Genomic DNA, 56,444 nt, shown 5'->3' with positions numbered 1-56,444 from the left:
CCACGTTGTTCTTGTCGAAGCCGGGCTCGTCGCCGCGCTTGCCGTTCTTGTCCACGGTCAGGTGGGCGATGACCTTCTCGTAGCTGCCTCCGTCCTCAGGGTTCCAGGTGAGGTCCTTCATCTGGTCCTCCGGGATGCCGGCGCTGCTGAGCATCGCCTTGTTGTAGAACAGGCCGATGGTGTCCCAGTCCTTGGGCAGTCCGTAGCGCTTGCCGTCCTGGCCCACCCACAGGTCCGCGAGGCCCTCGTTGTAGGCGGAGAGATCGATGTTGTCCTTTTCGACGGCCTCGTCGATGGCCAGGAGCTGCTTGTTTTCGGCCAGTTCGCCGTAGCGTCCCAGGTGGTTGGTGAAGACGTCCGGTGCGGTGCCGCCAACAAAACCATTGGTGAGGGTGCTCCAGTAGTCGTCCCAGCCGCGCTGGGTGATCTTGACCGTGATGTCCGGGTTGGCTGCCTGGAAGTCGTCAGCGCACTGCTGGTAGGCGGGCAGCTGGTTGGCGTCCCACAGCCAGTAGCTGATCTCGCCGGTGGCGCTTTCTTCGGAGGAGGAGGAGGATCCGCTGCAGGCAGAGAGCGAGAGTGCCATAGCTGCGGCGACGGCAACGGCGCCGAGGGATTTCTTCATGGTTCTACTTTCCGTTCGGGGTGGAGTTCGCTGGGATGCGATGGGTGGGGTGTGCTTATTTGATGCCGGAGAAGCCAATGGAGTTGACGATCTTCTTGCCGAAGGCGGCGAAGAGGATCAGCACCGGGAGGGCCGAAATGAGGGTTGCGGCCATCAGCCCGGACCAGTCCGGTGCCCCCTGCGGGGACTGGGACTTGAAGACGCCGAGGCCCACCTGCAGGACGCGGACATCGTCTTGCGACGCCACCAGCAGGGGCCAGAAGTACTCGTTCCACTGGCCGATGAAGGTGAGGAGCGCCAGCGTGGCGATGGGGGCTGCGGCGTTGGGGAGCACGATCTGGAAGAAGATCCTCAGGTGCTTGGCGCCGTCGAGCATGGCCGCCTCCTCCACTTCGCGGGACATGTTCAGGAAGAACTGCCGGAGGAAGAAGATGGCGAAGGGGGTCATGAACACGTACGGCAGGACCAGGCCGAGCATGGTGTTGAGCAGGTCCAGGTTCTTGATGAGCAGGAAGTTCGGCAGGGCGGTGAAGATCGGCGGGACCAGCATGGTGCCGAGGAACAGGCTGAAGACGGCGTTGCGGCCCTTCCAGCGCAGCCGGGAGAACGCGTAGGCGGCCATGGCGCTGAAAAAGACGGCGCCGGCGGTGGTGATCGAGGAGAAGATGATCGAGTTGCGCAGGTAGAGCCAGAAGTCGATGGCGGCACCGGATCCGCCTTCGGCGACGGCCTCCGCCGGGGACTGCAGCCCGAAGACCCGTTTGAAGGCGCCCAGGGTGAATTCCGCCGGCAGCAGGCTGGTGGCATTCGAGGCCAGCGCGTTGTTGGTGGACAGTGCCGTGCGCAGGACCCACAGGAAGGGAAGGACGGAGACTGCGATGGCCAGGATGAGGAGTGCCCAGGCGCCGGCGCGACGGGCGTTGAAAGGACGACGGCGGCGGGTTGCGGCCGGCAGCGGTGCGCGGCTTGCGGTGGTGCTCATGCGGAACTCCTTAGTCCAGGTCCGACTCGTTGCCCTTGAGGAACTTCATCTGGATGAAGGCCACCAGGGCGAGGATGAGGAAGAGAATGACGGCGATGGCGGATCCGTAGCCGAAGTCCGACTCGGTGAAGGCCCGCTGGTAGATGTAGTACTGGATGACGCGGGTGGCGTTGACCGGGCCGCCCGCAGTGGTCACGGCCACGGTGTCGAAGACCTGGAACGAGCCGATGACGGTCACCACGAGGACCAGGACAAGGACCGGACGCAGCAGGGGAATGGTGATTGTCCGGAAGGTCTGGAATGCTGACGCGCCGTCCAGTTTGGCCACTTCGTAGACGTGGCTGGGGATGGCCTGGAGTCCGGCGAAGATCAGCAGGGCCGTGTAGCCCATGTGGCGCCAGGTGTTGATCAGCGCCTGGGTGGGAATGGCCCACGCCTCGCTGCCGAAGAAGGCGACGCGGGGCAGCCCGCTCCATTCGATGAACTGGTTCACCACGCCGATCTGGTAGTCCAGCATCCAGAACCACAGCAGTGCGGCGATGACGTTGGACATCAGGTACGGCAGGAGCAGGGTGCCCCGGATGATGGTGGACTTAGCCACGTTGTGCATCAGGAGGGCAAGGCCAAGGGCCAGGGCTGTCTGGAGGAGGATGTTGAGGAACACGTACTGCCCGGTGACGGCCAGCGAGTTCCAGAACAGCGGGTCCGCGGCGATGGCCACGTAGTTGTCCATGCCGACCCATTCCGGGTCGCCGAGGATGTTGTATTCGGTGAAGCTGAGGTAGATGCCCCGGACGGTGGGCAGGACGTAGAAAACAACGAATCCGATCATCGCCGGTGCGATGAACAGCAGGGCGATCTTGAGGTCCCCGAGGCGGCGGTGGCTTCCCTGCGGCTTCGGGGAGGCCGAAGCCGCAGAGGCGGACCTGGAGTGTTTGGCAAGGGTGGTCATCTTCGACCCTTTCCTGACTGTGATGGAGGTAACAACTGCGATGTAATCTACACGAGTAGATTTAGAAGGGCAAGAGGTTACATTCATCCCGTAATCCGGACGGTTTATCCAATCGCTGGCCTGTTGACTCGAGTAGATACGGGTGGAACACTGGAGTTCCTGGAGGACAGCGCTTGCCCGGCGACCCCCAACCAGCCCCCCCACGGAAGGCAAACAATGACGTTTTCACTCGGCGTAGTAGGAGCAGGCCAGTTCGGCAGCCAGTTCGCCCACCTGTTCAATCTCCACCCCGGCGTCAGCGCTGTGTATGTGGCCGACGAGCTTCCGGAACGGGCGGCAGAGGCCGTGGCCCGGTACGGCCTGGCGGGCGTGAAGGACAGCTTCGACGCGCTCCTGGCCTCCGACGTGGACGCCGTGGCCATCTTCACGCAGCGCTGGACGCATGGTCCCCTGGTGGAGCAGGCCCTGCGTGCCGGCAAGCACGTCTACTCGGCCGTCCCCATGGCGGTCTCGGAAGAAGAGATCGCAGCAATCATCCAGGCCGTCCGTGATACCGGACTGGTGTACATGATGGGTGAGACCAGCTACTACAACCCGGCCACGGTTTATGCCCGCAAGCAGCTCGCTGACGGGAAGTTCGGCCGCATCTTCTACGCCGAAGGCGACTACGTCCATGACATGGACCTGGGCTTCTACGAGGCCTACCAGTACAGCGGAGGGGAGCGGTGGAAGGAAACCGCCAGCTACCCGCCCATGCTGTACCCCACCCATGCCGTGGGCGGTGTGCTGGGTGCCGTCCCCGCCCATGCTGTGAGCGTCAGCTGCGTGGGCGTCAGGGATGACCGCAACGACGGCGTCTTTGACAAGGATGTCAGCATGTTCGGGAACGACTTCTCCAACGCCACCGCCCTCTTCGAGCTGAACGACGGCGGCGTGATGCGCACCAACGAGATGCGCCGGGTGGGCTACCCTTCACATATCCGCGAGTCCAGGTTCCGGTTCTTCGGAACGGAGGCCAGCTTTGAACAGCTCGCCAAGGTGTCTGTCTGGCAGGACAAGCAGAACGTCCACGACGTCTCCGAGCAGATGGAAACCCGGCCCAGCATCCCCCTCGACGACCCGTCCCTTGCGAACGTTGCGCCAGAGCTGAGGGACGCCTTTGTCTCCGGCCTGGCTCCGGTCCATGATCCCGGGAGGCTGCCGGAGGAGTTCCTGGGCGCGCCCAACGGGCACGAAGGCAGCCATCATTTCCTGGTGGACGACTTCGTGACGGCGGTCAACAACGGCACCCTGCCTCCGGTGAACGCCTGGCTTGCTGCCCGCTTTACGCTCCCGGGAATCGTGGCACACCAGTCGGCCCTGCAAAACGGGGAGCGGCTTCCCATCCGTGACTTTGGCGATGCACCGGGTACCGGTACATAACATGGACAGCATGACTACTCCGGCAGTGCAGGCTTCGCGGGGCCCGGTGACGCGCAAGGACGTGGCGAGATACGCCGGCGTCAGCACCGCCGTCGTCAGTTACGTTGTCAACGGCGGGCCCAAGAAGGTGGCGCCCGCCACCGAAGCCAAGGTGCAGGATGCCATCCGCGTCCTGGGCTACCGCCCCAATGCTGCGGCGCGGGCACTCAAGCTGGGCTCCAGCGAGACGCTGGGGCTCGTGGTCCCGGATATCTCCAACCCGTTCTTCGCCCTGTTCTCCCACGCCGTTGAGGATGCCGCCGCCGCCCTGGGATACGCGCTGGTGCTGGGCAACTCTGACGGAAACCTTGCCAAGGAACGGCGCAACATCCGCAACCTCGCCGCCAGGCAGGTGGATGGCGTGCTCCTGGCCAGTGTCCTTTTCGAACCCGACCTGGAAGTCCTGGAAACGGCTGAGATCCCCTCGGTCCTGCTCAACCAGGAACGGGACGCCCCCGGTTTCAACAGCATCGGCGTGGACCTCGCGGCCGGAGCCCGGATCGCCGTGGAACACCTGATCGGGCACGGCCACACCAACATCGGCCTCGCCATGGGCACCAACGTCTCCGGCGCCACTGACGGCCGTGAAGTCGGCTGGCGGGAGGCCCTGCAGGAGGCAGGCCTGCCCGAGGGGCCGATCGTGTACAGCGCCTTCACCCGTCCCGGCGGCTACACCGCCGGGCAGCGCCTCCTGGCGTCCGTCAACCGGCCCACGGCCATCTTTGCCACCTCGGACATGCAGGCCATCGGGCTGCTCCGCGCGGTCCATGAAGCCGGGCTGTCCGTCCCCGGCCAGATGGCCGTGGCGTCCTTTGACGGTTCTGCCGAGTCTGAATACTCCTGGCCTCCGCTGACCACGGTGGAGCAGCCCGTGGCCGCGATGGCGGAGGCAGCGGTGGCCGCACTGGTGGGGGCCAGCCGCGGCGAGAAGCCCCGGCACCGGATCTTCCCCACCACCCTGCACGTCCGACAGTCCTGCGGCTGCCCCTAGGAGGGGCTCCTACACGGCCGCGAGCCGCAGCCTGCCCACCTGTTCCTGGAGGACGCGCTGCGCTTCGGCCCCCAGCCCGGAATCGCTGATGACCTCGTCCACCTCGTCCAGCGACGCAATGGAACTGATGCCCAGCAGCCCCCACTTCGTATGGTCGGCGAGGACCACAGTCTTGCGCGCCGCGGCCACAAAGGCCCGGTCCGTTTCCGCTTCGAGCAGGTTGGGAGTGGTGAAGCCGGCGTCGGCATCCATCCCGTGGACGCCCAGGAACAGCATGTCCAGGTGCAGCTGCTTCAGGGCTCCGGTGGCGATGGGGCCCACCAGGGCGTCAGAGGGCGTGCGCTCGCCGCCAATGAGGATCACCGTGGAGGCGTACCGGGCAGAACCGGCCGACGCCGCGTGGTGGAACAGGTCTGCGATGCGGACCGAGTTGGTGACCACCGTGATCTGCGGGCCGTTCACCAGCTCCTTGCCCAGCGCCCAGGTGGTGGTTCCGGCGCTGAGACCCACGGCCATGCCCTCCTGCACCAGCGAGGCCGCCTCCACCGCGATGGCGCGTTTCTCCGCCGTCAGCTGCGTCGACTTGAGGTCGAATCCGGGCTCATGGGTGCTCGTGTCGCCAGGGATTTTCGCGCCGCCGTGGATGCGCTCCAGGCGGCCGCCCTCCTCCAGCACCTCGATGTCACGGCGGACCGTCATCAGGGACACACCCAGCTGCTGGGCCAGGTCGGACACCCGGACAACCCGCTCCCGCTGGAGAGCGTCCAAAATGGCCTGGTGGCGGGCGACGGCGAGCATCAGGGCGATCCTTCAGGGCAGGGGGCGGGTCTGCTCCCAGCATACGACGACGGCGGCGCCCGGCTGTGAGCCAGGCGCCGCCGTCGTAAAGTCCCCTTCCGCCTTATTTCCGGAGGGACGCTGCGATCTGCTGCATGATGGTCGGGTCCGAGAGGGTGGTGGCGTCTCCCGGGTCCCGGCCTTCCGCGACGTCCTTGAGCAGGCGCCGCATGATCTTCCCGGAGCGGGTCTTAGGCAGTTCCGGGACCACCAGGATGGCCTTCGGCTTGGCAATGGGCCCGATCTCCTTGCCCACGTGGTTCCGGAGTTCCTGGACGATGGCGTCCCCGGAATCCACGGCGTCCCCGCGGAGGATGACGAACGCGACGACGGCCTGGCCGGTGGTCTCGTCAGCTGCACCCACGACGGCGGCCTCGGCCACGGCGGGGTGGGACACCAGCGCCGACTCGATTTCGGTGGTGGAGAGCCGGTGCCCGGAGACGTTCATGACGTCATCCACCCGGCCCAGGAGCCAGATGTCCCCGTCCTCGTCCTTCTTGGCGCCGTCCCCGGCGAAATACATGGTCTCGAACCGGGACCAGTAGGTGTCCTTAAAGCGTTCGGGATCGCCCCAGATGCCGCGGAGCATGGCCGGCCATGGCTCCCGGATCACCAGGAAGCCGCCGTGGCCGTTGGGCACGGATTCGCCCATTTCGTCCACCACGTCCACCGCAATGCCGGGCAGCGGGACCTGGGCGGAGCCGGGCTTGGTGGCGGTAACCCCGGGGAGCGGGGCGATCATCTGGGCGCCGGTCTCGGTCTGCCACCAGGTGTCCACGATGGGGGTCTTGTCCCCGCCGATGACCTTCCGGTACCACATCCAGGCCTCTGGGTTGATGGATTCGCCCACCGAGCCAAGGACCCGGAGGGAGGACAGATCGTACTTGTCCGGGATCTCCCTGCCCCACTTCATGAACGTCCGGATCGCGGTGGGGGCGGTGTAGAGGATGGAAACCTTGTACTTCTCGATGATCTCCCACCAGCGGCCCTGGTGCGGGGAGTCCGGGGTGCCCTCGTACATCACCTGGGTGGCGCCGTTGATGAGCGGCGCGTAGGCGACGTAGGAATGGCCGGTGACCCAGCCGACGTCGGCCGTGCACCAGTACACGTCCGTTTCCGGATGCAGGTCGAACACCGCCCTGTGCGTGTAGGCGGTCTGGGTGAGGTACCCGCCGGTGGTGTGCAGGATGCCCTTGGGCTTTCCGGTGGTGCCGGAGGTGTAGAGGATGAACAGCGGGTGCTCGGAATCGTGGCCCACGGCGGTGTGCTCGGTGGATGCCTGCCCGACGGTGTCGTCCCACCAGTGGTCCCGGCCCTCGTGCCAGTCAACGTGCTGGCCGTTGCGCTTAACCACCACGACGTTCTGGACTGTGTGGCCGCTGCCGTCGCCCACGTGGGAGAGTGCGTCGTCCACGGCGGTTTTCAGGGCGCTGGGCTTGCCGCGGCGGTAGGTGCCGTCGGCGGTGACTACGAGCTTGGCCTCGGCGTCATCGATCCTGGACCGCAGGGCTTCGGCGGAGAACCCGCCGAACACCACGGAGTGCACCGCACCGATCCGGGCGCAGGCCAGCAGGGTGATGACGGCCTCGGGGATCATCGGCAGGTAGACGGCCACCCGGTCACCCTTGGCCACGCCGAGGGACTCGAAAGCGTTCGCGGCCTTCTTCACTTCCTCGGTGAGCTGGGCATAGGTGTAGGTGCGGGTGTCCCCGGGCTCGCCCTCGAAGTGGATGGCCACCCGGTCGCCGAGGCCATTCTCCACGTGACGGTCCAACGCGTTGTACGCGGCGTTGACCTCTCCGCCGACGAACCATTTGGCAAAGGGAGGGTTGGACCAGTCAAGCGCCTGGTCAAAGTCCTTGTTCCAGGTCAGCAGCTCACGCGCCTTCTTCGCCCAGAACGCGGGACGGTCTGCATTGGCGTCCTCATACTCCGCGGCGGTGACGACAGCGTCAGCAGCGAACTCGGGGGAGGGCGCAAACCTGCGGGTCTCATGAAGCAGGTTTTCAAAGGCATCGCCCTGCCCGGCTCCCTGGGCTGACCCCGGCTGCCCTGTGCTTGCGGAAGCGTCTACGACGGCGCTTGTAGTGTCCTGGGACATGTGAACCTCATCATTCATCGATCTTTGCTGGGCGGGATGTCCGCCGCCGGCCGGGCTCCGCCGCCTGCACGACGTCGGGCACCGGCTGGTCACGGACATTCCGCAAAGAGCTGTTCCGGAATCAAGACTAATGCTTTGGCTGGCGGCGATGTGTGCGGTGTCACACCGCAGCCCGTGAACGGCATTTATTAAGCGGTGAATGGTTTTCCGGGGCAGCTTCCCGCCACCCCCGCGGTGCGTGGTCAGCTAGTGATCGGCCTGGCCCTTGACTAGGCTGGGATGGAATTGTGACTTCACTGCGGACCGTTCTGGCCAGGCACCACAAGGGCCTGGCCACGAAGGAACCGCCGTCAAGACGGCACGATGTCGGGACCACACAGGTCCCGGTGCCGCCACGCTAAGGAGAGCAGAATGAACCAGCAAAGCTTCGGCCAGAAGACCGGCCCCGAGACGGCAGGGTCCGGCCACGGTGCCGGAACCGCTGAAGGGCCAGGCTCCCAGGCCGCCGCGGGCAAGGCCCCCGCCGCAGGTAAGGCCTCCAACGAGGCAGTGCTGGGTCCTTTCACCATCCGGGACATGACTGTCTTCGGCGGCACGCTGATCCTTTTTGTCGCCTCCCTGCTGCCGATCTTCGGCGCCCGGTACAACCTGTGGAACCTCAACAACCTGTTCTTCCTGGGGCTGGGCATCGTCCTGCCCCTGATCGTCAGCGCGCTCTTTGCGGCCCGCAGGCTGTCCCCGGCCACGAAGATCCGGATCGGCTCCCTGTCCATCGACCAGTTCGCCTCAGTGGTTGCGTCCTTTGCCGTGGCCTTCTTCTTTGTCTCCGTGGCCGGCGCCTACGTACCCAGCCTCCTGGTGGGCCTGATCGGCTCCCTGGTCCTCTTCGCGGCAACAGTGCTGGGCCGTTTCCTGCCGTATCTCTCCAGTGACTTCCAGGACCGGGCCGAAGTGCCCGCCCACGTGGTGGCCCGTGAGGCCGCTGTTCCCACCCGGAAACCCCGCGCCCCCAAGAAGCCGAAGGAAGAAGCCGCCCCGGGGTCGAAAGACTCCAGGCCCGGCTCGAAGATCCTTTCCGGCGGGGGGCTGTTTGGCGGCGCAGGCGCAGGATCCTCGGCGGTGAAGCCCGGATCAGCTGAACAGCCGGCACCAGCGGGGCACCAGGGCCCGGCGGCGCAGCAGGCGTCTCCGCGTCCCGGCGGACAGGCCGCGGCGTCCCACGCCCCTGCCACGGCAGCCGTCCCCACCGCTGCTGCGCCCGTCTCCACCGCTCCCGAGGTATCCGATTGGACTCCCGCCGGCGACCCGGGCCCCGCAACCCAGGCGGCCGACGTCGTACGCCCCTCCTCAACGCCCGCCGCAGAGGAAACCCGGCTGGGGGATGTACCGGCAGCTGCCGGCGCCGGCTCAGCCGCTGCCGCAGAGCATCACGAAGCCTCAGCAAACCACGACGGCGGCACGCACCCGGCCACGCCGTCCGGCCACGGCAGCTCCTCCTCCGCGCAGGGTGCGCGGAGCGGCTGGGAGCCCACGCCTGCCACCGCAGTGCACCAGCAGGTCCGTACCGAGGAGCCGATCGGCGCCACGGTGGACCCCTCCACCCGTCCGGATGAATCGGAAGAACAGCCCATTCACGAGGCATTCTGGTTTGCGGTTGCGCAGCACCGCACCGCCTATGACCCGCGCACGGGCGCTCCGGCGTTCGTTATCGAACCCGGCGGCTGGGTCCTGGCGCTTGAGGACCGCGGCCACGAATTCCTGGTCCAGCACACTGACGGCCGGCTGGGTGTCCTGCGGGACCTCAGCAACATCGAGCGCGGCTGACGTCCATGGGGGAGGGCAGGGCACCCGGGGCCGGCGGAGCCAAGGCATCCGCCGGCCAGGCAGCCGGCATGCCGGTGGTGTCCTCCGAGTCCGTGCTGGCACTGAAAAGGCGGGCACGGCGGATCAACAGGGCGCTGGCGGAGAAATACCCTTACGCCCACGCGGAGCTTGATTTCCGCAACCCGTTCGAACTGCTCGTGGCCACGGTCCTTTCCGCCCAGACCACGGACGTCACGGTCAACCAGGTCACCAGGGTGTTGTTCGACCGCTACCCGGACGCGCGGTCCCTGGCCGAGGCGGATCCCGCGGACCTTGAGGTGATCCTGAAACCCACCGGGTTCTTCCGGGCCAAGTCCAGGAACGTCATTGCCCTGTGCACCCGCCTGGTGGACGACTACAACGGGGTGGTCCCGGGCCGGCTGGAGGACCTGGTCACGCTGCCCGGCGTGGGACGCAAAACGGCCAACGTGGTGCTCGGCAACGGCTTCGGCATTCCCGGCATCTCCGTGGACACCCACTTCGCCCGGCTGGCCAACCGCTTCGGCTGGACGCAGTCTGATGACCCCGTCCGGATCGAGCAGGACGTGGCCGAACTGTTCGACCGCAAGGACTGGACCATGCTGTCCCACCGGGTGATCTTCCACGGGAGGCGGGTGTGCCACGCGCGGAAGCCCGCGTGCGGGGCCTGCCCCGTGGCCACCTGGTGCCCCAGTTTCGGGCTGGGCGAAACAGACCCCGCGAAGGCAGCCAAGCTCCTGAAGTACGAGCTCGCGCCCGGCAGCGAGGCGCTGCTGGATCAGTTGCTGGCCGAGACCCACAGGGCCGCCGAGATCCGGATGGCCTCCCAGCAGAGGACACCGTGAGCGCGCGCGAGGACCTGCTGCAACTGGCACGCCGGGCTGAGTCCGGAGACGCTGCCGCGCCGGATGCCCTCTGGGCGGCCCTGACGGTGGATGCCGAACAGGCCAGGAGGGCGGCGGTGCTGATGCTTTTTGGCGCCCTCGATGACGTTCCGGCTGTCTCGGGCAAGCCTCTGGCACCGGCCGATCTAGACGTCCTCCTGCTGGAGCGCGCCCACACCCTGGGTTCGCACCCGGGGCAGGTGGCGTTCCCGGGCGGCGCCATTGACGCCCGGGAAACGCCGGTTCAGGCAGCTTTGCGCGAGGCCGAAGAGGAAACCGGCCTCGACTCAGGCGGTGTGGAGGTCCTTGGCACCCTGCAGGAGCTGGGGCTCGCCCACAGCAACTTCCTGGTGACGCCGGTGCTGGGCTGGTGGCGCTCCCCGTCACCTGTCCGTGTGGTGGACTACGCCGAATCGGCGCAGGTGTTCCGGGTACCGGTCCGTGACCTGCTGGACCCGGACAACCGCGTGATGGCAACCGTCCACCGTGCCGGGCGCAGCTTCGACAGCCCGGCCTTCACGGTGAACGGTGTGGTGGTGTGGGGTTTTACCGGAATTGTCCTGAACGGGTTGTTTGAACAGCTGGGCTGGGCCGTTCCGTGGGACCGGAGCCGGCTCCACCGGATGGGCGCCTAGCCCTCAGGCCTGCTGCTGGCGGAGATCAACCACAATACCCGTGGCCGCGTTCTCCCGGACCGCATTGACGCCCTCAAGCACTGTGTTGAGGGACTTGAACTTGGGTGAGACGGCAACCGTGTTGCCCTCTGCGTCGGTGAGCCGCAGCCGGTAGGACTCCTCGCCTACTCGATGAATTTCAAACCTGCCCGCCATATGCCGGACCTCCCCTGGAATGCGTCGTTGCATCAGCTTTTGACCGATCTGCCTCAGTCGCCACGTCGACCATAGCCCGCGCCACAAGCCTCTGGCGAGCTACTCCCGGGTAGGTTACTTTGGGGGTCGTGAGCTCCCCGCGGCGCAGGGGCCCGCGGACCTATTTGGCGTTGTCGTAGGAATCAACAACGGCCACACTGACGGGAAACTCCACCGGGATGGGCCCGAACAGCAGTTCCTTGGCAGCGCTGGCCGCCTCTTCAATGGCGGTGATGCAGGCGTCCACCGCGTCCGCCGGCGCATGAACCATCACCTCGTCATGCAGGAAGAAGACGAGTTCGGCGCTGACGTGGCCGTCGGTCCGGAGGGTGCGCAGCCGCCGTCGTAATTCCGCCAGCCAGCACGCCGCCCAGTCCGCAGCCGAACCCTGCACAACAAAATTGCGGGTGAAGCGTCCACGCGAACGGGCGATTGATTCTGCCCGGCGCTGTTCCTCGGCAGAAGCGGACCGCTGGCTCTGGAACCACCGCTCCGACGGCGGCGGGCTGCTCCGTCCCAGTCGGGTGGTAACTGTCCCGCCGGCCTCGCCGGTGCGGGCCGCCTGCTCAACAAAGTCCACTGCCCGGGGAAAAGTTCTTGCGAGCTGCGGCATGAGGCGGCCGGCCTCGCCGGAAGTGGCGCCGTACATGGCCCCCAGTAATGCCATCTTCGCTTTTGCCCGGTCCCCGCCGAATCCTTTGGCGGCGATGCCCGCGTAGAGGTCCTGGTTCCGGGCGGCTTCCGCCATGGAAGGGTCACGGGCGAGGGCCACCAGGACGCGCGGTTCCAGCTGGGAGGCATCCGCGACGATGAGCTTATAGCCCGGATCGGCATGGACTGCGCCGCGGATCTGGCGCGGAATTTGAAGGGCGCCGCCGCCGCGCGACGCCCAGCGGCCGGACACCACGCCACCCACCACGTACTCGGGCCGGAACCGTCCACCGTCCACCCAGGCGTCCAGCCAGGCCCAGCCGTTCGCTGCATGCAGGCGGGAAAGCTGTTTGTAGGCGAGCAACGGCTCGATGGCGGGGTGGGTGGATTCCCTCAGCTCCCACTTCCTGGTGCTTTTCACCTCTATCCCGTTGCGGTGCAGGGCCCGCATGAGGTCCTGCGGGGAGTCGGGATTCAGCGTGGGCGCGTTCAGGAGTCCGCGCAGCTCCTGGTTCAGCGCCTCAAGCCTGGCCGGGCGCTGGCCCAGGGGAGGCCGGGGGCCGAGGTGGTCGGCGAGGATCTGCCCGTGGAGGTCTTCGCGCCAGGGGACGCCGGCGTGCTGCATCTCGGCGGCGATCATGGCCCCTGCGGACTCGGCCGCCAGCAGCAGCTGAAGCCGGTTCCGCCGGTTATCCTCCGGGCTGACCGCGGCCAGCGCCACCTGCTGGGCAGCGTATTCAGCACGAAGCTCTTCAGGGCTGCGGTGCGTTTCCGGCCGGATCCCGGGAGCATCGAACAGGGCGCCCTGGTCTGCCGGGGGAGGCGGCGGCTGCAGCGACCGGGGAGGCTGGAGAGGATCCTCAACCACCATGCGTTCCGTGTTCCTGGCGTAGTCCGTGTGCTCGGTAAAGCGGGAGAACGCCAGGATGTTGCCGCAAAGGCTGAGGTCGTAGCACCGCTCCAGTTCGACGCCGGACGCCAGCAGGGCCGGGTACCAGTCCTGGGTGCGGTGCCAGATCCAGCGGGGCGGCTGCCCGCCTGGCCGGAGACTTTCGAAGTGACGTACGACGGCGGGAAGATCGCCGGTGCTGACCAGCCGGGGTTCGGGCGTGGCGTGCACTGGCTGTCCGGCCTGCGTGAGTTCCTGCAGGGCCGCGCCGTGGGGGTGGGCGGCGAGCAGCAGGTACATGGTCTTATTCTGCCTTGCCTTGCTGGACCTGGTTTTCCACATACGTGGCTGGAGTCCTTACCCGCTGTGGTCCCGGGGCGGAGAGTGGCTGTATGAGCAGGCACCAGCTGATCCCGTCCCGTCCTGATCCCTCGCACCCTGACCCGTCCCACCTTGATCCTTCGCACGCCGGAGCCGCCGGCGGCCCGGAAGGGGCAGGTCCGCCGGGACGCTTACGGCCCCATGTCCTTGGGCCGGCGGGCACTGCGGGAGGCGACGGGGACGCGTGGCTGCCGGCCGGCGGTGAGGACATCCTGCTGGTGACGTCCTCCCCTGTCCTTCGTGCCGAGGTGGAGCGGATCGTGGCCGCTGCCGGGGCGCAGCTGCGCGTTGCCGCCAACCCGGCAGAGGGAGGCCGGCATTGGGACGGGGCGGCAGCCGTGCTGGTGGGAAGCGACATCCGGGAGCTGCCCCCGCGCCGGCGGGCGCCCGCTGTCCTGGTGGGACTTGACGGCGAAGGTGACAGCCTGTGGCATCTTGCGGCTGTCCTCGGTGCAGAACGGGTGGCTGTCCTGCCCGACGCCGCAGCATGGCTCGCCGACCATCTCAGCCGGTCCCGTTCACCCGGGCCAGGCGGGGTGATCCTTGGCGTGACCGGCGGTTGCGGCGGTGCCGGGGCCACCACGGCTGCGATCTGGATCGCCCAGGCGGCGGCCGGACTCGGAGCCCGTGTGCTGCTGGTGGATGGCGATCCCTGGGGCGGCGGGCTGGAACTGGCCCTGGCCGCCGAAGAGAATCCCGGCCTGCGCTGGCCCGACCTTTCCGAGGCCAGGGGCAGCATCGATCCCATCCAGCTTGCGGACTCGCTGCCTGTTGCAGGCGGGTTCTCATTCCTGTCGTGGCCTGCCACCCGGGAGCAGCCGGTACCCGTTGCCGCTGCCGCCACCGCAGGCATCCTTGATGCTGCCCGCCGCGGGTATGAGCTGGTGGTGGTGGACATTGGCCGGGGAGCCGACCCCATCCATACGTTCGCCTGGGACTGCGACCGCATCGCCATGGTGGTCCCGGCGCAGCTGAAGGCTGCTGTGGCGGCCGTGCGGCTGCTCCAGGAGTTTCCGCCGGTTGAGGCTGCCCTCCTGGTCCGTGGCAAGCCCGGCGCAGCGCTGGACGGCCCCCTGATCGCCGAGGCCATCGGACTTCCGGTCCAGGGGCGGGTGCCTGAGCTGCGCGGAGTCGCTGGGGCCATGGAATCGGGCCGCCTCCTTGAGCTGGGCAAGCGGCGGGCGGTCCGGCACTTCGCGGCTTCCGTGCTGGACCTCCTCGGGGACGGGCTGGCCGCCGGAGAACGTGAATGAGGCACCAGGCGGCGGCTGGGGCAACGGACCCTGAGGCAGGTATCCGGCGGCGGGCGCGGATCCTGGACGCGGGCCGGGACAATCCCCGCCAGGACAGTCCCCTCCTGGTCAGTCCCCGCCAGGAGGGCAGGCGCCCGGATGAACCCGGCCCCGGCGAATGGCGCCGGCGTGAACGCCGCACGGGTGAGCGGCAGGCTGTTGACCTGGGACTCCTGGAATCCGTGCGGGATTCCATGATGTCGGACGCGGCAGCCGTTACGCCGTCGCGCGTGGCTGCGGCGGTGCAGGCCACAGGGAAGCTCTTGGGCACTGCGGGTTCGCTCGCCGCCGTGGAGCGCATCAGCGCCGAGCTGAACGGCCTGGGGCCCCTGCAGTCCCTCACCCGGGACCCGGCCGTAACGGACATCTTTGTGAATGCTCCCGGGTCCGTGTGGGTGGACAGGGGCCGCGGCATCGAGCGGGTGCCCGTGGCCTTCGACAACGAGGCCCAGCTCCGGGCGTTGGCCTGCCGGCTCGTGGCGGCAGGCGGCAGGCGGCTTGATGACGGCTCACCCTGCGTGGACGTGCGGCTGGCCGGCGGCTACCGAGTCCATGCCGTGCTGCCGCCCGTCTCAACGGCCGGGACGCTGCTCAGCATCCGGATCCGGCGCGAACGTGTTTTCACGATGGATGAGCTGCGGGACAGCGGCATGTTCAGCTCCGGACTGCAGCACGTCCTGGAACGGGTGGTGGAGCGCAGGCTGAGCTTCCTCATCAGCGGGGCCACCGGGTCCGGCAAGACCACCCTGCTCTCCACGCTGCTCGGCCTGTGCAGTCCGGCAGAACGGTTGGTCCTCATCGAGGATGCCTCGGAACTGAATCCCGTCCATCCGCATGTGGTGTCCCTGGAGTCACGCCACGGAAACCTCGAAGGCGGTGGAGAAGTGGACCTTGGCGATCTCGTCCGGCAGGCGCTCCGCATGCGCCCGGACAGGCTGGTGGTGGGCGAATGCCGCGGAGCGGAAGTCCGGGAGCTTCTCACTGCCATGAACACCGGACACAGCGGCGGGGGCGGGACCATCCATGCGAACACTGCCGCTGCTGTTCCCGCCCGGCTCACTGCGCTCGGTGCGCTCGCCGGAATGAACGCTGACGGCGTGAGGCTCCAGGCAGCGAGCGCGCTGGACGTGGTCATCCACGTGGACAGGACGCGCCGCGGCCGGGCAGTGGCGGGCGTGGGCCTGATCGGGGAAGGCCCCGGCGGGCTCACCGTCCAGCCTGCCCTGGAAACTGTCGAGGGTAGCGTGGCCGCCGGCCCCGCCTGGACGGCGCTGGCGGCACGGTTGGGGCTTGACCCGGGACTGCCCGCATGATGCTCCTTCTTGTCGTTTCCCTGGGACTGGCTGCGGTGCTGTTTGCCAGGCCGCCGCTGGGTGCCCCCGCCAGGTTGCGCCGCACCGGCGTGTCCGGCCCGGCTGTGGGCCGCAAAGCCCCCTCGCGGGGCGGCTTTGCGCGGAAGCTGCGTGGTGCCGGGAGAGGAGCACAGCCAGCGGCGCCCATGACCCTGGTGGTACAGCAACTCGCCGCGCTGCTCAAAGGCGGCCGCACGCCGGCACGGCTCTGGGAGGAGATCTGGGACGTCTACGGTTCGTCCGGCTCCCATGCGTACGGCCTGTCCGCGGGATCCGGTGCCATGCTCGCCGCCGCGCGTGCTGCCGCCGGCCGCGGCCTTCCCGTTTCGGAAGCCATCCGTCGGGCGTCGCCGTCCGCCTTTCCCCGGCGGGACAAAGAGTCCCGCATCTGGTCCGAGCTCGCGGCATGCTTCGACATCGCGGAGGCAAGCGGCTGTCCGCTCGCGGACGTGCTGACCAGGTTCGCCGCGCAGCTTGAAGTGGAGGACGACGCCGACGCGGCCCGCCAGACGGCCCTGGCCGGACCAAAGGCCACCGTCAGCCTCCTTACCTGGCTGCCGCTGATGGGGCTGGGCCTGGGAATGGCCCTGGGCGTGGACCCGCTCGCCATCCTGCTGGGAACACCCTGGGGACTCGCAGCACTTGCAGCCGGAGCCGGCCTGACAGTGGCCGGGCGGTTGTGGTCGGCCAGGCTGGTGGCCGCGGCAGCAGGGGCTGGAGCGCCATGACCCCGCCTTCCGCCGCAGTGCTCGCGATCTTCCTTACCCTCGCCGCGGCGGCAGCCCTGGCCGGCAGCGGGCGGGGCAGGCCCCGCAAGTGGCTGCGCAGTTGGTCCGACGGCTCCACCTGCCGCGGCGCGAAGGCCTCCGCCGGCGACGGAGGGCATCTGTCCGGACCTGCGCCCGAAGGGCTCAGGGACACCGCCATGATGCTCGAACTTGTGGCCGCCATGCTGGACGCCGGGTCGGGCATCGGCCGTTCACTCGAACTGGTGGCAGCCTCGGCTTCTGGCAAGTACAGCGGAGCCCTGCGGCCGGTGGTGGCGGCACTGGCAATCGGGGCCGACTGGGAAACCGCATGGCGCAGCAGCGCGGTCCGGCTCCCCGAGGTCCTGGAACTACGCGACGCCCTGGGGTTCGCTGCCCTGACAGGTGCGCCGTCGTCAGCGATTCTCTACGCGCAGGCGGCACGGCTCCGCCGGGAGAGGTTCCGTGCCGCAGAGAAGCGCGCGGCATCACTGGGAGTGAAGCTGGTGGTTCCGCTGGGCCTTTGCTCCCTTCCGGCCTTTATCTGCCTGGGCGTGGTTCCTGTGCTCCTGGCCCTTGTGCCTTCCGGTTCCTAGGCGCCTGTGTCTTCTCCTCCACAGGCGGGAAACCGTTGGGCTTTTCCACTTACGAACCCCCACGGCTTACCGCTCCACGCCAGGCCCGGAAGAGTCAAGACAGCCGGCAACACCACCGGCCCAAAGGAAGGAAACACCACATGTCCACTCATCACCGCCGCCCTTACACTGGCGGGGCCGCGGCGCCCGCCGCTGCCCGTGCCGCCTCCCGGGAACACCGCGGTACCGGCCACCACGGCCTCCGCGCCGGGGGCAGCAGCCCGCTGACCGCCCACACCGTGGAACTGTATCCGGGTGCAGGCGCGCCGCGGACCATCAAGGGCAAGGTCCGGCTCCTCGGATCAGAGGCAGGGATGGCAACCGCCGAATACGCCATCGCCACCCTTGCCGCCGTGGGCTTTGCCGGGCTCCTTGTCTTCATCCTTCGCAGCGAGGAGGTCCGCGGCTTCCTGCTCACCCTGATCCGCACCGCGCTGGCCTTGCCATGACCGAGGCCCCGGCCGTGCTCCCGGCCGCGGATCCGTTCGGTCCAGGCCAGACCACCGCAGGTAAGTCCGCCGCGGGTCCCTCCACCACGGGTCCGTCCGCCGCCGCACAGTCCGCCACCGGACCTACCGGCGGGCGGGACCGTGCGGCCTGCAGTCCCACCGGAGGTCCCGCGGCCCAGGAGTCGTGCGGCGCGGTGACAGCGGAGTTTGCCGTCACCCTGCCCGCGGTCCTGCTACTGCTGGCCATGCTGCTGGCGGGGGCCTCCGCCGGGGTCACCCAGCTGCGATTGGAGGAGGGAGCGCGTGCCGGCGCCCGCGCACTTGCCCGTGGTGACGATTCCGCCACTGTGGAAAGAATCGTCCGGACCCTGGCCGGCGGGTCGGCGTCCGCGGCGGTATCGGCCGACGGCGAGTGGCTGCATGTCACCGTGACAGACAGGGTGGGTGGACCCCTGGGCGCATCCATCCCGTGGCATCTGACTGCGCGGGCCTCCACCCGGAGCGAGGCGGCGGGATGACCCACGGCAAGGCACCCGGAACGGGCCGCGGGCTCGGGGCGAACATGACCGGGCGTCGTGGTTCAGGCCGGAACGGCCATGCAGACGGCACCAACCGGGAACGCGGTTCGGGGACGGTGCTGGCGGCCGGCCTTGCCCTGGTGGTGATGACGGCCATGGCGCTGATGCTGTTGCTGGCGCAGTCGGCCGTCCTGGCCAGCAGGGCGGCAGCCGCTGCCGACCTTGCTGCACTGGCAGCGGCCGACGCCCTGCGCGGCCTTGCCTCCGGGGAACCGTGCACCGTTGCGGCGGAGGTGGCTGCCCAGCACGGGGCCGCCGTGGTGGGCTGCGCGGAGGGTACTGGCCAGACCGTTGAAGTGAGGACCGAGCTGGTGGAACGGACGGTGTTCGGTTCAGCCCATGGGCGCTCCCGTGCGGGGCCTCCGCCCTAGCCAGTCCAGGTCAGTGCCGGACTTGCAGGCCCGGGGAAGCACCTTCGGTGGCGTCCTTGAGCAGGACGTCGAGGAGGGTGACGGCGGCCCCCTTGTCCAGCGGGTTGTTCTTGTTCCCGCATTTGGGCGACTGGACGCAGGAAGGGCACCCGGAATCACATTCGCAGGCCTTGATGGCGTCACGGGTGGCTGTCAGCCAGACCTTGGCCTTGTCGAAACCGCGTTCGGCAAATCCCGCGCCGCCGGGGTGTCCGTCGTACACAAAGATGGTGGGCACCCCGGTGTCGGCGTGCAGGGCCGTGGACACCCCGCCGATGTCCCACCGGTCGCTGGACGCCACCAGGGGCAGCAGGCCGATCGCAGCATGTTCCGCTGCGTGCAGCGCTCCAGGGAACTGGGCTTCGATAAGGCCTGCCCCGGTGAGGGAGCGATTGTCCACCACGAACCAGACGGCCTTGGTGAAGAGTTCGCGGGCACCCAGTTCCAGCGGCTCCTCCCCAAGGATTTCGTTGGAGATGAGTGCCTTGCGCTGGAAGGAGACAACCTGGGTAGTCACTTTCACGTCGCCGAAATGAACGGAGATGTCACCCCATTCCACCGTCCGCTGGGTCTCCAGCACCTCAATCTGGGTCACGTCCCGGGCTGTGGTGTAGTAATCGGGATTGGCGCGGCGCACCATCACGCAGTGGTCGTCCTCGTTGAGGTCCTCCACCACGTAACTGTCACCCTGGTGGATGTAGACGGCGCCGGTGTGCGCCTGGTAGTGCGTCTGCGGGGAATCCATCGTGCCAAGGAGGGACCCGGTCTCGGCATCCACGATGCTCACCGGCCCGCCGCCGTCGGCCCGCAGGTTCACCATGGCGGCCGCGCTCTGGGAGTGTGTCCAGAACCAGCCCGCGGGCCGCCGCCGGAGGTAGCCCTGCGCCACCAGCCTGTCCAGGAGGGACTCCGCGGTGGCTCCGAACAGACCCAGCTCCGCGGGTCCCAGGGGAAGCTCGGCCGCCGCGGCGCACAGGTGCGGCCCCAGGACGTAGGGGTTGGAGGGATCGAAGACCGTCGCTTCCACTGACACGTCGAAGATCGCCTCGGGATGGTTCACCAGGAAGGTGTCCAGGGGATCGTCGCTGGCCACGAAGGCCGCGATGGCATCCTGGCCCGCCCTTCCGGCCCGTCCGATCTGCTGGAACAGGGAGGCCCGCGTGCCGGGCCATCCTGCGACCAGGACGGCGTCCAGGCCCGAGATATCAATGCCCAGTTCCAGCGCCGAGGTACTCGAAACGCCCAGGAGCTCGCCGGAGCGCAGCGCCCGTTCAACCGCACGGCGTTCTTCGGGCAGGTATCCGGAACGGTAGGCGGCCACCCGCTGCGGCAGGCTGGGATCCACCTCATCCAGGAGGCGTTTGGTGATCGAGGAGATGGTTTCCGCCCCGCGCCGGGACTTGATGAACGCGATGGTGCGGATGCGCGCTGACACCAGGTTCGCCAGCAGGTCGGCAGTTTCCGCCACCGCCGTCCGCCGTTCCCTGGCGCCGTTCTCGCCCCGGACCTCGGTCAGCGCAGGTTCCCAGAAAGCCACGGTGGTGGAACCGTGCGGGGAGCCGTCACGGGACACGGCCTTGACCGGGGCACCAATGAGGCGGGCGAAGGACACGTCAGGCTCTGACGCGGTGGCGGAGGCTGCGATGAACACCGGCCCCGGATGGGCTGCACCTGCACCGTAGTACGCGCAGATCCGGCGCAGCCGGCGCATCAGGTTGGCCACATGGGAGCCGAAAACGCCCCGGTAGCTGTGGGCCTCGTCAATGATCACGTAGCGCAGGCGGCGGAAGAAGCCCGCCCACCAGGCATGGTTGGGAAGGATCCCGAAGTGGAGCATGTCCGGGTTGGCCAGGATGAAGTTGGCGTGGTCCCTGATCCAGCGGCGGGACGCGGGGTCGGTGTCGCCGTCATAGGTTTCCGCCCGCACGGTGGGCAGTTCCAGGGCGCGGATGGCGTTGAGCTGGTCGGCGGCCAGGGCCTTGGTGGGGGAGAGGTACAGGGTGACGGCGCCGTCGTCGTGGATCTTCCCCGGGTCGGCCAGGACGCGGAGCTCGGAGCGGTGGATGGCGTCAAGGGCCGGCAGCTGATACGCCAGCGACTTCCCTGACGCGGTTCCGGTGGCCACCACCACGTGTTCACCGCCGTGGGCTATGCCGGCTGCCTCCACCTGGTGCCGGTAGGGCTCCTGGATGCCCAGCGAACCGTATGCCGCCACCAGGTCGGGGTGCACCCACGCGGGCCACGGCTCATGCTCGGCCTCGCGGGCCGGGATGGTGCGCACATGACGGAGCTGTTCCGGGTCCGGGCCGCGGCCCAGCAAGGGAATCAGGGAGTCATGGGGGTTCACCCCCACATTGTTTCACCCGGCGGGGCCTGGCCGGCCCCGGTTCGCCACGGGGGTAACAGGACGGGTCAGCTCAGGGAAAGGTCGGAACCGTCGTGGGATGCGGAGAGCATCAGCACATGGGAAACCGTGGTCCAGCCGAGGTGGGAATACAGTTTCCGGCCGTCAGCGGAGGCCAGGAGAAGGCCCTCCTGCACGTCGTGCTCGAAGGCCTGGGCGGCCAGGGCCCGCATGATGAAACTGCCCAAGCCACGGCGCTGGAAAGCCGGTTCGGTGATGATCTTGTCGAACACCGCGGTTTCCCCCACCACAAAGACGCGTCCGCTGGCCGCCAGGGTGTCGCCGGAGCGGACCTCTGCGTAGTGCACGCCGTCCTGCTCCCACGTTGAGTGCGTGAGGTCGTCGTCGGGGAGCCAGGGATCCTCTGCGTCCTGGGTTTCCATGTCCACGATCATCATTGCCTGCGAGGCAGAGGTCACGTTCAGGCCGTGCCGTTCCGCCAGGGCGGAGTAACGCGGGATGTCATTGGTGAGGATGGTGAGGACCCTCGCGGGCGCCTCCGCCGTCTTAGCGGCCAGGGCTGCGAATTCATCGTCCGTGGGCTCGGAGGCGAAGAATTCCCAGTCGCCGCTGGTGTCGGCACGGAGCACGGCAGGGAACCGGCCCTCGGTGGATGTCCGGTAACCGCGACAACCGGCCCAGCCGGCCACCCACACCTCAAGAAGGCCAGTGATGTCTTCAACCATGGTTTCCGGACTCATGGCATGAGACTATTCCAGCCCGGTCGCCAGCAACAGGGGGCTGCCAAGAGCTTATGCAATTGTGATGCGGCGAAAGCGCCGTTACGGGCCGGCAGTCGTGGCCGCCGCTCCGGCAGCCACGGTTCCCGCTCCGCCCGTCCCAAGCGTGCCGGTACCCTTAAATACGTGGCTTTAAACCGGATTGTGCTTTTTTACGGCTTTACCCCCCTCCCTGACCCGGAGGCGGTACGGCTCTGGCAGCGTGCGCTCTGCGAGAAGCTCGGACTGACGGGCCGCATCCTGATCTCCAAGGACGGCATCAACGCCACCGTGGGCGGTGAGATCGGCGCCGTGAAGCAGTACGTGAAGACAACGCGCGAGTACCAAGGCTTCAGGGACATCGACGTGAAATGGTCCGACGGCGGTGCGGAGGACTTCCCGCGCCTCAGCGTCAAAGTGCGCGACGAGATTGTCTCCTTCGGCGCCCCCGGCGAGCTGAAGGTCGATGCCCACGGGGTGGTGGGCGGCGGGACCCACCTCAAGCCCGAGGAACTGCACCAGCTCGTTGACGCCAAGAAGCAAAGCGGGGAGGACGTGGTGTTCTTTGACGGGCGGAACGCCTTCGAAGCGCAGATCGGCCGGTTCAAGGACGCAATCGTCCCGGACGTTGCCACCACCCATGACTTCATCCAGGAGCTCGAGTCCGGCAAGTATGACGGGCTCAAGGACAAGCCCGTGGTCACCTACTGCACCGGCGGGATCCGCTGCGAGGTGCTGTCCAGCCTGATGGTGAACCGGGGCTTCAAAGAGGTGTACCAGCTGGACGGCGGCATTGTCCGCTACGGCGAAACCTTCAAGGACCAGGGCCTGTGGGAGGGCTCGCTGTACGTCTTCGACAAACGCATGCACCTTGAGTTCAGCGACGACGCGAAGACCATCGGGCAGTGCGCCCGCTGCGCAGCGCCCACCAGCAAGTTCGAGAACTGCTCCAACCCCAGTTGCCGGACCCTCACCTTGTACTGCGCGGAGTGCGCCTCCAGCCCGGAAACCCTCCGCTGCCCGGAGGGCTGCGCCGCCTGAGCACAGGCAGCCAGGTCAGAGAAGCCGCAGCCGGTAGGCGTAGTTCGCGCCTGTCCTGGCCTCCACCCTGATGGTGAGCGCTGTTTCCGACGAAAGATAGATGACGTTCTCCCTGTTGATCCCGCACCGGAGCCCCAGGTCCACCAGCGTCAGCGATTCGCTGCGGACCGTGAAGGTCACGCGCCGCTGGCTGCGGCACGCCAGGGACAGCACGTAGGTGCCCGTCCCCAGCACCGGAGTGGATTCGGTCCGGACGTTGCCCACGGCCACAAGTCCCGCTCCGGCGGAGGCCACCGGCTGCCCGGGGTCGGGAAGCGTGCGGGCCGCCCATGCGCCGGTTTCCTCCTCGCTGACGGGATCGTTCTGCAGGGGGTCGCGGGTGAACACCGGCCCGGGAAGGCGCGTCGCTTCCGCCTCGACGGGCCCGGGCAGGTTCCGCCCGTCGTCGTACGTATATTCACACCCGCCCAGCATCATCCCGGCGGCCGCCACAGCAATGGCGACGGCGGCGGCCGGCTTCCGCCCTGGCCGCACCCGTGCGTCCCCAGCGGGGGCCGTGGGGGCGGTGGATGGCGCGGAGGCCGTCCGCACACTGGGCATAGTCCGACTGTATGCCCGACGGCGGCGGCGGGCCAGAGCACGGAGGGCGGTTAGTCCGCGGGCGCCAGCCGGTAGGCGTAAATGAGGGGTGCGTCCACGCTGTACGTGCTGATCTCCAGTGTGCCGGCATCCGGCAGGGTGATTTTTGTGGATTCCCGGCTGCCGTTGCAGGCTGCTCCGGCGTCCGCCAGCTTCTTCCCGTCCAGCGATACGGCGAAGAAAGCCTTTCCGCCGCCCTCACACGTGGCGGTGAGGATGTAGCGGCCCGCCGGGACATCAGCGGCTTCCCTGATGATGCGGTCCCGGTTGAGGATTTTGCCGGCGTCCTCAAGGACCGCTCCCGGAACCGGGGGCAGCGCCGTGGCCTGCCACTGCGGGACGTCCGCGTTCTCGATGGAAACAACGGGGGAGCACCCGGCCAGGACAAGGGCCGCCGCACCCGCGGACACGGCGGACCACGGCATCAGGCGGGCACGCCGCGCGGGCCGGAGCCGGGCGCGCGGAAGGACGGAAGAACGCGAAGGCATGCCTCAACGCTACCCGGTGCCGGCCGCCCCGGCCTCCGGTGCCCGCCGGACTAAACTTGGGCAGTGCCTAGATCCCCATACGAGTTCACCGCCGGCAACACCCCGGACGCACCCCGCAGCGACCTCCCGGAGCTGCTCACGGCCCTCGCCGCCGATCTGCGGGGCCTGGACTACACGCCCGACGGCGTCGCCAGGCTCCTGGGCGCCGCCGCTTCCGAGGCCCTGAACCGGGACCAGATCATTCCGGCCCTGCTGGCAGTGGACCGGGCTGTGCGCCAGGACGAAGGGAACGCGGCGCTCGCCGCCGTCGTCCGCCTCTGGCTCCTTGCCGAGCCGCAGGCGAAGGACACGCTCGACGCCGCCCTTCCGGGCATCGGTGCCGACGGGCTCCTCACGCTGGGGCTTGTTGAGCCCGTACCCGGCGCGGGCCTGTTGGCCGCCAAGGCTGATCTGCGGCCGTACGGGTGGTCCGGCACCTCCGGGAACAACACAGACGGCAGCGGGGGTGCGGAGCTTTGGGTGGCGAGCGACCTGGCCGCACACCAGCAGGCGGGGGTGCTGCGGCACGACCACGTGCTCGGCATCGGCCAGGCGTCCACCACCCTGGTGCAGACCACCGTCCGCCGCCATACCGGACGCGCCCTGGACCTCAGCACGGGATGCGGCATCCAGGCCTTCCACCTGCTCCACCACTGCGAGCACGTCACGGCCACGGACATCTCCGAACGGGCACTTGCTTTCACGCGCTTCAACATCCTGCTCAACGCCGCGGCCCTGTCCGTTGACCCGTCCCGGCTGGAGGACAGGGTGAGCCTGCGCCTCGGCTCACTCCTGGACCCCGTGGCAGGCGAGGAATTTGGGCTGGTGGTGTCCAATCCTCCGTTCGTGATCACGCCGCGGAGCGCAGGGGAGGCTGCCGCGGAGCAGTTCACCTACCGCGACGGCGGCCTTCCGGGCGATGCGATTGTTGCCTCGCTGGTTGCTGATCTGCCCGGGATCCTGGCCCCCGGCGGCACCGCGCAGATGCTGGGGAACTGGGAAGTGGCGGCCGGAACCGGGTGGCAGGAGCGCCCGCGGACGTGGGTCCGGCCGGACACGGACGCCTGGTTCATCCAGCGCGAGCAGGTGGGGCCGGAACAGTACGCGGAAACCTGGCTGCAGGACGCCTCCGAGGGCCGGGACCGGCAGCACTACCGGGACGCTTACGCGGCCTACCTGGCGGACTTCGAGTCGAGGAACGTGGAGGGCATCGGCTTCGGCATGGTCTGGCTCCGGCGGCCGCCGGCACCCGGGCAGGGCACCTTCAGCCGGTTCGAGGAAATCACCTACCCCATCGAGCAGCCCATCGGCCCCCACCTGGGCACCGCCGTCGAACGCATCGACTGGCTGGCCGCGCACAGCCTCGAGGAAGCGCACCTGCTGGTGGCCGAGGATGTCACGGAGGAGCGCCACCAGCGCCCGGGAGCGGAGCATCCGGGCGTGATCCTGCTCCGGCAGGGCGCGGGCCTGCGCCGGACAAACCTGCTGAGCACCGAGCTGGCAGGCTTCGTGTCGGCCTGCGACGGCGACCTTTCCGCCGGGCAGATTGCCGGTGCCCTGGAGGCGCTGCTCGGCGGCGGGATGGCAGGCGGGGACGGGTTCGACGCCGGTTCCTTCCGGGGCCGGCTGCTCGCCGATGTGGCCAATCTGGTGCGGGACGGCTTCCTGATCCCTGCCGCCGGATAAGGCGCGGAGCAAGGCGCCGGCGGCGCCCGGCAGAACCCCCTTCTTTTCCACATGGATGCGCACATTTCTGCAAAATATGGTGAACTAGGCCAGTATGGGCGCATCTGCCCGAGCAACCTTTTTCTGTAGGAGCACCGTGCCAAGCAAGGCCAAAACCGGCAAGAAACTCGTGATTGTGGAGTCTCCGGCCAAGAGCAAGACCATCGCCAAGTACCTCGGCGAGGGCTTCATCGTAGAGGCCTCCATTGGTCACATCCGCGACCTGCCGCAGCCATCCGAGCTCCCCGCCGAGCTGAAGAAAACGTCGGTGGGCAAGTTCGCCGTCGACATCGATCACGACTTCAAGCCCTACTACGTGGTGTCCGCGGACAAGAAGAAAAAGGTCACTGAGCTTAAGGCCGCGCTCAAGGACGCCGACGAACTTTATCTCGCAACCGATGGGGACCGCGAGGGCGAAGCCATCGCGTGGCACCTGCTGGAAGTGCTCAAGCCCAAGGTCCCGGTGTACCGGATGACCTTCGGCGAAATCACGAAGGAAGCCATCCAGCGCGCCATGGGCAACCTGCGCGATGTGGACACCGCGCTGGTGGACGCCCAGGAGACCCGCCGCGTCCTGGACCGCCTCTACGGCTACGAAATCTCCCCGGTGCTGTGGCGCAAGGTGGCCCGCGGCCTGTCCGCCGGCCGCGTGCAGTCCGTGGTGACCCGTATGGTGGTGGACCGCGAACGCGAGCGAATGGCCTTCAAAGCCGCCTCCTACTGGGACCTCACGGGCCAGTTCGGCGCCGACGCCGGGTCCTTCAAGGCCAAGCTCGCCGCCGTGGACGGGGCGAAGGTGGCCAGCGGCCGGGACTTCAACGACGACGGCGTCCTGACGTCGAAGAACGTTGCCCACCTGAACGAGGAGCTGGCTGCGTCCCTGGCGGCAGGGCTGCAGGACGCTTCGTTCACCGTCCGGTCCGTCGACACCAAGCCGTACACCCGGCGCCCGGCTGCGCCCTTCACCACCTCTACGCTGCAGCAGGAGGCCGGCCGCAAGCTGCGTTTCTCCTCCAAGAGCACCATGCAGGTGGCCCAGCGGCTGTACGAAAACGGCTACATCACCTATATGCGTACGGACTCCTCCGCGCTGAGCGACGAAGCCCTCACCGCCGCGCGGCGCCAGGCGTCCGAGCTGTACGGCCCGGAGTACATCCCGCAGTCACCGCGCGTGTACACCGGCAAGGCAGCCAACGCGCAGGAAGCGCACGAGGCCATCCGCCCCGCCGGCGACTCGTTCCGCACCCCGGCCCAGGTGGCCAAGCAGCTCTCGGGCGACGAATTCCGCCTGTATGAACTCATCTGGAAGCGCACCGTTGCGTCCCAGATGGCCGATGCCAAGGGCTCGACGGCGACCATCCGGCTGGGTGCCGTCGCTGCGGACGGCCGGGATGCCGAGTTCTCGGCCTCCGGCACCGTGATCACGTTCCCCGGCTTCCTCGCAGCTTACGAGGAAGGCAAGGACGAGACCCGCGGAGACGACGATTCCGACGACGCCCGCCGGCTGCCCAACGTGGCCAAGGGCGATGCCCTCACGGCCTCCGAGATCCTGGCAGTGGGCCACGAAACCTCGCCGCCGCCGCGCTACACCGAAGCGTCACTGACCGCCGAGCTGGAGAAGAGGGGCATCGGCCGCCCGTCCACCTACGCCTCCACCATCTCCACCATCCAGGACCGCGGATACGTCCGGAAACAGGGTTCTGCGCTGGTCCCCAGCTGGATCGCCTTCTCGGTGATCCGCCTGCTGGAGCAGCACTTCAGCGACTACGTTGACTACGAGTTCACCGCGGACATGGAAGGCGACCTGGACAAGATCGCCAACGGCCAGGCCGTGGGCGCCTCCTGGCTCCGCCACTTCTACTTCGGGGAAGACTCGGACCCGGGCCTGCTGAGCATCGTGAACAACCTGGGGGAGATCGACGCCCGCGAAATCAACTCCATCCCCATCACGGATGAGATCACGCTGCGGGTTGGCAAGTTCGGCCCGTACCTGGAGAGCTCGGCCGCCACTGTCGACCCGAAGACCGGGGAGATCGTGGAGTCGCCCCGGGCCAACGTGCCCGAGGACCTGGCTCCGGACGAGCTGACCGCTGCCAAGGCCATTGAGCTGATGGAAACCGCTGCCCCCGAGGAGCGGGTACTGGGCACCGATCCGCACACTGGGCATACGGTGGTTGCCAAGAACGGCCGATACGGCGCCTACGTCACCGAGGTCATCCCGGAGATGACCGAGGAACAGATCGCCGCCCAGCCGGTGGAGTACTACAAGAACGGCAAGCCCAAGCCGCCGAAGAAGCCGGTCAAGGCCAAACCCCGCACCGGCTCGCTGTTCAAGTCCATGACCGTGGAGTCAGTCACCCTTGACGAGGCGCTGCAGCTCATGAGCCTGCCCCGCGCCCTGGGCGAGGACGCCGAAGGCAACCTCATCACGGTGCAGAACGGCCGGTTTGGCCCCTACCTCAAGAAGGGGACCGACTCCCGGTCCATCGGCTCCGAGGAAGAGATCTTCACCATCACCCTGGACCAGGCGCTGGAGATCTACTCCCAGCCGAAGCAGCGTGGCGCCCGGGCCGCCGTCCCGCCGCTGGCGGAGTTCGGCCCCGACCCGGTGTCGGAGAAGAACATCGTGGTGAAGGAGGGCCGCTTCGGCCCCTACATCACCGACGGGATCACCAATATCACCGTTCCTCGGGCAACCTCCCTGGAGGAGCTGACGCGTGAACAGGCCGTGGAACTGCTAGCGGAGAAGCGTGCCAAGGGTCCGGTGAAGCGTACGGCCACCCGCAAGGCCCCGGCCAAGAAGAAGGCCACCGCCAAGAAGTAGCGGTGGTTACGGGGTTTGCATGGGGCACTGGATCGTGATCGGGTAGGGGGATGACTGAACAGCCAGCGCACACGGATCTCCAGCCCCTCAACGACCTCGAGGAAAAGCTCGCGAAGGGCGGGCAGCCTGACGCCAGCCCGGTAGACGTCATCCTGTCCTTCCTGAACAGCGAGGTCTACATCATCAGTTCGGACGGCATCGAGGGCGAGGACTCCCAGGTGGAGCCCCTGGTCCTGGGCAATGCCGACGGCGACCCCGTCCTCGCCGTCTTCTCGCACCCCAGCCGCGTGGACCAGCAGTACCTCGAAGCTGCGCCCAACGTGCTGGGCACCCAGGGTGCGGCCATCATCGCGAACATCGGTGACGAACTGGGAATGGTCATCAACCCGGGCGCAGCCTACGGATTCGAGATCAACCCCGAGGGCGTGGCCAACATCAAGCGCGACTTCAAGCGGGCTGACGAGCAATAATTGCACCATGCGGCTAGGCGTCCTCGATATCGGGTCCAATACTGTCCACCTCCTCCTGGTGGATGCCCACCCCGGTGCGCGGCCGGTGCCCTTCGCCTCGCACAAGCGGCCGCTGTCCCTGGTCCAATACCTGGAACCGGACGGCAGCATCAATGACGCCGGCCAGCACGAGCTCACCGAGTTCGTCCTTGAAGCCTGGGAGTTTGCGGCCAGGCACAAGGCCGAAGACCTCCTGGCCTTCTGTACGTCAGCCATCCGCGAGGCCACCAACGGCCCCGAGGTCCTGGCCCGGGTCAAGCACGAAACCACCGTGACCCTTCAGGAACTCACCGGCAGCGAAGAAGCATCCATGACCTTCTTCGCCGTCAGGCGCTGGCATGGGTGGGGTGCCGGACCCATTCTCAACCTGGACATCGGCGGCGGCTCCTTTGAGATGGCCTTCGGCCAGGATGAGCTTCCGGAAGTGGCCACGTCCGTGCCGCTGGGTGCCAGCCGGCTCACGCGGGACTGGCTGTCCGAAGATCCGCCGTCGGCCAAGAGCGTCAAGGAGTTGCGGCGGTACATCCGCGCCACCCTCAAGCCTGCGGTCCGGGAATTCGACGGGTTGGGCCGGGCCAACGTGGTGGCGGGAACGTCCAAGACCTTCCGCTCCCTGGCACGGATCGCCGGGGCCGCCCCCAGCGCGGCCGGCCCCTACGTCAAGCGCGAGCTGCAGGCTTCGGACCTGGGGGTCTGGGCGCAGCGGATCTCGGCCATGAAGGTCGAGGACCGGCTGCACCTGCCGGGCGTCTCCGAAGCCCGCGCCCACCAGCTGCTGGCCGGAGCGCTTGTGGCGGAGGCCGCACTGGAACTCTTCAAGTTCAAAAAGCTGAGGATCTGCCCCTGGGCCTTGCGCGAGGGCCTCATCCTCCGCCGGCTGGACCAGCTGGTGTTTTCCGGGCCCCTGGAGCTCGCACCCCACCTGGCCCCGCCGCAGACTGTCGAAGCCGCGGTCTAGGAACTCCTTAAAAGGGAAGTACCGGCGTCGGCAACAGGAAAATGGGGGAAAACCTGTTGCCGGACGCCGGTACCCTGGCAGGGATCCCCATCCCTGCCGCATCACTCGCACCCTCAATGAGGTAGTACCCACGTTAGGACTCCAAGTTGTGAGGCACCTGCACCCAACATGTGAGTCACCTGTGAATGGGTTTCGGCGAGTTCCCACCCTTTTCGTGTCCGCCCCGGGTCATGGATTTCTGCGCTTGCCGGGCCGAACTGTAATGATGGAGCCATGAGCAACCGAATCGCATTCCTTGGCTGTGGATCCATGAACGAAGCAATTCTGAGTGGCCTGCTGGAATCCGGAACGGATCCGGCGGACGTCGTCGCAACCGTCCGGAGGGCAGAGCGTGCCGCAGAGCTGGCGGAACGGCACCACGGGGTGACCGCAATCGCCGGGGAAGAGGAGCCGGACAACAACAAGCAGGCAACCAAGGGATCCGGCGTCGTGATCCTGGGCGTCAAGCCTGTTGGCATCACGGAGCTGGCGCGGGAAATCAGCAGCTCGCTCTCGCCCACCACGGTGGTGGTCAGCGTGGCAGCGGCGGTGTCCATTGCCCAGCTTGAGGCGGCCCTGCCCGCAGGGCAGCCGGTGATCCGCTCCATGCCCAATACACCGGCCAAGCTGGGCCGCGGCGTGGTGTCGGTCTCGCCGGGCACCAGCTGCACCCCTGAACAGCTCAAGAGGGTCAAGGATGTCCTGCACGGTGCGGGGACGGTGGTGGAGGTCCCCGAGGAACAGGTGGACGCGCTCTCTGCGATCAGCGGTTCCGGACCGGCGTACGCGTTCTACCTGGCTGAAGCAATGGCCGCAGCGGGCCGGGAGCTTGGCCTGGACCCGGAACTGTCCCTTCTCCTCGCCCGGGAAACGGTGGCCGGAGCCGGCTTTATGCTCGCCGAGCCCGGCGCCGATCCCACCGCGCTGCGCAAGGCCGTGACCAGCCCGAACGGCACCACCGAGAGGGCCATCGCCACGTTCGACGAGCGCGGCCTTCCCGCCATCATTGCCGCCGGTGCCCGCGCCGCCGCGGAGCGCGCAGCCGAGATCACCAGGCAGCTCGGCTGACTCACGTCGGGAACTAGGGCCGGGCTGCGAACCGTTCCAGCAGGTCCACGTGCCCGGACACGATCAGCATGTCCCGGGAGGACACCTTGGTCTCCGGGCGGGCGTAGGTGAAGTCCTCACCCGGTGACTTCACACCAACGATCGTCACGCCGTACTTGGACCTGACCTTGGATTCGTCCAGCGTGAATCCCACCGTTTCGCGCGGGGGGTACATCTTGACGATGGCGAAGTCGTCGTCGAATTCGATGAAGTCCAGCATCCGGCCGGAGACCAGGTGCGCGGCCCGGACGCCGGCGTCGGCCTCCGGATAGATCACATGGTTGGCGCCGATGCGGGTAAGGATTTTGCCGTGGGAGGGCGTAATGGCCTTCACCCAGAGGTGTTCGATGCCCAGGTCCACGAGGTTGACAGTGATCAGCACCGAGGATTCGATGGACGTGCCCACCCCCACGACGGCCGAGCTGAACTCCTGGGCGCCCAGCTGGCGGAGTGCGTCGATGTTGGTGGCGTCAGCCTCCACGACGTGGGTGAGCAGCGGCGCCCATTTCTGGACGAGGGTCCTGTCCCGTTCGATGGCGAGGACCTCGCGGCCCTGCTTGACCAGCTGCTCTGCCGTGGAGGAACCGAACCGTCCCAGCCCGATGACCAGCACGGGGGCGTTGTGGGCGGGGCGACGCGGGGCGTCGGGTGAACTAGCCAATGATGGGCCTCTCTTCGGGATAGTGGTAGAGCTGGCTGCGCTGGCGAAGGGCCAGGGCGGCTGCGAGGGTGACCGTTCCTACGCGCCCGGCGAACATCAGGGCCGTGAGGACGTAAACGCCCGACGGCGGCACTTCAGCGCTGAGGTTGGTGCTGAGGCCGCAGGTGGCGAACGCGGAGATCGTTTCGAACAGCACCCGGTCCAGTGACGCCCCGCTGATATGCAGCAGGAGGAATGCCGAGACGGACACCAGGGTGGCCCCGGCGACGATCACCGAGATGGCCACCCGCATGGTGCCTTGGGGGATGGTCCGGCCGTACACCTTGACGTCGGTGTCGCCGCGGCCTTCGGCCACAATTGCCAGGAACATCACGGCGATGGTGGTGACCTTGATGCCGCCCGCGGTGGACGCAGAACCTCCGCCGGCGAACATCAGCGCATCCGTCAGCAGCATGGTGGTGGATTCCATCTGGTTCTGGTCCACCAGGTTGAAGCCGCCGGACCGCATCATGACGGACGCAAACAGGGCGTGGGTGACCTTGTCCCCGACATCCATGGTTCCGATGGTCCGCAGGTTGTCCCACTCCATCAAGGCCCACAGGACGGTGCCCGCCAGCAGGAGGATGAAGGACACCTGGATGGTGAGTTTGGTGTGCAGGTTCCACTTCTTCCAGTTCAGCCCGTTCTGCTGGAGGACCATCACCACGGGAAAGCCCAGGCTGCCCAGGAAGACGCCGAGCATCAGGGGAACCAGGATCCAGAGGTCTGTCTCGTAGGGCACGATGCCGTCCGAGTGCGGGGTGAAGCCTGCGTTGTTGAAAGAGGAGATGGCGTAGAAAATTCCATGCCAGACGGCCTGCCAGAACGGCTCACCCAGGGTCAGGAACCGGGGGATCAGGGCCAGTGCAAGGATTCCTTCGATCACCACTGACGTGGTGATGACGATCCGCAGCAAGGTGCCCACCTCGCCCAGGCGCCCTGCGTTGTTCATGGACTCGGCGGCAATGATTTTGCCGCGCACTCCCAGTCGCTTGCCAACCATCAGCGCCAGCAGCGAGGCCAGGGTCAGGGTGCCGAGGCCGCCGATGAAGATACCAATCAGGATTACCAGCTGACCGAAGAAGGACCAGTGGACCGCCGTGGACACCACCGTCAGTCCGGTGACGCACACGGCGGAGACTGCGGTGAACATCGCCTGGTGGACCGGGGTGACGGTACCGGTGGCGGAAGAGACGGGAAGGGACAGCAGGAGCGTGAATACAAGGCAGACGGCGGCGAACACCGTGAGGGCAAGACGGGCCGGCGAGGTGTTCGCAATGTCGTCGACGAAGTCCCGCAGCCGCGTAAGGATCCAGAGGCCTTCCCGCTCCTGCCCTGCGGGATGCCAGTTGGCCGGGGTACGGGGCCTCGACTGGCTTTGCGTCATGTGTGGCTTTTCCTCGGTAGAAACTGCTTCCCTCAGTAGTAAACCACTAATGCCTGCGTCATGACTGGGCAGGAGGGGTGCCGCGCTCAGGTAGCCTGTGATTGATGACATACCTGCCGGGCCTCAGCTTGCCCGCGCCCCCAACGGTGGTGGCGTGGAGTTCTGACATGACCGCCTACAATTTCGGCCCGGGCCACCCCATGGCCCCGGAGCGCATGGACCTGACAGCCCGGTTGGCGGGCAGCCTTGGGTTGTTCGACCTGGAGCATGTGGCGGTGGAGGCGCCGGACGTGGCGGACGACGCCGACCTCGAAACCGTGCATTCCGCCGAATTTGTTGCGGCAGTCAAAAAGGTCAGCTCACATCCCGGTCAGACTGACGAGGCCCGCGGCCTGGGCACCGAGGATGACCCCGCTTTTGCCGGGATGCATGAGGCGGCAGCCCGCCTGGCCGGAGCGTCGCTGCTGTCCGCCTCCAGGATCCTGGACGGTTCAGCCCTGCGCGCCATCAATTTCGGTGGCGGCATGCACCACGCCTCCCGCGAGCGGGCCAGCGGGTTCTGCATTTATAACGACGCCGCCCTTGCCGTGCAGAAGCTGCTCGACGGCGGCATCCGCAGGGTGGCGTATATCGACGTCGATGCGCACCACGGGGACGGAACGGAGAGTATCTTCTGGGACGACCCCCGCGTGCTCACGGTTTCGCTGCACGAGAGCGGGCTGACGCTGTTCCCGGGCACAGGGTTTGCGAACGAGATCGGCGGCCCGCAGGCGGAAGGGACAGCCGTGAACGTCGCGCTGCCCTCGGGAACGGGGGACGCCGGCTGGCTGCGCGCCTTCTACGCCGTGGTCCCGCAGTTGGTAGCCGCCTTCCAGCCGGAGGTAATCGTCAGCCAGCACGGCTGCGACTCGCACCGCCTCGACCCCCTGACGCACCTCAACCTCAGCGTTGACGGGCAGAGGGAGGCCGCCTCCGCCGTCGGGAACCTTGCAGCCCGCCACTGCGACAACCGCTGGATCGCCACGGGAGGCGGCGGCTACAACGTCCTCCAGGTGGTCCCGCGGTCCTGGAGCCACCTGATTGCCATCGCGGCCGGCCGGCCCGTGCCGCTGCGCACGCCGGTCCCGCAGGACTGGCGTGATTACGTCCAGGAGAAGTTCGGTTCCTCGGCGCCGGCGCTGATGAGTGACGATGTGGAGCTCTGGTGGCGGTCCTGGGAGGTCGGTTTCGATCCCAACGATGCCGTGGACCGGACTGTCATGGCGACCCGGAAGTCCGTGTTCCCGCTCCACGGACTCGACCCCTGGTTCGACTGACGCGTTGCCTTCAGGTGTTCCGCTTCTCCGTCTGGAACACCACTCCCGCCGCGCCGATGAGCCATCCCAGCAGCGATAACGCGAAGGCCCCGATCAGGTCCGTGGACGCGGTTCCCTTGGCGAGCCAGAGCAGCAGGACGGCCAGGCCCACTGCGAGGTAGACGATGATGGCTGCGATGATCCGCCCCGACAGCCGGGCGGTGACGTCGGACGGGTTGATCGCCGTTGAGCTTCCCGGCGCCCCCGGACCTGGTGGCCGGCGGGTGTCCTGCCCGGACTCCTCACGGCGGACCTCGGCGATGGTGAAACCGAGCGCCGATGCGGTCAGCGAACTCAGCGACGTCGCCAGGACGCCGGCCGCGGTGACCAGGGCTCCATTGAGGGGCGGCGCAACAGTCCGTCCGTCCGGCACCCAGAACCCCACGCGAAGCAGAACTGAGCCCCACACCGCGACGAAGAGGCCCAGGAACACGAACGCGATGATGTTGAACAGTTGCTGGCGGAGGATCTCCATGCCACCCACCCCTCAGGTCACGCCGGCCGCTGCCCGGGAACCCTGGGCAACCCTGGAACCGTTCTAGCACCGCGGGAGAACCGGGGCAATGGCATTCGGGTAAGGGCCGAAATAGTTGATGCCTTTCGGCGTATATGTCGCTAGGGTTGAGGCATGGTGACAGACGACGTATTTGCCGTCATAGCGGAATCGACCCGGCGTGACATTTTGGTTTCCCTCCGCTCCGGGGACAAGGCCGTGGGCGAACTGGTGGAGGAACTGGCTGCGAGCCAGCCCACCATTTCCAAGCACCTCAAAGTCCTTCGCGAAGCCCAGCTGGTGAGCATGCGGGCCCAGGGCCAGAAGCGCTACTACGCACTCAACCGCAAACCTCTGGAGGGCATCGCCACCTGGCTAGAGACCCTCGACGTCGGCGCGGCGGCGCCAGCGGAACCGGCCGGCCGGGCGTCCTCGCACGCCGCCGCTGCCCAAGGCAGCCAGGAACAGGCTTCCCGCACCACCCCCGAGACGGCACCCGCGGACCAGGAATCCGCCACCGCCGGCGCCGTGGCGGCGGAGGCTGTGTCCGCCGGTGTCCTGGCGCGCGACGGCGCCGAGCTTAGTCCCGCCGTCATTATCCCCGGCGGCACCACGGCGCCGCTGAGCGACGATAGCGTGCCCCAGCAGATCGGCAGGACCGTGGGGCGGGCCGCCACCAAGGCCGCCGACCTCCTGGCTAACCTGCCCACCCTGCCGAAGTTCGGCCGCAAGAAGTAGGGCCCTGGCGCCTACTTGTTGAGCAGGCGCACGTGGTCCGGGGTCAGTCCGGAGATGTTGCTGACACCCAGCAGGGCCATGGTGCGGGCCATGTCCTTCTCGAGGATCTGCAGCGTGCGGTCAACGCCCGCCCGGCCGCCGGCCATCAGTCCGTACAGGTAGGCGCGCCCGATCAGCGTGAAGTCTGCGCCCAGGGCCAGGGCGGCCACGATGTCCGCGCCGCTCATGATCCCCGTGTCCAGCATGATTGCGGCATCGCTGTTGTCCGCGGTGAAGGCCTGCTTGACCTCGGGGAGCAGGTGGAACGGGATGGGTGCCCGGTCCAGCTGGCGGCCGCCATGGTTGGAGAGGACCACGCCGTCGGCGCCATGGTCGACGACGCGGCGGGCATCCTCCACGGTCTGGATGCCCTTGACCACGAGCTTGCCCTTCCAGGTTTCGCGCAGCCAGTCCAGGTCCTCGAACGTGAGCGTGGGATCGAACATGGAGTTGATGAGGTCCGCCACGGTTCCGGTGTAGCGGGACAGTGACGCGAAAGTGAGCGGCTCATGCGTGAGGAAGTTGAACCACCAGGCGGGGCGGTAGGAGGCATCGAGGACGGTCTTGACCGTCAGCGCCGGCGGGATGGTCATGCCGTTGCGGACATCGCGGAGGCGGGCGCCGGCCACGGCGGTGTCCACGGTGACCATGAGGGTGTCGTTGCCGGCCTTGGCGGCCCGCTCGATCAGTTCCAGTGAGCGGTCGCGGTCCGTCCAGAGGTACAACTGGAACCAGTTGCGGCCGTTCGGGGCTGCGGCCGCCACATCCTCGATGGACGCGGTGCCCATGGTGGAGAGGGTGTAGGGGATTCCGGCAGCTTCCGCGGCCTGGGAACCGGCGTACTCGCCTTCGGACTGCATCATGCGGGTGAAGCCGGTGGGGGCGATGCCCACGGGCAGCCGGGATGGCTTGCCCAGGATTTCGGTGCTCAGGTCGATTTTGGAGACGTTGCGCAGGATGCCGGGCCGGAACTCGATGTCCAGGAACGCCTCGCGGGCACGGCGGAGGGTGATTTCCCCTTCGGCAGCGCCGTCGGTGTAGTCGAACGGTGCCTGCGGGGTGCGGCGCTTGGCGATGTCGCGGAGATCCCAGATGGTGCTGGCCCGCTTGAGCCGCGCTTCCTTGCTGAACCCGGGCTTCTTGAACTGCATCAGCGGGGCCAAATCCGAGTACTTGGGGATCCGGCGCTTCAGCGCTGCCGGCACCGCTGAAACGGCCGGTGTGGCGGCGGGCCCGGGGGCGGCCGCCGGGATGTCCGTAGCATCCGGGGCGGGGGATGCCTCCGGATTGTTGGGCTGGATGGTGTGGGTCATGGCGTCCTCCGTTGGGCCGGCAGGTCCGCGTCCGGGACCTCCTGTGGTCTAACCACACTGTAGGCCATGTGGTCGGACCACATCAAGTACCATGGCCCTATGCGTACGCACCAGCTTGTTTTGTCTTGGATTGAGGCCGAGCTTTCCGAGGGCCGGCTGGCCGTGGGCGGACGGCTGCCCGCCGAAAGGACCCTCGCCGAACAGCTGAAGGTCTCACGCACGTCCGTGCGCGAAGCCATCCGGATCCTTGAAGCCATGGGCGTGGTCCGGGCCGGGGTGGGGTCGGGCCCGGACGCCGGTACGGTGGTCATCTCGGATCCGACGGCGGCCCTTGGCTCAGCTTTGCGCCTGCACGTGGCCACGCAGCACCTTCCGGTGGCGGACATCGTGGAAACCCGGATGCTCCTTGAGTCCTGGGCGGCGTCCAGGGCAAGCCCGGAGGCCCCGGAGCTGGAGGAGGCCGGCAAACTGCTGGACGAGATGGCCGTTGAGGGGTTGGACGTTGATGAATTCCTGGCGCTGGATGTCCGGTTCCACCTGGCCCTCGCCGATGCCGCGGGAAACGCGGTGGTCAGCGCCATGATGGGCTCGCTGCGCGAATCGATCCAGCGGTACGCCGCGCAGCTGACATCCAGCCTTCCGGACTGGGAGGCAACAGCCACGCGCCTGAAGGCAGAGCACTGCGGGATCCTTGCCGCCATCAGGAACGGCGACGGCGACCGCGCGGCACGGCTGGTGGCAGCCCACATCGAGGGCTACTACCGGGAAGCCGGAATGGGTCGTCCCTAAGGGGTGCTCAGCCGTGGACTGCCGTGCGGGCAGCCTTGGCCGGGCCGGTGCTGGCGCGCACCTCGAGCTTTGGCTGGTAGCGGCTGCCGGGAGCGTCGCTTTCCTCGTTGCGGATGAGGGCCCGCAGCTGGTGCCAGGCCTGCTCGCCCAGTTCGGTAATGGGAACAGCCGCTGTGGTGAGCGTCGGCGTTGTGTACTTTGCGAAGGGAATGTCGTCGAACCCGGTGACGGAGATGTCGCCGGGGACGTCGAGGCCCCGTTCATGCAGCCCGCTCATCAGGCCCATCGCTACCAGGTCGTTGAAGGCAAGGATCCCCGTGGCGCCGCTTTCCAAAACGGCATCCACCGCGCCGTGGCCGGTGTCGAAGTCCGAGCCACCTTCCAGCATGGTGACCTCCACCTGCGGATGGGCCGTCTTGAAGGCCTCCAGGCCCTGGAGCCGGAGGTTGTTGGACGCGCTGCGGGGAGGACCTGCCAGGAAGGCGAGGCGGGTGTGGCCCAGGTCCACCAGGTGTTCGGCGATATCCTGCACGCCCTGGCCGTAGTCCACCACCAGGCTGGGGACGCCTGCAGCGGCCGTGGTGCGGTTGATGAGGACCAGCGGCCGGAGGGACGGCGCAATCTCCTCCAGTTCGGCGTCGCTCATGCGGGGCGCGCAGAGGACCAGTCCGTCGCACCGCCGGCGTGCCTCGCCCGCCAGGATGGTTTCCTCGCTGGAGACCTCAAAGGAATCGGCGATGAGCACGCGGTACCCGTCCTGGGCGGCGGCCCGGCTCAAGCCGCGGAGGATGGCCTGGAAGGTGGGGTTGGCCAGGTCCGGCACCACAATGCCGATGGTGTCTGTCTTGCCGAGGGCCAGGCTTCGGCCCACGGGGTTGGGCTGGTACTTCAGCTCGACCGCCGCCGCCCGGACCCGGGCAGCGATCTCGGGGTCCACCGTGAAGTTGCCGTTCATGACGCGCGAAACCGTCGCGTGGGAGACTCCCGCCTTCACGGCAACGTCTGCGATGCCGATCCTGCCGGATGCCGATTTCCTGACCATGCGTGGCCCCTTCCTTCGCGCCGCGGCCGGCAGGTGGTGGCGCCGTTCCGTTGCAGGGCAGGATCCAAACCGACTGTGTGGCGGCGTACTCGTCAAAGCATGTAGTGAGTGACAGCATATAACGGGATGGGAAAGCGATTTCTCTTCCTTTCCCACTTTTTCCCGCCAATTTTCCCGTTCTTTCCCGGTCCTGGGCGCGGATCGGGCAGAAAACGCTTTCTCCTATGCAGTCCAATGCTTGACGGATGAGCGATCGGATTGATACAACTCATAGGGAAGCCTGAGAAAACGCTTTCTGAGGCAAGGTACAAAGAAGCACCACATCGTCACCGAACAGCGGCCCATCCGGCCGGATTTTGCGTCTTCGAAAGGGACCCCTCATGGTCAACACAGCCGAGTCGACTTCCGCCCCAGAGGCACGGTCCGAACCCGCGGACGGCACCGAAACTGCTGCCGCCGCTGCGCCCGCCCGCCACGGCGGCAAAGCCCGCATTGCCCTGATCGGCACCGGCGGGCGTTCCGAGATGTACATCCGCGCCATTTTCGGCAAGCACGCGGACACCGCCGAGCTGGTGGCTTTCTCCGACGTGAACCCCGGCCGCGTGGAGTTCTACCAGAAGCTCATCCAGGAACTGGGCGCGCCGGGTCCGGTCGCATCGTTCGACCCCGCAGACCTCACCGCCTTCATCCAGGCCAACTCCATCGACCGCGTCGTGGTGACCACCCCTGACTACACCCATGCGGACTACATCGTGGAGGCACTGCGCGCAGGCGCCGACGTCGTCGTCGAAAAGCCCCTCACAATCGACGCCGAAGGCTGCCGCCGCATCACCCAGGCCGTTCACGAGACCGGCCGCAACGTGGTGGTCACCTTCAACTACCGCTACTCGCCGCGTAACAGCGCCCTCAAGGAGATTATCCAGAGCGGCGTGATCGGGAAGGTCACGTCCATCGACTTCAGCTGGGTCCTGGACACCGTCCACGGCGCCGACTACTTCCGCCGCTGGCACCGGGAAAAGAAGAACTCCGGCGGCCTGTTGATCCACAAGGCCTCGCACCACTTCGACCTGGTCAACTGGTGGATCGACGACGTTCCCGAGCGTGTCTTCGCTTCCGGCGGCCTGAAGTTCTACGGCGACAAAAACGCCGCTGAGCGCGGCCTGGGTCCCCGCCCCGAGCGCGGCACGCCCAGTGCCGATGCCCCCGCCGGCGCGGAAAAGGACCCCTTCACCCTTGACCTGCGGGAGGACGAGCGCCTCAAGGCCCTCTTCCTGGACAACGAGCACTACGACGGCTACCGCCGCGACCAGGACGTGTTCACCGGCGGCATCACCATCGAGGACAACCTCGCACTGGTGGTGGAATACCAGGGCGGGCCCCGCCTCAGCTACTCGCTGAACGCCCACAGCCCCTGGGAGGGCTACCGGGTAGCGGTCAATGGCACCGAAGGCCGCGCCGAGCTCGAGGTGGTGGAACGCGCCGCCGTCACCTCCAGCACGGACAAGAAGACCGTCGTGGACCCCAGCGCCACCCCCATCGAAGAGGATGACGCCATCCGCCGCAACGGCGAACGCCTGGTGGTCCAGCGCCACTGGGAAGCCGCCTACGAGGTGCCGATCGTCAACGGCGAAGGCGGCCACGGCGGCGGTGACGAGCTCCTGCTCTCAGACCTCTTCGACGGTCCGGGCGAGGACCCGCTGGGACGCCCCTCCGGATACCTGGACGGGCTGCGCTCCGTCTCCGTCGGCATCGCCGGCAACCGCTCCCTCGAGTCCTCCCTGCCCGTACGCATCGAGGACCTGGACCTCGGCGTCGACCTCCGCCGCGGCAACTGACTCCTGCCCGGGAACCAACCGAAGGAATAACCATGAGCAGGATCTTTGTCACGGGCGGCTCCGGACGCCTGGGCCGCAGTGTTGTGGCGGGGCTCGCCGCAAAGGGCCATCACGTCATCTCGGTGGACCGCGACGCCGTTCCGGCGGACCAGCTGCCCGCCGGCGTCGTGCAGGAAACGGCCGACCTCCTGGCCCCCGGCGAGGCGCTGCGCCTCCTCCGCGAGACCACGCCCGACGCCGTCATCCACCTTGCCGCCATAGCCGTACCGTTCAGCGCGCCCGAGGACGTCATTTTTGCCACGAACACGCGGCTCGCGTTCGCCGTGATCAGCGCGGCCACCGACGTGGGCGTGCAGAAGATTGTTACGGCCAGCAGCCCCACGGTGCTGGGCTACGGTTCGCCGGCGGGCTGGCTGCCGCCGTCGTTCCCGCTGGATGAGCGGACGCCGCCGCGGCCGTGGAACGCCTACGCCCTGTCCAAACTCATTGCCGAGCAGACCGTCCAGACCTTCGCTGCAGCACAGGGCGAGAAAATCCGTTACGCAGCGTTCCGGCCCTGCTACGTGATCTCGCCGGAGGAATGGGAGGGTGCACCGACGCAGCAGGGCCACACCCTTGCTGAGCGGCTGGCCGATCCCGCACTGTCCGCACCCGCGCTTTTCAACTACGTGGATGCCCGGGACGTGGCGGACTTCCTGGACCTGCTGCTGGAAAAGATGCCGTCCATCCCCAACGGGGAAACCTTCTTTGTAGGAGCCGCGGACGCCCTTGCCACAGCACCGCTGGCCGAACTGATGCCGAAATTCCTGCCCGGAAGCGAAGCCCTCAGCGCCGGACTCACTGGTGCCAGCCCGGCCTTCTCCATCGCCAAGGCCCAGGAGCTCCTGGGCTGGCAGCCCACGCGCAGCTGGCGCACCGAACTCAAGCCCCACACCACCCTCAACGACGAGAATTCCGCGCTGGTCAGCGCCGGCAGCGGAGCCAAGGAGAAACCATGAAATTCGACGGCGTACTGTTCTTCCCCGTCACCCCGTTCACGGCCGAAGGCACCGTTGACGTGGAGCTGCTGAAGGAACACATCAGCTCCCGGCTTCCGTTCCGGCCCGGCGGCGTTTTCCCTGCCTGCGGCACCGGCGAATTCCATGCCCTCAGCATTGAGGAGGTCCGCACTGTGGTGGCGGCCGCCGTCGAGGTCGTTGCCGGACAGGTCCCGGTAGTTGCCGGCGCCGGAGGACCGCTGGGCCACGCGATTGCCGCCGCCCGCGCCGCGGAAGAAGCGGGGGCCGACGCCCTCCTGGTGCTCCCGCCGTATTTGGTCACCGGCCCCACCGACGGACTCGTGGCCTACATCGAGGCCGTGGCCAACGCCAGCAGCCTGCCGGTGATTGTCTACCACCGGGGCAACGCAAAGTTCACTGCCGCTTCGATGGCCCGGCTGGCTGCCAATCCCAAGGTCGTCGGCTTCAAGGACGGGCTGGGAGACGTTGGCCTGGCCCAGGAAATTGTCTCCGCGGTGCGTGCCACCGGACGCCAGGACTTCGCCTTCTTCAACGGCCTGCTGACCGCCGAGCTGACCCAGGGCGCCTACCGCGGACTCGGCATACCGTTGTACTCTTCCGCGGCATTCGCCATGGCCCCGGAGATCGCCAAGGCCTACTACGACGCCTACGAAGCCGGCGATGAGGACCGCCGCAACGCCCTGCTGGAAGGCTTCTACGCACCACTGGTACGCCTCCGCGACCAGACGCCCGGTTTCGGTGTTTCGCTGATCAAGGCAGGCCTGCGGCTGGGTGGACTTCCCGTCGGCTCAGTGCGCCCGCCGCTGGTGGATCCCACCGAGGAGCAACTGGTCCAGCTGAAGGCCATCCTCGCCAGGGGCTACGAGCTGGCTGGCCGCTGATGAGCGCCCCCGCGGCTGTTGCCGTTCGCACGGAACCGCGCATCACGGGCCTCACCACCCGGCTCATCACGGTTCCGCTGCGCCGCAGCTGGGGCGTGGAGGCACCTGAAAACCACGTGATCGTCACGGAGATCCATACGGACGACGGCGGCGCGGGGCACGGTTTCTCCTGGACCCCCACCATCGGTCCGCAGGCGGTCAAGGCCCTGCTGGATTATGACATCGCCCCGTTCGTCACCGGGCTGCCCGCCCACCCGGAGACTGTGTGGGATGCCGTGTGGAAGCGGCTGCATGAGGCTGGCGGCGGGGGACTGACCACCATCGCCATGGCCGGCGTGGACCTGGCCCTGTGGGACCTCCAGGCATCGCGGGCCCACACCTCCGTGACCGGACTCCTGGGGCAGCGCCAGGAATCCGCGGAGGTTTACGGCTCCGGGGTGAACCTGCACTACTCGCTCGAAGAACTGGTGGCGCAGACTGAGCGCTGGATTGCCGCCGGGCACCAGGCGGTCAAGATCAAGGTGGGCAAGCCGGACATCCGCGAGGACGCCGAACGGGTCGCAGCGGTTCGATCCGTCCTGGGCCCGGACCGGAAGCTGATGATCGACGCCAACCAGCGCTGGGACCTCCCCACCACCCTCAAAGCCCTGGACGTGCTGGCCGGCTTCGGGCTGGAGTGGCTTGAGGAACCCATCCGGGCTGACGACCTCTGGGCCTACCGCAGGCTCCGGAAGCACTCGCCCGTGCCGATCGCCCTCGGCGAAAACCTGCACACCATCTACCGCTTCCGCGATTTCATAGAGGCGGAAGCAGTGGACATCATCCAGCCGAACATCATCCGGGTGGGCGGCATCACCCCCTTTAGGCGCATCGTTGAAGTTGCCCGGACCAACAGCATCAAGGTCATGCCGCACCTGCTGCCGGAGCTGTCCGGCCAGCTGGCGCTGACGCTTGCGGAGCCCACCCTGGTGGAAGACGTGGAGGAGGCATCCTTTGAGCAGCTGGGGATCCTGGCAGGACCTTCGCCGGTACGGTTCAGGAACAGCCGGGTGACCCTCACCAACCAGCCCGGACTCGGCTTCCGCTTCGCCGACGCGCGCTAGGGCAGGGCCACCCAGACCTGATGACTCCTGACACGATGAATCCAGACCCACAGAACAGGTACCCCAAGTGACAACTGCAACCCTTTCCCTGTCCGAGCTCACGGCTGCCGCCACCCAGGCCGCCAAAATTTCTGCAGCTTCATCGGATGCTGACCGCGCGGCCTGGCTCACGGCCGTGGCGGACGCCCTGGACGCGAACGCCGCCGAACTGGTGGAGATTGCCGATTCCGAGACCAGCCTCGGCGCAGCCCGCCTCACCGGCGAAGTGGCACGGACAACCGGCCAGCTGCGCCTGTTCGCGCGCGTCATCACCGAGGGCTCCTACCTGGAAGCCGTGATCGACCACGCGGACCCCGCCTCCACGCCGCCCAAGCCGGACCTGCGGCGCATCCTGCGGCCCATCGGACCGGTTGCGGTCTTCTCCGCCTCCAACTTCCCGTTCGCCTTCTCGGTGGCCGGCGGCGACACTGCCTCGGCCCTGGCCGTGGGCTGCTCCGTGATCGTCAAAGCCCACTCGGGCCACCTCCGCCTTTCTGAGCGGACGGCGGAAATCGTCACCGAAGCACTGCGCGCAGCCGGTGCTCCGGAAGGCCTGTTCGCACTGGTGAGCGGCCGTGAGGTGGGAACCGCGCTGGTCCAGGATCCGGCCATCAAAGCGGTGGGCTTCACCGGCTCCATCCCCGGCGGCCGAGCCCTCTTTGACCTTGCCACGTCCCGTCCGGACCCCATCCCGTTCTACGGCGAGCTGGGCAGCCTGAACCCGGTGGTGGTGACCCAGGCCGCCCTGGCAGAGCGTTCCGGGCAGCTCGCGGAAGGCCTGGCGGGATCCTTCACCCTTGGTGCCGGACAGTTCTGCACCAAGCCCGGGCTCGTCTTTATCCCGTCTGGAACAGACTTTGCCGCAAAAGTGGCGGCGGCCAGCAAGGACAAGCCTGCCCTGGGCATGCTCACCAGCCGGATCGCGGAGGCCTACCCTGACGGCCTGCGCAGCTTCGCGTCCGTGGATGGCGTGGATGTGGTCAGCGGCACCGTGGACCAGGACGCAGTGGCCGACGGCGCCGCACCCGTGGTCTTTTCCACCTCAGCGGCAAAGGTCCTGGAGCGCCCCGGGGAACTGCTGGAGGAGTGCTTCGGTCCCACCACCATGCTGATTGAGTACTCGGGCCAGGAGGAGCTGTCCGCGGTCCTGGCCAAGGTGCCGGGCAGCCTCACCGCCACCGTCCACGCCCAGCCGGGCGAGGACGTGTCCGCTCTCGTGGGCCAGTTGTCCGAGCTGGCCGGCCGCGTCCTCTTCGACGGCTGGCCCACCGGTGTGGCCGTCAACTGGGCCCAGCAGCACGGCGGCCCGTACCCGGCCACCACGTCCCTGTTTACCTCGGTAGGCGCGACGGCGGTCCGCCGCTTCCAGCGTCCTGTTGCCTACCAGGATGCGCCAGAGACGGTCCTGCACCCGGCCCTGCACGAAAGCAACCCCCTGGGCATCCCACGCCGGGTGGACGGGGAACTCCGCCTCCCCTGACACGCTCTCCCACTTGATGTTGCTTTAACCGGAACGCTCTCTCACTTGTGAACGGCTCCCCGGAAGTTGGACTGAGAAATTCAGTTGCGACTTCCGGGGAGCAGTTTTATGCCTGCTATTAGTAGTTCTTTGTCTGAGGTCCAGCGCGAGGCGGCGGTAGCGTGGTTTGGGAAGGGCGTTGGGTAGCGGGCTGCGGCTCGTTTTCTTGAGACGCCTTGGGTGCCGGTCAGGGCACTGAATGGGCGGTGGAGGATTCATGGTCAAGGAGTAGTGGTGAGCAAACCGGCGAAGTCGTACTCGTTTGAGTTCAAGCTGGCGTTAGTGGAACGGTTCCTCGCGGGCGAGACCGGCCCGGCCCTGACTGTGGAGGCCGGTTTGTCATCGCGCCAGGTGCTGCAAAAGTGGGTCCGGGCGTATCGCCGTGACGGTGCGGAGGCATTACGTCCCAAGGCCAAAGGCAGGCCCGCGAAGTCCGCGGCTCCACCTCCACCGGCCGAGTTACCTGAACTGGAACGGTTGCGCCGGGAGAACGAGCGGCTCCGCGCGGAGGTGGCGTACTTGGGAAAACTGCGGGCCTTGAGGGATCAGGGACGACGGTAAAGGTCCAGGCCGTCGTTTCCCTCGCGCCCTAGAATCCCATTAAGCCAGTCCAACTATCGGAGACCAGTTCTTGATGTTGCTTTACCCGAAACGCTCTCCCAGTTGGTGCCGGAAGTACGGCGCCAACTGAGAGAGCGTTTCTGGTTTTGCTGCAGGATCTGAGAGAGCGTCTGGCCTAGAGCTGGAGGGTGGCCGGGCGCTGGAGGCCGTTCACCGTGGTCGAGGGCCAGCGGGGGTCGGCCGTGAGGACCTGCAGGCCGGACCCGGTGAGCTGGACAGTGTCCTCGATCTTGACGCCGGGCCCGGACGGGTTCCAGGTGAAGGCCTGGCCCAGGATCACGGTGTCGGTCGCGGCGTCGGTGACGCGGGGATCACGCCCTGCATAGCCGGCGGGTCCGCCCTGGTGGTGCTGCTCCCACTGGTCTGCGCCGAAGCCGTGACGCGTGTAGGCCGCCTTGATCTCGGTAAAGATCCGGTCCAGCCGGGCGCCCGGGACCGTGGCGTCGAAGATGTCCGCCTCCACTCCTGCGATCCTCGCCTCGGCGTCGCGCTCTTCCGCAGTGCCGGCGTCGAACCTCACCCAGCGGGTGATGTTGGCCACCATGCCGTCCCTGCGTGCGCACACCACCGCCATGGCGCGGCGTCCCAGCGGCGAGTGGGTGGCCAGCGGGTGCCGGAAGCTGCTCCGGCTGCTGCCGTTGCACAGCAGGACCAGCGGCTCCGCGCCCGCGGCCACAATCCGGGCAGCGAGGGCGGAGACCAGCTCGAACTCGGTGGTTTCCGGCCGGGCGGTGGACAGCACGTCCGTCATCAGCGCTGCAACCTCGGCGCTGAGACGGGCGTAGCGTGCGCTTTCGTTGGGGAGCAGCTGCTGGCGGGCCGCGCGGAGTTCGGCGGCGACGTCCGCTTCGGCCACCGGTACGGCGTTCCTTCCAGGGAGGCCGACGGCGGCGGCGGCCTCATGCAGGTTGGCGTGCCAGGGCACGGAGTGCAGGGTGACGCCGGACGGAAGCTCCTCGGCGGCGAGGCGCCCGGCCTCGTTGTTGAACGTGACCAGGTGGTCGCCGCCGCGGTCCACCAGGACAGCTGCGATGGGATCGCCGGCCAGGCTGATGTGCACCCGGCTGCCGTCCAAGTACCACGTCAGGGCGGTGTTGGTGGTCAGCAGCAGTGAATCCTGGCCCTTTGCATCAAGGATGTCCAGCACCCGCTGGCGTTTGATGGCGCGGTCCTCCGGGGAGGCGGGGGCCGCCCTGCCCGAGAGCAAGGAAGCGTCGGCTGTTGTCTGGGTCATGAACGGTTCCCCTGCTGGTTGATGAGAGCTTCGATGTCGGTTGTGCCCAGGATGCCGTCGGCCACAAAAACGGTGATGCTGCGCTGCACCGGAGCGTCAGGTTCGGCGATGACCGGGCTGTTCCAGGCCAGCGACTGGCCCACCCCCGGGTAGCCGTCCACCCGGACGAACCACGGATCGGTGGAACCTCCGGGAGCCACGAACACAAGGGTGGCGCTGGCGCCGTCGAACGTTCCTGCCCAGGCCAGCCACGGCGTTACTGAACCGTGCACTTCTGCTTCCCCGGCACCGGACGGCGTCCACACGGTGGCGTCCGCGCAGGCGGGCAGGCGCCAGAAGAACCCGCCGTAGCCGCCTTCGAAGCGGCCGTTGGAACCGGGGCTGCCCAGGCTGACCGGCCGGTCGCCGGCGGGGGAGAGGGCAAAATCCAGGGTCAGGCACCAGGCGGAGGAGTCGACGCCGGACCACCCCCAGGTGCGGTCCTCGCGAAGGACCGGCGCGCCGTCCGGCCCGTTCCAGCCCAGGGTCTCCCGCAGCCGGCCTGCCGCGCCGCCCGTCCGCGCAGCCGTTTCCTCAGCGTGGGTTTCCGTGGGTGTGATGCTGCCGTGGTCCGGGCGCCAGACGTACTGGCCGGCCTCGCGCGTGAAGGTGCGGCCGCCCCAGAAGTTAATGCCGTCCACATCCTGCAGGGCCACGCCGGCCCCGAGGTGCCACACATGGTCCAGCGGCTGGTGGTCCGTCACCACGGTGCCCGCGAGGGTCCGGACGGGGTGCAGGTAGGGCCGCGGCGAGGACACGGCCCGGATCCGACTGCCGTCCTGGTACTCCGCAACTGCCTTCCCGTCCAGGGTGAGGGTGCGGACCGGCAGCATTTTGCGGGCCCAGGGCATACCGAGTTCCGCGAAGGTGGCCTGGGCTTTGACTGCCCTTGCGATCACGGCCGCGATGTCCTGGACTACCGGATGGGCGTCGTCGCCCTCGCCCTCCCACGCGATGTACCCGGGGTTGATGGGTTGCGGCGCGGGCGCTGTCCGGATGGCTTCCAGCACCGTGGTGAAGGCGCCGGTGTCCGGCAGGGCGCACAGCAGCGGCACCCCGTTGGAGCGGGCCTCCAGAAGGTTCTTCAGCAGGTCGGTCCGGCCGAATGTCTCACGGCGCTCGCCGTCGGGGGTACTGATGACCACCTCGTCCTCGGTGTAGAAGAGCGTGACCTCGCCGCGGGTGCCGTGTACCGTCACGGAGGGCCGCTGCTGTTCCGGCGCGCACAGCGTCAGTCCGCACAGCAGCGTGGAGCCACTGGTGGTGCGGACACGGATGATGGAGGTGTCGTCACTTTCGGTGTCATGGGCCCGGTACAGGTCCGTGTCCACTGATTCGACGTCGGCCATCGTGTGGGCGCCGGCCAGGTGGAGGCCCGTGGCTACCGCATGGGCAAGGGCATTGGTGGCCACGCCGTCCACCACGTCGATGCCGTCCAGGCTGCGCTTTCCGGCCCAGCGTGAGCGTTTGAAGTAGGCCCTGTTCCGTACCCACTGTCCGGTGGCGCTCAGGCCCAGGACATCACCGATGCCGCCGGATTCCACGAGGGCCCGGATAGCCGGAAGCGCGTGCGACCCCAGGCTCTGGAAACCCACCTGGACCAGCCGTCCTGCGGCGTCGGCAGCGGCGAGTACATCCCGGAACTGGCCGAGCGAGGCCACCGGCGGTTTTTCCACGTACACGTCCTTGCCTGCTGCCAGCGCCGCGAGGGCCAGCGGGGCGTGCGTTTGGATGGGTGTGGCGAGGATGACGACGTCGACTTCCGGGTCCGCTGCCAGCAGCTGGGCAAGGTCGCCGAAGACGGCTACGGATTCAGCCAGCCGTCCTGGAGCCGGGGGATTGGGATCCGCGACGGCGACGAGTTCCAGGGTGCCGGCTGCTTCGAGCCTGGCGAGGTTGGCAAGGTGCCGTTCACCGAAGCCGTGCACGCCCACCAGGGCGATGCGCGGGACGGGTGCCGGGACGGCGTTTTCCCCGGAGTGGCGTTCGCGTTCCGCGGTGGCGGATTGATCAATCATCAGGCGGGTCCTTGGTAGCTGAGGGGAAGGGTTTGGGGGTCATGGGCGCAGAGCGAGTTGGACAGGAAACCGAGCGCTTCCTGTTGCATGCTGGCGGTAAATACGTGCCCGCCCGGCCAGAAGCTCCCGGTATAGGTGCCGGGGCTGTGGAGCGACTCCAGCACCCGGTGGGCGTCGCGCATCCCGGCTTCGGGGAAGAGCTGGTCCGCCAGGGCATACTGCACCAGCAGTCTTTCGGACTCCGACCTTGCCGTCAGCTCCGGCCAGTCGCCCAGCTTCCAGAGGCCGGGGGTCTGCAGCAGCCACGAGTGGGCGTCCAGGTAGGAGGGCAGAAGTGACTGGAACGTGGTCATCATGCAGGTCATGACGTAGCTCTTGATGCGGGGACTCAGCGCAGCGAGGGCCAGGGAACGGCCGCCGCCGCCGGAGAACCCGATGCAGCCCAGCCGGTCCTGGTCGACATCCGGCAGCCCCGCGAGGATCTCCAGGGCAGCAAGGTCGTCGTGGGCCACCATGCCTGCCAGGCTGGTGCCCAGCAGGCCGGCGGTCTTGGCCACGGTCTCTTCGTGGAACCCTGCGGCCGCGTTGTACACGTCGGCATCGGAAGGCACGACGCCGTCCTCCCGCCACTGTGCCTGCCTCGCGTCCAGTGCCGAGGCCGTCCGCCAGGGCGGGACGGAAAGGTCGAAGCGGCGGCTGCCCCAGGCGAAGGCGTCGTGGGCGAGGACTGCGAAACCGCTACGTGCCAGGTCCGTGGCAAGGGCGCGGCCGTCGTAGTGGCCGGCCTGGGCGGCCTCCGCCGACGGGTGCTGCTCCGGGAGCTCCACCAGCCGGTCCGCCCCGCCGAATTTGTTGCCCCCATGGCAGTGCAGCGCGAGGACGCCGGGCAGCGGCCCGGAACTGCCGGCCGACCGGATCAGCCAGCCGGTAGTCCTGGGACCGAAGCCCAACTGCCAGCTGAGCTGGGAGGTGGTGACGCCGTCGTGCGTTTCCTCCCAATGAACTGACACGTCAGGCTGGGCTGGAACTTCAGGGACGCCGAGGGCGTCTGCGAGTTCCTGCGCAGCCGGCGTTGCTGCCTGGTGGCGGGGGTAGTGCCGGACGTAGGCAGGCCAGTCCTCGTAGCCGGCGATGGCGCTGGGCCTGACGGGCCCTGTGCTTTCAGTCACTGGCCTGCCTCCTGTTCGGGATGTTGTTGTGATGGCTGGACAGCCGGCGGTCAGCCCAAGTTCGAGTTGACTTCCTGGATGAAGCCCTTGGCCGCATCCCGTGGTGAGATCTTGCCGAACAGGACATCCGTATTGAACCTGTTCAGGACTTCCATGGTGGCCGAGGAACCTGCGGGGAACGGCAGCGGCGGTTCGATGTCCATCTCCGCGATGCGGTCCAGGTACTCCGCTTCCTTCTGCTGGGATTCCTTCAGGAGGGGAGTGATGGCCGCCTTGAGCTCGGTGTTGGCCGGCATGCCCCGGTCACTCTTGATCTTGGTGGCAGCGTCCACGTTGTTCACCAGGTAATTGATGAAGAGGGCGGCTTCCTTGGGGTGCGCGGACTTGGAGGAGATGGCGTACTCCATGGAGGAGCGCAGCCACGCGCCGGGTGTCTTGCTTTCGCCCGGCATCTTCATCATGACCAGCGGTGAGCCGGAGTAGGAGTTCATCTGGTTGCTCCAGGAGATCTTCATGCCCTGCTTGCCCTGGCCCATGAGCGTCATTTCGGGCTGGGCAGAGCCGTCCTCCACGGTCTGTGAGGCGGACGGGGCGCCGCCGGTGTCCATGAGCTTCTTGTTGAGCTCGAACCACTCGGTGGCAGTGTCCTCGCTGATGCCCAGCTTCTTGCCGTCATCGGTGTAGAGCTCCTCGCCGCTCTGGCGTGCCCATACCGCCAGGAAGGAGTCGTTGGACATGGGGGTGGTGCCGAAGGTTCCCGCCCGGGAGTTCTTGGTGATGTCAGCGGCGATCTGCGCGTAATCGTCCCAGGTCCAGGTTTCGTCGTCGGGCAGCTCAACGCCTGCTGCCTCGAAGACCTTGGGGTCGATCACCATGGACATGGAGTTCACGCCTGCGGTGATGGTGTACTGCTTGCCGTCGATCTTGCCCAGGTCCACCGTGCCTTCGGCGAACTTGGAGGTGTCGATCTGGTCTTTGACGTCGTCCAGGTCCAGCAGCACGCCCCGGCTGGCGTATTCGCTGGGGTAGGCGCCGCTCATGGCGAAGACGTCCGGGGTGGTGCCGCCGGCGATCTGGGTGGCCATCTTGTCCCAGTAGGAGCTGAACTCGGTGTTCTCGCCCTGCACCTTGATGGTGGGGTTCGCGGCCTCGAAGTCCTTGATGACCTCCAGGGTGGTCTTGGCACGGGAATCGTTCCCCCACCAGGCGAAACGGATGGTGACGGGATCCTCGACCGTCCCGACTTTCCCGGCCTCTGCGTTGCTGCCGCAACCCGTAAGTACCATGGCGAGGGCAGCTGTTGCGCCTGCAACCCCCATGACTGATTTCCGGAGACGTAACCGCATTGTCCTGCCCCTTAGGTGTTGTGGTTTCATTCGTAGTGACCTGTATAACAGAAAGCGTTTTCTCAAAAACTAACAAAGGGCTATACAGGAGTCAAGAAACCGTTTACTTTGGTACGGAGCCGCTTTTCAATCCGCACCTCCGCGGTGGTGGGAACCGCCGAATCTACGGCGGCCAACCACCGGCCGCGGGAGCGCACCTATCGCCCAGGCGATACCAGGAACGTGGAGGCCACGATGACCAAAGGAGACCACATGGCCGCTAAGCACATACCCAGGGCGCTGCGCCCGGCTGGAATGCCGGCAGCAGCGGGCCTGATGACACGAACGGGACGGCAACAGTGAGCGCCATCAGCGAACTCAGCTCCATCACCCGGCGCAAGGGCAAAGCCACCGCCGCGGAGAAGAAGGCCAACGGCCGGGACAACAAGGCAGCGTATATCTTCCTGCTGCCGTGGCTGGTGGGCCTCGTGGCCATCACCATCGGCCCCATGGTCATGTCCCTGTATCTGTCCTTCACGGACTACAACCTGCTCCAGCCGCCGGAATGGGTCGGACTGGACAACTACACCCGGATGCTCAGTGACGCACGCCTGCATAACTCCCTCGGCGTGACCTTCACCTACGTATTTGTTGGTGTGCCGCTCCAGCTCGCCGTGGCGCTCCTGATCGCCCTGGTCCTGGACAAAGGCCTGCGCGGCCTGCCGTTCTACCGCTCAGTGTTCTATCTGCCGTCCCTCCTGGGCGGTTCGGTGGCAGTCGCTATTCTCTGGAAGCAGATCTTCGGCACCACGGGCCTGGTGAACCAGGTCCTGGCAATGTTCGGCATCCAGGGTCCGGGGTGGATCTCAGACCCCAGCACGGCGCTCGGCTCCATCATCCTGCTCCACGTCTGGACCTTCGGCGCCCCCATGATCATCTTCCTGGCCGGCCTCCGACAGATCCCGCACATGTATTACGAGGCGGCAAGGGTTGACGGCGCCACCACCCTCCAGCAGTTCTGGCGGATCACGCTGCCGATGCTGAGCCCGATCATCTTCTTCAACCTGGTCCTGCAGATCATCGGATCCTTCCAGTCGTTCACCCAGGCGTTCATCGTCTCGGGCGGCAACGGCGGCCCCTCGGACTCCACGATGTTCTTCACGCTGTACCTCTACCAAAAGGGCTTCGGCCAGTTCGACATGGGCTACGCGTCAGCCATGGCGTGGGTCCTGCTGGTGATCATCGGTGTATTCACCGCCATTAACTTCATCGCTTCTAAGTATTGGGTTTTCTATGACGACTAAGCTGGAGACGCTGCCCACCCCGGACAAGAAGTCCGGAGGCGCCGGCAAGCCTACGAACCACCGCAAGCCCCGCGAGTCCCGCGGAACGCTGGCCTTCAGCCGGGCCCAGCGCGGAAAATCCCTGATGAAGCACGGCATCCTGATCCTTGCCGGCGGCCTGATGATCTACCCGCTGCTCTGGATGGTTGTTTCATCGCTACGCCCCAACGAGCTGATCTTCCGCGAACCGGGGCTCTGGCTCAACAGCCTGGAGATGAGCAACTACACCTCCGGCTGGTCTGCCCTGACCCACCCCTTCGGCCACTACATGATCAACTCGGCGATTGTGGTCATCGGCTCCATCCTGGGCAACCTGATCTCATGCTCCATGGCGGCCTACGCCTTCGCCCGGCTGCAGTTCACTGCCAAGAAGCTGCTGTTCGGCATCATGCTGCTCACCATCATGCTGCCGTTCCACGTGGTGATTGTTCCGCAGTACATCCTGTTCTCGCAGATCGGCTGGGTTAACACCTTCTGGCCACTGATCGTGCCGAAGCTGCTGGCCACCGAAGCGTTCTTCGTCTTCCTGATGGTGCAGTTCATCCGCGGCATTCCGCGGGAACTTGATGAGGCTGCGAGGATCGACGGCGCGGGCCACCCTCGCATCTTCCTGCGGGTCATCCTGCCGCTGATGGTGCCGGCCCTGGCCACCACCACCATCTTCACGTTCATCTGGACCTGGAACGACTTCTTCGGCGCCCTGATCTACCTGACGGACCCGGACATGTTCACCGTTCCGGTGGCGCTGAGGGCTTTCGTCGACTCGCAGTCAGCCACGAGCTGGGGATCCCTGTTTGCGATGTCCATCGTCTCGCTCCTGCCGGTCTTCCTGGTGTTCCTCTTCGGCCAGCGCTTCCTCATCAAGGGAATCGCAACCACCGGCATCAAATAGATCCAGCTCCTGGACTCATGCGCTGCCGGCCAGCAGGCCTGCGCACCAACCGAACGGCCCGTCCTTGTGGCGGGCCGTTCGGCTGTCCGGAAGCATGGTGTTGGAAACTGTGCCGCGCCGGAACGTGCCGTCCAGGACCGCGCCGGGCTGTAACGTCTCCCGCAGAAAGTGGACGTCCGGAACTGTTGGCCAAACATCTTGTAATACAAGTCACCTACTTGTACTATTACATCTAGAAAGCGCTTACGCGTTTCATCCCTGTTCCCCAGTGCGTTAGTCCACAGCACCTAGATCAAAGAAGATCGGAGTTACCAGTGCAGCTTTTTTCCCGCCCTGCGTCTGCTGCCCGGCAACCGGCAGAGTCGCGTTCCCCCGGCGCAGCACGCCGCATCCGCAAGACGGGCATCGTCGCGGCGGCTGCCGCCGTCGTTATGGCCCTCAGTGCCTGCGGCGGAGGATCATCCCCACAGAATGCCGATGGACCCGTTGAGCTGCGGTTCTCCTGGTGGGGTGGCGACAAGCGCGCCCAGCTGACCCAGGAAGCCATCAAGCAGTTCGAGGCTGAGAACCCGAACATCAAGATCAAGCCGGAGTTTGGCGACTGGAGCGGCTACTGGGACAAGCTGGCAACCCAGGTTGCCGCCAACGACGCCCCGGACATCATACAGATGGACGAGAAGTACATTACCGAATACTCCAGCCGCGGTGCCCTGCTTGACCTGTCCAAGTACAAGATCGACACCTCCAAGCTTGACGAGGCCGCACTGAACGCGGGCAAGAGCGAGGACGGCCTGACCGGCATCGCGGCCGGCATCAACGCGGCCACTATCCTGGCTAACCCCGCGGTGTTTGAGGCCGCAGGTGTGGCGATGCCGGACGACTCCACGTGGACCTGGGAGGACTTCGAGAAAACCGCCTCCGAAGTGACGGCCAAGTCCCCGAAGGGCACTTATGGTGCCGCCGCGTACGGTACGGACGAGGCATCCCTGGGTGTCTGGCTCCGCCAGAACGGCAAGTCGCTGTACACCTCCGACGGCAAGCTGGGCTTCGAGCCCAGTGACATTTCCGAATGGTGGGCGTTCTTGAAGCAGCTCAGCGAGAACAAGGCAGTTCCCACGGCCTCCGAGGTGGTTGAAGCCGAGGCTGCCCCGCTGGACCAGAGCGGACTCGCCACCGGCAAGAATGCCATGGCTTTCTGGTGGTCCAACCAGGCCCCGGCTTTGGAGAAGGCTTCCGGCAGTGACCTGAAGATCCTGCGGTTCCCCACGAAGACCGGGTCTTCCGCTGATGCAGAGCTTTGGTACAAGGCTTCGCAGTTCTGGTCAGCCTCCTCACGCACCAAGCACCCCGAGGAGACCGCCAAGTTCATCGACTTCCTGGCCAACAACGTCAAGGCCGGCGAGGCCCTCCTTGCAGACCGCGGTGTCTACCCGAACTCAGAGGTCCGTGCAGCCATCGAGTCCAAGCTGACCCCGGCCGATGTCAAGGTGGTCAAATTCATCGATCAGATCAAGGATGAACTCGGCGAGGCACCCGCTCCGCCGCCGAAGGGCGCCGGCGCAATCCAGGAAATCATCAAGCGGTACACCTCCGAGGTTCTCTTCGAACGGCTTTCCACCGATGAAGCAGGCAAGAAGGCCCACGACGAGATGAAGTCGGCAATCAGCAGTTAGTCCTCACACCGCCAACACGGCTCCGGACAGTTTGGATGGAAGCCTCCTCCACTCCCAGCGTCCGACGGCGGGTGGCAGCTCCGTCCCGGCAGGAACCTCGGGTTCCTTCCGGGACGGAGCTGTTTAAGGCTGTGGGTCTAAAGCTGCAGCGTCAGGACTACGGCGGTGCAGCCGGTACGGCCTCGGCCCGCGCTGTACAACCAGGGATCGGTACGGAACAACGCGGCCGAGGACCTGGACACCGTGCTTCTTCGGGCTGGGACACACTGCCCTTTCCCGCATGGTGGATCCGGGGTCGCCGCGGCCCGGGCCAGGCGCGGTCCGCGGAGCCATGTCGCGTGCTGTGCCCGTGGCCGAGGTACTTGCAGTACCGGCTGGTGGGCCCGAAGGGTGCATCCCGGCCACCCCATGGCTCATCGCCGGTGTTCCGGGTGGTGGCGGGGCGGTGGAGTGGTAGGT

Annotated in this window: 50 protein-coding genes (1 of these 50 running past the window's edge); 30 read left to right on the top strand and 20 right to left on the bottom strand. The window is 67.1% G+C overall.

The annotated features are described in order from the left end of the window. The 3 genes in view from HTS88_RS08110 to HTS88_RS08100 are tightly spaced (at most 55 nt apart) and all read right to left on the bottom strand, a layout consistent with a single transcriptional unit that may run on beyond the window. Positions 1–625: the 5' portion of an ABC transporter substrate-binding protein gene (locus HTS88_RS08110; protein ID WP_174177186.1), read on the bottom strand. Its footprint begins 719 nt before the window's first position; only the first 625 of its 1,344 coding nucleotides appear in the window; the start codon lies at positions 623–625; its stop codon lies off the left edge, out of view. A 55-nt stretch (positions 626–680) separates the two neighbouring features. Then, the gene (locus HTS88_RS08105) at positions 681–1,607 is read right to left on the bottom strand and encodes a carbohydrate ABC transporter permease (RefSeq protein WP_174177184.1); all 927 of its coding nucleotides are present in this window, start codon (positions 1,605–1,607) and stop codon (positions 681–683) included. 10 nt (positions 1,608–1,617) lie between these two features. Continuing rightward, on the bottom strand, positions 1,618–2,559 hold the full coding sequence (locus tag HTS88_RS08100; protein WP_174177182.1) for a carbohydrate ABC transporter permease: 942 nt from the start codon (positions 2,557–2,559) through the stop codon (positions 1,618–1,620). Between the two features lie 216 nt (positions 2,560–2,775). Here HTS88_RS08100 and HTS88_RS08095 point away from each other — a divergent pair, with 216 nt between their 5' ends. Next, positions 2,776–3,981 (top strand): Gfo/Idh/MocA family protein, encoded by a 1,206-nt coding sequence (locus HTS88_RS08095; RefSeq protein WP_174177180.1) that lies wholly within the window; start codon positions 2,776–2,778, stop codon positions 3,979–3,981. Positions 3,982–3,991: 10 nt separating this feature from the next. Continuing rightward, positions 3,992–5,011 carry a LacI family DNA-binding transcriptional regulator gene (locus HTS88_RS08090; RefSeq protein WP_066278928.1) on the top strand — a complete coding sequence of 340 codons (1,020 nt, stop codon included), beginning with the start codon at positions 3,992–3,994 and terminating at the stop codon, positions 5,009–5,011. 9 nt (positions 5,012–5,020) lie between these two features. Here the strand turns inward: HTS88_RS08090 and HTS88_RS08085 are convergent, their stop codons facing one another. Next, positions 5,021–5,809 (bottom strand): DeoR/GlpR family DNA-binding transcription regulator, encoded by a 789-nt coding sequence (locus HTS88_RS08085; RefSeq protein ID WP_174177178.1) that lies wholly within the window; start codon positions 5,807–5,809, stop codon positions 5,021–5,023. Positions 5,810–5,912: 103 nt separating this feature from the next. Continuing rightward, positions 5,913–7,949, bottom strand: coding sequence for an acetate--CoA ligase (gene acs, locus HTS88_RS08080; RefSeq protein WP_174177176.1), 2,037 nt, complete (start codon positions 7,947–7,949; stop codon positions 5,913–5,915). Between the two features lie 411 nt (positions 7,950–8,360). On the opposite strand from acs, the gene HTS88_RS08075 reads away from it, so the two are divergent. The 3 genes from HTS88_RS08075 to HTS88_RS08065 all read left to right on the top strand — a co-directional run bounded on the left by HTS88_RS08075 (position 8,361) and on the right by HTS88_RS08065 (position 11,310). Next, positions 8,361–9,773 carry an energy-coupling factor transporter transmembrane component T family protein gene (locus tag HTS88_RS08075; protein ID WP_174177174.1) on the top strand — a complete coding sequence of 471 codons (1,413 nt, stop codon included), beginning with the start codon at positions 8,361–8,363 and terminating at the stop codon, positions 9,771–9,773. A 68-nt stretch (positions 9,774–9,841) separates the two neighbouring features. Further along, positions 9,842–10,636: an endonuclease III gene (gene nth / locus HTS88_RS08070; RefSeq protein WP_174177344.1), complete on the top strand. Its 795-nt coding sequence runs from the start codon at positions 9,842–9,844 to the stop codon at positions 10,634–10,636. Next, positions 10,633–11,310 carry an NUDIX domain-containing protein gene (locus HTS88_RS08065; protein WP_174177172.1) on the top strand — a complete coding sequence of 226 codons (678 nt, stop codon included), beginning with the start codon at positions 10,633–10,635 and terminating at the stop codon, positions 11,308–11,310. Before nth ends, HTS88_RS08065 begins: the two co-directional genes overlap by 4 nt. A gap of 3 nt (positions 11,311–11,313) precedes the next feature. On the opposite strand, the gene HTS88_RS08060 is transcribed toward HTS88_RS08065, so the two are convergent. Further along, positions 11,314–11,505: a YegP family protein gene (locus tag HTS88_RS08060; RefSeq protein WP_174177170.1), complete on the bottom strand. Its 192-nt coding sequence runs from the start codon at positions 11,503–11,505 to the stop codon at positions 11,314–11,316. A gap of 160 nt (positions 11,506–11,665) precedes the next feature. Beyond that, positions 11,666–13,384 (bottom strand): bifunctional 3'-5' exonuclease/DNA polymerase, encoded by a 1,719-nt coding sequence (locus HTS88_RS08055; protein WP_174177168.1) that lies wholly within the window; start codon positions 13,382–13,384, stop codon positions 11,666–11,668. A 269-nt stretch (positions 13,385–13,653) separates the two neighbouring features. Between HTS88_RS08055 and ssd the strand changes: the two genes are divergently transcribed. The 7 genes from ssd to HTS88_RS08020 all read left to right on the top strand — a co-directional run bounded on the left by ssd (position 13,654) and on the right by HTS88_RS08020 (position 18,888). Continuing rightward, positions 13,654–14,718, top strand: a complete 1,065-nt coding sequence (gene ssd / locus HTS88_RS08050; protein WP_343044906.1) for a septum site-determining protein Ssd — start codon at positions 13,654–13,656, stop codon at positions 14,716–14,718. Then, on the top strand, positions 14,715–16,070 hold the full coding sequence (locus HTS88_RS08045; protein WP_174177166.1) for a TadA family conjugal transfer-associated ATPase: 1,356 nt from the start codon (positions 14,715–14,717) through the stop codon (positions 16,068–16,070). Before ssd ends, HTS88_RS08045 begins: the two co-directional genes overlap by 4 nt. Next, positions 16,067–16,837, top strand: a complete 771-nt coding sequence (locus HTS88_RS08040; RefSeq protein WP_174177164.1) for a hypothetical protein — start codon at positions 16,067–16,069, stop codon at positions 16,835–16,837. Before HTS88_RS08045 ends, HTS88_RS08040 begins: the two co-directional genes overlap by 4 nt. Beyond that, a complete protein-coding gene (locus tag HTS88_RS08035; RefSeq protein WP_174177162.1) occupies positions 16,834–17,451 on the top strand; it encodes a type II secretion system F family protein in 618 nt (205 codons plus the stop codon). The genes HTS88_RS08040 and HTS88_RS08035 overlap by 4 nt, the downstream gene beginning before the upstream one ends. Before the next feature lie 140 nt (positions 17,452–17,591). Continuing rightward, positions 17,592–17,939 carry a DUF4244 domain-containing protein gene (locus HTS88_RS08030; RefSeq protein ID WP_174177160.1) on the top strand — a complete coding sequence of 116 codons (348 nt, stop codon included), beginning with the start codon at positions 17,592–17,594 and terminating at the stop codon, positions 17,937–17,939. Beyond that, entirely contained in the window at positions 17,936–18,457 is a 522-nt protein-coding gene (locus HTS88_RS22150) for a TadE family type IV pilus minor pilin (protein WP_246256090.1), read from the top strand. Before HTS88_RS08030 ends, HTS88_RS22150 begins: the two co-directional genes overlap by 4 nt. Continuing rightward, entirely contained in the window at positions 18,454–18,888 is a 435-nt protein-coding gene (locus tag HTS88_RS08020; RefSeq protein ID WP_377088494.1) for an Rv3654c family TadE-like protein, read from the top strand. Before HTS88_RS22150 ends, HTS88_RS08020 begins: the two co-directional genes overlap by 4 nt. A gap of 10 nt (positions 18,889–18,898) precedes the next feature. Here the strand turns inward: HTS88_RS08020 and HTS88_RS08015 are convergent, their stop codons facing one another. Together HTS88_RS08015 and HTS88_RS08010 are read right to left on the bottom strand one after the other, a co-directional pair. Continuing rightward, positions 18,899–21,274 (bottom strand): DEAD/DEAH box helicase, encoded by a 2,376-nt coding sequence (locus tag HTS88_RS08015; protein ID WP_174177159.1) that lies wholly within the window; start codon positions 21,272–21,274, stop codon positions 18,899–18,901. A 65-nt stretch (positions 21,275–21,339) separates the two neighbouring features. Continuing rightward, positions 21,340–22,032, bottom strand: a complete 693-nt coding sequence (locus tag HTS88_RS08010; RefSeq protein WP_174177157.1) for a GNAT family N-acetyltransferase — start codon at positions 22,030–22,032, stop codon at positions 21,340–21,342. A gap of 165 nt (positions 22,033–22,197) precedes the next feature. Between HTS88_RS08010 and trhO the strand changes: the two genes are divergently transcribed. Next, positions 22,198–23,091 (top strand): oxygen-dependent tRNA uridine(34) hydroxylase TrhO, encoded by an 894-nt coding sequence (trhO, locus tag HTS88_RS08005; protein ID WP_174177155.1) that lies wholly within the window; start codon positions 22,198–22,200, stop codon positions 23,089–23,091. Positions 23,092–23,106: 15 nt separating this feature from the next. Here trhO and HTS88_RS08000 read toward each other — a convergent pair whose 3' ends face one another. Both HTS88_RS08000 and HTS88_RS07995 read right to left on the bottom strand, forming a co-directional pair. Next, complete coding sequence (locus HTS88_RS08000; RefSeq protein WP_217432337.1) at positions 23,107–23,691, bottom strand: hypothetical protein; 585 nt, start codon at positions 23,689–23,691, stop codon at positions 23,107–23,109. Between the two features lie 50 nt (positions 23,692–23,741). Continuing rightward, positions 23,742–24,218 (bottom strand): hypothetical protein, encoded by a 477-nt coding sequence (locus tag HTS88_RS07995; protein ID WP_174177153.1) that lies wholly within the window; start codon positions 24,216–24,218, stop codon positions 23,742–23,744. Between the two features lie 63 nt (positions 24,219–24,281). Here HTS88_RS07995 and HTS88_RS07990 point away from each other — a divergent pair, with 63 nt between their 5' ends. The 5 genes from HTS88_RS07990 to proC all read left to right on the top strand — a co-directional run bounded on the left by HTS88_RS07990 (position 24,282) and on the right by proC (position 31,380). Next, positions 24,282–25,943, top strand: coding sequence for a DUF7059 domain-containing protein (locus HTS88_RS07990; protein ID WP_174177151.1), 1,662 nt, complete (start codon positions 24,282–24,284; stop codon positions 25,941–25,943). Between the two features lie 136 nt (positions 25,944–26,079). Beyond that, complete coding sequence (gene topA, locus HTS88_RS07985; RefSeq protein ID WP_174177149.1) at positions 26,080–28,806, top strand: type I DNA topoisomerase; 2,727 nt, start codon at positions 26,080–26,082, stop codon at positions 28,804–28,806. A 50-nt stretch (positions 28,807–28,856) separates the two neighbouring features. Then, positions 28,857–29,276 (top strand): SseB family protein, encoded by a 420-nt coding sequence (locus tag HTS88_RS07980; protein WP_174177147.1) that lies wholly within the window; start codon positions 28,857–28,859, stop codon positions 29,274–29,276. Between the two features lie 7 nt (positions 29,277–29,283). Beyond that, a complete protein-coding gene (locus HTS88_RS07975) occupies positions 29,284–30,273 on the top strand; it encodes a Ppx/GppA phosphatase family protein (RefSeq protein WP_174177145.1) in 990 nt (329 codons plus the stop codon). Positions 30,274–30,546: 273 nt separating this feature from the next. Further along, the gene (proC, locus tag HTS88_RS07970; RefSeq protein WP_174177143.1) at positions 30,547–31,380 is read left to right on the top strand and encodes a pyrroline-5-carboxylate reductase; all 834 of its coding nucleotides are present in this window, start codon (positions 30,547–30,549) and stop codon (positions 31,378–31,380) included. A 13-nt stretch (positions 31,381–31,393) separates the two neighbouring features. Here proC and HTS88_RS07965 read toward each other — a convergent pair whose 3' ends face one another. Then, a complete protein-coding gene (locus tag HTS88_RS07965; protein WP_172801511.1) occupies positions 31,394–32,032 on the bottom strand; it encodes a potassium channel family protein in 639 nt (212 codons plus the stop codon). Between the two features lie 40 nt (positions 32,033–32,072). Beyond that, complete coding sequence (locus tag HTS88_RS07960) at positions 32,073–33,506, bottom strand: TrkH family potassium uptake protein (RefSeq protein ID WP_174177141.1); 1,434 nt, start codon at positions 33,504–33,506, stop codon at positions 32,073–32,075. A 104-nt stretch (positions 33,507–33,610) separates the two neighbouring features. Between HTS88_RS07960 and HTS88_RS07955 the strand changes: the two genes are divergently transcribed. After that, a complete protein-coding gene (locus HTS88_RS07955) occupies positions 33,611–34,822 on the top strand; it encodes an acetoin utilization protein AcuC (protein ID WP_174177139.1) in 1,212 nt (403 codons plus the stop codon). 10 nt (positions 34,823–34,832) lie between these two features. On the opposite strand, the gene HTS88_RS07950 is transcribed toward HTS88_RS07955, so the two are convergent. Continuing rightward, complete coding sequence (locus HTS88_RS07950) at positions 34,833–35,336, bottom strand: hypothetical protein (protein WP_174177137.1); 504 nt, start codon at positions 35,334–35,336, stop codon at positions 34,833–34,835. A 153-nt stretch (positions 35,337–35,489) separates the two neighbouring features. On the opposite strand from HTS88_RS07950, the gene HTS88_RS07945 reads away from it, so the two are divergent. Beyond that, the gene (locus HTS88_RS07945) at positions 35,490–36,092 is read left to right on the top strand and encodes an ArsR/SmtB family transcription factor (protein WP_174177135.1); all 603 of its coding nucleotides are present in this window, start codon (positions 35,490–35,492) and stop codon (positions 36,090–36,092) included. Positions 36,093–36,103: 11 nt separating this feature from the next. Here the strand turns inward: HTS88_RS07945 and HTS88_RS07940 are convergent, their stop codons facing one another. Beyond that, the gene (locus HTS88_RS07940) at positions 36,104–37,444 is read right to left on the bottom strand and encodes an alpha-hydroxy acid oxidase (RefSeq protein ID WP_281359021.1); all 1,341 of its coding nucleotides are present in this window, start codon (positions 37,442–37,444) and stop codon (positions 36,104–36,106) included. 99 nt (positions 37,445–37,543) lie between these two features. Here HTS88_RS07940 and HTS88_RS07935 point away from each other — a divergent pair, with 99 nt between their 5' ends. Beyond that, on the top strand, positions 37,544–38,233 hold the full coding sequence (locus tag HTS88_RS07935; RefSeq protein WP_174177133.1) for a FadR/GntR family transcriptional regulator: 690 nt from the start codon (positions 37,544–37,546) through the stop codon (positions 38,231–38,233). A 7-nt stretch (positions 38,234–38,240) separates the two neighbouring features. On the opposite strand, the gene HTS88_RS07930 is transcribed toward HTS88_RS07935, so the two are convergent. Next, complete coding sequence (locus HTS88_RS07930; RefSeq protein WP_174177131.1) at positions 38,241–39,275, bottom strand: LacI family DNA-binding transcriptional regulator; 1,035 nt, start codon at positions 39,273–39,275, stop codon at positions 38,241–38,243. Between the two features lie 380 nt (positions 39,276–39,655). Here HTS88_RS07930 and HTS88_RS07925 point away from each other — a divergent pair, with 380 nt between their 5' ends. The 6 genes from HTS88_RS07925 (at position 39,656) to HTS88_RS07900 (ending at position 46,232) form a co-directional block, all read left to right on the top strand. Next, on the top strand, positions 39,656–41,110 hold the full coding sequence (locus HTS88_RS07925; RefSeq protein ID WP_174177129.1) for a Gfo/Idh/MocA family oxidoreductase: 1,455 nt from the start codon (positions 39,656–39,658) through the stop codon (positions 41,108–41,110). Positions 41,111–41,142: 32 nt separating this feature from the next. Further along, positions 41,143–42,108: an NAD-dependent epimerase/dehydratase family protein gene (locus tag HTS88_RS07920; RefSeq protein ID WP_174177127.1), complete on the top strand. Its 966-nt coding sequence runs from the start codon at positions 41,143–41,145 to the stop codon at positions 42,106–42,108. Further along, positions 42,105–43,010 carry a 5-dehydro-4-deoxyglucarate dehydratase gene (locus tag HTS88_RS07915; protein WP_174177125.1) on the top strand — a complete coding sequence of 302 codons (906 nt, stop codon included), beginning with the start codon at positions 42,105–42,107 and terminating at the stop codon, positions 43,008–43,010. Before HTS88_RS07920 ends, HTS88_RS07915 begins: the two co-directional genes overlap by 4 nt. Further along, positions 43,010–44,113, top strand: coding sequence for a mandelate racemase/muconate lactonizing enzyme family protein (locus HTS88_RS07910; RefSeq protein ID WP_174177123.1), 1,104 nt, complete (start codon positions 43,010–43,012; stop codon positions 44,111–44,113). The genes HTS88_RS07915 and HTS88_RS07910 overlap by 1 nt, the downstream gene beginning before the upstream one ends. Before the next feature lie 67 nt (positions 44,114–44,180). Continuing rightward, complete coding sequence (locus HTS88_RS07905) at positions 44,181–45,632, top strand: aldehyde dehydrogenase family protein (RefSeq protein WP_174177121.1); 1,452 nt, start codon at positions 44,181–44,183, stop codon at positions 45,630–45,632. Between the two features lie 273 nt (positions 45,633–45,905). Beyond that, positions 45,906–46,232, top strand: coding sequence for a helix-turn-helix domain-containing protein (locus tag HTS88_RS07900; protein WP_174177118.1), 327 nt, complete (start codon positions 45,906–45,908; stop codon positions 46,230–46,232). Between the two features lie 175 nt (positions 46,233–46,407). Here HTS88_RS07900 and HTS88_RS07895 read toward each other — a convergent pair whose 3' ends face one another. Genes HTS88_RS07895 through HTS88_RS07880 form a run of 4 tightly spaced genes read right to left on the bottom strand, consistent with a single transcriptional unit; the run spans position 46,408 to position 52,098 of the window. Next, the gene (locus HTS88_RS07895) at positions 46,408–47,526 is read right to left on the bottom strand and encodes a M24 family metallopeptidase (protein ID WP_174177116.1); all 1,119 of its coding nucleotides are present in this window, start codon (positions 47,524–47,526) and stop codon (positions 46,408–46,410) included. After that, positions 47,523–49,583, bottom strand: coding sequence for a DUF6807 family protein (locus HTS88_RS07890; RefSeq protein WP_174177114.1), 2,061 nt, complete (start codon positions 49,581–49,583; stop codon positions 47,523–47,525). Before HTS88_RS07890 ends, HTS88_RS07895 begins: the two co-directional genes overlap by 4 nt. Beyond that, a complete protein-coding gene (locus HTS88_RS07885; protein ID WP_174177112.1) occupies positions 49,583–50,752 on the bottom strand; it encodes an acetylxylan esterase in 1,170 nt (389 codons plus the stop codon). The genes HTS88_RS07890 and HTS88_RS07885 overlap by 1 nt, the downstream gene beginning before the upstream one ends. Before the next feature lie 50 nt (positions 50,753–50,802). After that, complete coding sequence (locus tag HTS88_RS07880; protein ID WP_246256088.1) at positions 50,803–52,098, bottom strand: ABC transporter substrate-binding protein; 1,296 nt, start codon at positions 52,096–52,098, stop codon at positions 50,803–50,805. A gap of 338 nt (positions 52,099–52,436) precedes the next feature. Between HTS88_RS07880 and HTS88_RS07875 the strand changes: the two genes are divergently transcribed. From HTS88_RS07875 to HTS88_RS07865, 3 genes are all read left to right on the top strand, one after another. Beyond that, a complete protein-coding gene (locus HTS88_RS07875) occupies positions 52,437–53,381 on the top strand; it encodes an ABC transporter permease subunit (RefSeq protein ID WP_174177110.1) in 945 nt (314 codons plus the stop codon). After that, complete coding sequence (locus HTS88_RS07870; RefSeq protein WP_102975962.1) at positions 53,371–54,312, top strand: carbohydrate ABC transporter permease; 942 nt, start codon at positions 53,371–53,373, stop codon at positions 54,310–54,312. The genes HTS88_RS07875 and HTS88_RS07870 overlap by 11 nt, the downstream gene beginning before the upstream one ends. Positions 54,313–54,626: 314 nt before the next feature. Beyond that, positions 54,627–55,985, top strand: coding sequence for an extracellular solute-binding protein (locus HTS88_RS07865; RefSeq protein WP_174177108.1), 1,359 nt, complete (start codon positions 54,627–54,629; stop codon positions 55,983–55,985). Positions 55,986–56,444: the final 459 nt, after the last annotated feature.

Source organism: Pseudarthrobacter oxydans, assembly GCF_013314975.1.
Classification (GTDB): Bacteria; Actinomycetota; Actinomycetes; order Actinomycetales; family Micrococcaceae; genus Arthrobacter; species Arthrobacter oxydans.
The sequence above is the reverse complement of the archived record's forward strand: the minus strand, read 5'-3'. Positions and strand labels throughout refer to the sequence as shown.

What these genes read in the sequence shown, in the direction of transcription:
- HTS88_RS08035 (WP_174177162.1), top strand. Translation starts at nt 16,834, where the DNA reads ATGACCCCGCCTTCCGCCGCAGTGCTCGCGATCTTCCTTACCCTCGCC.
- nth (WP_174177344.1), top strand. Translation starts at nt 9,842, where the DNA reads ATGCCGGTGGTGTCCTCCGAGTCCGTGCTGGCACTGAAAAGGCGGGCA.
- HTS88_RS08030 (WP_174177160.1), top strand. Translation starts at nt 17,592, where the DNA reads ATGTCCACTCATCACCGCCGCCCTTACACTGGCGGGGCCGCGGCGCCC.
- HTS88_RS08055 (WP_174177168.1), bottom strand. Translation starts at nt 13,384, where the DNA reads ATGTACCTGCTGCTCGCCGCCCACCCCCACGGCGCGGCCCTGCAGGAA.
- acs (WP_174177176.1), bottom strand. Translation starts at nt 7,949, where the DNA reads ATGTCCCAGGACACTACAAGCGCCGTCGTAGACGCTTCCGCAAGCACA.
- HTS88_RS07880 (WP_246256088.1), bottom strand. Translation starts at nt 52,098, where the DNA reads ATGCGGTTACGTCTCCGGAAATCAGTCATGGGGGTTGCAGGCGCAACA.
- HTS88_RS07940 (WP_281359021.1), bottom strand. Translation starts at nt 37,444, where the DNA reads ATGACCCACACCATCCAGCCCAACAATCCGGAGGCATCCCCCGCCCCG.
- HTS88_RS07920 (WP_174177127.1), top strand. Translation starts at nt 41,143, where the DNA reads ATGAGCAGGATCTTTGTCACGGGCGGCTCCGGACGCCTGGGCCGCAGT.
- HTS88_RS07960 (WP_174177141.1), bottom strand. Translation starts at nt 33,506, where the DNA reads ATGACGCAAAGCCAGTCGAGGCCCCGTACCCCGGCCAACTGGCATCCC.
- proC (WP_174177143.1), top strand. Translation starts at nt 30,547, where the DNA reads ATGAGCAACCGAATCGCATTCCTTGGCTGTGGATCCATGAACGAAGCA.
- HTS88_RS07870 (WP_102975962.1), top strand. Translation starts at nt 53,371, where the DNA reads ATGACGACTAAGCTGGAGACGCTGCCCACCCCGGACAAGAAGTCCGGA.
- HTS88_RS07915 (WP_174177125.1), top strand. Translation starts at nt 42,105, where the DNA reads ATGAAATTCGACGGCGTACTGTTCTTCCCCGTCACCCCGTTCACGGCC.
- HTS88_RS07910 (WP_174177123.1), top strand. Translation starts at nt 43,010, where the DNA reads ATGAGCGCCCCCGCGGCTGTTGCCGTTCGCACGGAACCGCGCATCACG.
- HTS88_RS08090 (WP_066278928.1), top strand. Translation starts at nt 3,992, where the DNA reads ATGACTACTCCGGCAGTGCAGGCTTCGCGGGGCCCGGTGACGCGCAAG.
- HTS88_RS08010 (WP_174177157.1), bottom strand. Translation starts at nt 22,032, where the DNA reads ATGAGTCCGGAAACCATGGTTGAAGACATCACTGGCCTTCTTGAGGTG.
- HTS88_RS08100 (WP_174177182.1), bottom strand. Translation starts at nt 2,559, where the DNA reads ATGACCACCCTTGCCAAACACTCCAGGTCCGCCTCTGCGGCTTCGGCC.
- HTS88_RS07930 (WP_174177131.1), bottom strand. Translation starts at nt 39,275, where the DNA reads ATGGTCAGGAAATCGGCATCCGGCAGGATCGGCATCGCAGACGTTGCC.
- HTS88_RS08060 (WP_174177170.1), bottom strand. Translation starts at nt 11,505, where the DNA reads ATGGCGGGCAGGTTTGAAATTCATCGAGTAGGCGAGGAGTCCTACCGG.
- HTS88_RS08045 (WP_174177166.1), top strand. Translation starts at nt 14,715, where the DNA reads ATGAGGCACCAGGCGGCGGCTGGGGCAACGGACCCTGAGGCAGGTATC.
- HTS88_RS07935 (WP_174177133.1), top strand. Translation starts at nt 37,544, where the DNA reads ATGCGTACGCACCAGCTTGTTTTGTCTTGGATTGAGGCCGAGCTTTCC.
- HTS88_RS07895 (WP_174177116.1), bottom strand. Translation starts at nt 47,526, where the DNA reads ATGACCCAGACAACAGCCGACGCTTCCTTGCTCTCGGGCAGGGCGGCC.
- HTS88_RS08040 (WP_174177164.1), top strand. Translation starts at nt 16,067, where the DNA reads ATGATGCTCCTTCTTGTCGTTTCCCTGGGACTGGCTGCGGTGCTGTTT.
- HTS88_RS08095 (WP_174177180.1), top strand. Translation starts at nt 2,776, where the DNA reads ATGACGTTTTCACTCGGCGTAGTAGGAGCAGGCCAGTTCGGCAGCCAG.
- HTS88_RS08085 (WP_174177178.1), bottom strand. Translation starts at nt 5,809, where the DNA reads ATGCTCGCCGTCGCCCGCCACCAGGCCATTTTGGACGCTCTCCAGCGG.
- HTS88_RS07890 (WP_174177114.1), bottom strand. Translation starts at nt 49,583, where the DNA reads ATGATTGATCAATCCGCCACCGCGGAACGCGAACGCCACTCCGGGGAA.
- HTS88_RS08105 (WP_174177184.1), bottom strand. Translation starts at nt 1,607, where the DNA reads ATGAGCACCACCGCAAGCCGCGCACCGCTGCCGGCCGCAACCCGCCGC.
- HTS88_RS08020 (WP_377088494.1), top strand. Translation starts at nt 18,454, where the DNA reads ATGACCCACGGCAAGGCACCCGGAACGGGCCGCGGGCTCGGGGCGAAC.
- HTS88_RS07925 (WP_174177129.1), top strand. Translation starts at nt 39,656, where the DNA reads ATGGTCAACACAGCCGAGTCGACTTCCGCCCCAGAGGCACGGTCCGAA.
- HTS88_RS07950 (WP_174177137.1), bottom strand. Translation starts at nt 35,336, where the DNA reads ATGGAGATCCTCCGCCAGCAACTGTTCAACATCATCGCGTTCGTGTTC.
- HTS88_RS07955 (WP_174177139.1), top strand. Translation starts at nt 33,611, where the DNA reads ATGACATACCTGCCGGGCCTCAGCTTGCCCGCGCCCCCAACGGTGGTG.
- HTS88_RS07975 (WP_174177145.1), top strand. Translation starts at nt 29,284, where the DNA reads ATGCGGCTAGGCGTCCTCGATATCGGGTCCAATACTGTCCACCTCCTC.
- HTS88_RS07995 (WP_174177153.1), bottom strand. Translation starts at nt 24,218, where the DNA reads ATGCCTTCGCGTTCTTCCGTCCTTCCGCGCGCCCGGCTCCGGCCCGCG.
- HTS88_RS08000 (WP_217432337.1), bottom strand. Translation starts at nt 23,691, where the DNA reads ATGCCCAGTGTGCGGACGGCCTCCGCGCCATCCACCGCCCCCACGGCC.
- HTS88_RS08075 (WP_174177174.1), top strand. Translation starts at nt 8,361, where the DNA reads ATGAACCAGCAAAGCTTCGGCCAGAAGACCGGCCCCGAGACGGCAGGG.
- HTS88_RS22150 (WP_246256090.1), top strand. Translation starts at nt 17,936, where the DNA reads ATGACCGAGGCCCCGGCCGTGCTCCCGGCCGCGGATCCGTTCGGTCCA.
- HTS88_RS07945 (WP_174177135.1), top strand. Translation starts at nt 35,490, where the DNA reads ATGGTGACAGACGACGTATTTGCCGTCATAGCGGAATCGACCCGGCGT.
- HTS88_RS07980 (WP_174177147.1), top strand. Translation starts at nt 28,857, where the DNA reads ATGACTGAACAGCCAGCGCACACGGATCTCCAGCCCCTCAACGACCTC.